Below are 57,671 nucleotides of genomic sequence, written 5' to 3'. Positions count from 1 at the left end.
GTAGTCGAGAGACGGGAAGCTGCAGAGGAGCCGATCCGGGCGAACTTGACGCTGGACTTCTCGGTACGCACCGGACTGTGGTCGCTACCGAAGCAGGTCTGCAGATTGAAGCTGTGTTCCAATCTGGGCGAGGAGCTTAACCTTGAAATTCCGTCTTCATCGGACGAACAGATAATGCAATTTGAAGCCCAACTGAGGGAGTCCGCTCTAGATACCCCCCGTAGGTGGATTCGCGCCGAGCTGTGGGGAACCGTACGAGGGGTCCATGTGCTGATCGCCTTTACCAACGCCATCTATTTCGAAGAAGGAGGATACTCGCAATGAACAAATTTCCGCTGATCACAGCCCATACTGGCTGCATGGGCCATCCCAATCATTCTTTCGAGTCACTTCAGGCGGCTTTAAAACTTGGCGTGGATATTTACGAAGACGATATTCGATCGACTCAGGACGGTGTGCCGGTGCTCGCCCACGATGACGATATCGTTTTGGCAGATGGAAGCCGAGGCAGTCTTGCAGAAATGACACTGAAGGAGTTGAACACCGCTAGATTAGCACCCATTCCGACGCTTCAGGATGTGCTTGAACAGATACGCCAAGCAGGTAAAATCATGAATCTTGATATCAAAACAGACAGCGCTCTGGGACCGGTCTCCGCCCTGGTTGATCGGATGGGCATGGAGGAGATGGTGTTTATCAGTGGCTGCGAATACGGGTCAGCGGTTAAAGCTAGCCGGAACGCTCCAAGCATCCGCAGGCTGCTTAATGTGAACATGCAAAGCTTCGGGAGTCTGAGCTACGAAGAGGCAATGTTCCAGGCGTGTACAAATGCTCGCGAAGCCGGCTGCTTTGGGATTAACGTGCCGTATCAGCTAGTTCAGCCAGAACTAATGGAAGCTGTGCAGCGGAGCGGTCTGGCTATCTACGTCTGGACGGTCATGGAGGCTGACGACATGCGGCGACTTGCACAGTTGGGCGTCGATTCGATAACAACCCGTGATCCGGCGAAGCTGATTGCTGTCCGGGAAGAAACGGATTTTGCAAAGGAGAATAGGGATTGGACAATAAGCTGAATCATAGTTTGCGGGAACTGGCCCAACTGGCCGGTGTATCGAAATCGACCGCTTCTCGGGTTATCTCCGGAAACGGATACGCGAGTCCCGAAGTCCGGGATCGCGTTCTCAAGGCGGTCAAGCAGCTTCGATACAAGCCGAGCGCCGTCGCCCGGGCGATGGTCGCCAAGCGCACGTACAACATCGGAGTCATCGTTTTCCGTGACAGGCTTCCGATCGTGTCCCACACGCTGTACGGCAGAATCATTGACGAGATACTGATGTCCGCTGAAGAGATGGGCTACTCAATTTTCCTGAAGACCGACAGGGAAATGTCGCTACGCTCCACCGATTATATGCTGGAACAGCGGGTGGATGGACTCATCCTCGTCAGCCGGCTACAGAAGAACGTCATCAATTACGTCAAAAACTTCAATATCCCTTATCTGATGGTGAACGGATCGACGGAAGATCCGGACGTTGTGCATCTCGTGAGCAACGATGAAGCCGGTGGAGAACGGGCGGCACAGCATTTATATGACTGCGGACACCGCAAATTCTTTATCATCGCCGGACCGGGCGAGCATCGGAGCCACTCACTGCGATTGGAGGGATTCCGAAAACGGCTGGAATCCCTCGGCGTTAGTTCTGAACAGGACGGGTTTACCGTCGTCGAGTCATCGGAATCGAGCTTCGATTCCGGTCGGAAGCTGATGGAGGAGCATTATGCGGCATTCCGGGAGGGACAATACAGCGCTCTGTTCAGTACAAATGACATGCTTGCACTGGGCGCGATGAAGGTGCTGCTGGAGCGCGGCGTCCGCGTTCCGGAGGAAGTATCCGTTATGGGTTACGACAATACTGAAGTGGCCGGCATGTACCACCCATCACTGACTACTGTCAGTGTGGATGCGTCTGGTATCGGCCGAGACGCGGTAACGGTTCTGGATCGCCTGATTAGCGGCGAGGGGAGCGTGCCGCGCCTGATTGAATACGAAAGCGAAGTGATTGTTCGTCAATCGACGAATGGAAGGGAGGACGGAACATGTCTTGGTACTGGAAACACGTAGGTCCGAGAAGAATAATCGAATTTGTGTTGCTGACCGTGTTCGCCGTTTTTTTCGCGGGTCCGCTGGTGAACCTGCTTGTGCTTGCCTTTAGTGAAAAGTGGAATTATCCGGACATTCTGCCCCAGGTATGGGGCTTCAAATGGTGGGAGTTTGTACTGGCGAAGGACGATATTGTCTCGTCGATCTCATTGTCCTTCCTCATTGCTACCCTGGTGACCCTGCTGTCCATCGTCGTCTGCATCCCAGCAGCGTACGCTTTCGCAAGACTCCAGTTTCCGCTGAAGCGGATGTTCCTGTTCTCGTTCCTGCTGACGCACGCCTTTCCGAAAATGGGGTTGTACGTCTCCATCGCGGTCCTTTTCTACCGGATTGGACTGATGAATACGCTGCTAGGCGTTGTGCTGATTCATATGATCAACGTGTTGATGTTCATGACCTGGATTCCGACCTCCGCCTTCCGCAACGTGCACCGGGCGCAGGAGGAATCGGCGCGGGACGTCGGGGCGAGCCCGTTCAAAGTGTTCCGTAGCATCACCCTGCCAATGGCGATGCCTGGCATCATGGTCGCTTCGATCTTCACGTTCCTCAATTCGCTCGACGAAGCGCAGGGGACGTTCCTGGTCGGCATCCCGGATTACAAAACGATGCCAATCGTCATGTACTCCATTATTTCCGACTTTCCGAGCAGCGCCGGAGCCGTATTCTCGATCATACTGACGCTGCCAACCATTATTCTGCTGGTGGCAGCCCAGCGGCTGGTGAGCGCGGACGTGCTGGCGAGCGGTTTTCAAATGAAATAAAAATGTGTTTCGTTCTATATTCCGAAGCAAAGGGAGGCAGAAGTATGCAGTTGTCTGTACGAGAGTTAGCCAAACGTTACAAAACCGGTGACGGTGTCAGCGGCATCAACATTGATATCGAAAAAGGCGAGCTGGTCACCCTTCTTGGTCCCTCCGGGTGCGGGAAAACTACCGTACTACGGAGCATCGGCGGGTTTCTCGAACCGGACTCCGGTGACATCTTGATCGAAGGCAAGAGTGTCATTCAACTGCCACCGGAGAAACGGCCGACCTCGATGGTGTTCCAGAGCTATAATTTGTGGTCACATATGTCGGTATACGACAATCTGGCGTTCGGCTTGAAGATCCGCAAAATGCCGAAGGCAGAGATCAGCACAGCGGTTGAAGATGCGCTCAAGTTGGTTCGACTGTCGGGTTTCGGGAAGAAGTATCCGGCCGAGCTTTCAGGCGGACAGCAGCAGCGAGTTGCACTGGCGCGGTCTCTGTTGCTGAATCCGGCGGTACTTCTGTTGGACGAGCCTTTCTCGGCGCTGGACGCCAAGCTGAGGCACGAAATGCGTGAGGAGCTGCGTGAGATCCAAATGAAGACCGGGCTGACAATGGTCTTTGTCACGCATGATCAGGAAGAAGCGCTGTCGTTATCTGACCGCATTATCGTCATGAATCACGGGCGCATCGAGCAGATTGCTCCTCCGCAGCAGATTTACGATGAGCCCGCTTCATTATATGTCGCCGGTTTTATCGGCAAAATGAATTTCCTGAAGGGGGTGGCGGAAGGGGGGAACATCCGGATAGGACATATTTGCCTGCCGAACGAGAAGGGGTTAAGCGGACAGGTGACGGCTGCGGTCCGACCAGAAGACGTACAGGTGAGCAGTACTGTGATGGGTGAAGGTACTTTGGTGGGCAAGGTCAAGCAGGTAATGATTCTTGGACATTACGCCGAAGTTACCGTGGAACTGGTGGAATTCGGCATTATACGTGCTTTTCTGAACAAGGAATTCGTTGAGCAACTGCAGGTAGGAAAAGACGTCGGCGTCTCGATCTCGAAAATGACCGGATTCCCGGTCGATGAATCGAACTGAGGAGGATGAATGATATGCGTATGAAAAAGCCATTTTTATCATTGTTGACTGTTGTGGGATTGTCAATGTCATTGCTGGCCGGGTGTGGAAACGGAAGCGAGATTAAAAGTACCTCAAACACCGAGGGGAACGCTGCTGCATCGAGCAATCCGGTATCTTTTAACTTCTATTTTACCGGCTCACAAAACGTCAAGGATCTGTGGGATTCGCTGGAGCCGATGTTCGAGAAACAGCATCCAGATATCGACGTGAACCTGGTCTATATCCCGTCCGGTACTGGCGCTGAGCCGACCTACGACCGGATCGTAGCCGCTAAGAAAGCGGGTAAGGGCTCAGGAGATATCGACCTGTACGAGGACGGCATCACCTCCGTCGCGCAGGGCACAAAGGATGGTATTTGGGAGCAACTGAACGAGAAAGACATTCCTAACCTAAGCAAAGTCAACACAGACACGATGAAGGATGTGGACAACTTCGCTGTTCCGTATCGTTCGTCCGCAGTGGTTCTGGCCTATGACAGCAGCAAAATCTCCAATCCGCCAACTACGCTGGACGAGCTGTTGCAGTGGATCAAAGCCAATCCCGAGCAGTTCGCTTACAATGACCCGTCAACGGGCGGTTCTGGCAGCTCGTTCGTCCAGACGATTGTCTACAAAGACCTGCCGGAAGAAGACATTCACAACTCCGATCCGGCGATCATGGAGAAGTGGGACGGCGGTTTCGACACGCTCAAAGAGATCGGACCATATGTCTACGGGCAGGGCATCTATCCGAAGAAAAACCAGGGTACGCTGGATCTGTTAATGAATGGCGAAGTTTCCTTAATTCCGGCCTGGTCGGACATGGTATTGCAGCAGCTGAACGAAGGTTTGTTGCCGGATACGATTAAGATGCAGCAGATCACGCCGGGCTTCAACGGCGGACCAACTTATCTGATGGTCAACCAGGAGTCGGACAAGAAGCAAGCGATCAATGAATTCCTGAATTTTGTCCTGTCCCCTGAAGCGCAGGAAGTGATCGTCGACAAAATGAATGGCTTCCCGGGCATTGAGCTTTCCAACATGTCGCAGGAAATGCAGGATAAGTTCGACGGTGTGGCCGAAGGCTTCCGCACGTTCAACATCGGGGATCTGGGCACGGAGATTAACAAACGCTGGCAGAGCGACGTTGCCGCGAAATGAGTAAGGAAGCCAGACAGTCGATCACAGGCTTGGCGATGGTGCTCCCCTCCTTCGCCATCCTGTTGATCGTCGTCATTATCCCCATTGTTCAATCCTTCATCATGAGCCTGAGCAATGGTTCGGGTGGATACGATCTGAGCCGCTATACGTATCTGTTCACTGATAAGGGGATGCGTAGCAATATCGTATTTACGCTTCGGGTGACTGCCATTACGTGCGTTGTCGTGATCTTGGTCAGCTACACGCTGGCGATCTACATGCGCTTCAACCAGGGGCCAATCGTCAATCTGATTCGTAAAACGTACATGATCCCGCTGTTCATCCCTGGTGTCATCGCAACTTACGGTCTAATCAACTTGCTTGGCAACCATGGCTGGCTCGCCCGCATGCTTGAGGTGGTCGGGATCACGCTGCCACGCATCATCTTTGACGAGAAAGGAATCATCATCGCCAACCTGTGGTTCAACATTCCATTTACGACGATGCTGCTCAGTTCCGCGCTGTCGGGCATTCCTTCATCGATCATTGAGAGTGCAAAGGACGTGGGTGTAGGCAGACTGACGCTGTTTACTCGGTTTATTTTCCCGCTGTCGTACAAGACATTTCTTGTTGCCCTGACCTTTGTCTTCATGGGGGTCATCGGCTCTTTCACTGCGCCCTATCTGATCGGAGCCAACTCTCCGCAGATGCTTGGTGTCTCCATGCAGCAGGTATTCAGCGTTTTCCAGGAGCGCGAACAAGCCGCAGCGATTGCTTTCTTCTCATTCCTGCTCTGCTCGGTGCTGGGTGCTTTCTACATCCGGTCGATGGCGGAGGAGGAGAAGGCGAAGATTTAGACGGGTTTCAAAAAGCTGAAGTGCTCCTTTATAGGGAGCGCTTTTTTTTGATGGAAAAACAGGATCAGTACTTTCTCTTTTTTTACAAAGGTGAAAATTAACAACCCGTTTACATCACAATGATACATAACGAATACTTTAGCTTTAACATTTAAGAAGACAAACGAGGGAACGAGGACTGACACATGAAGAATTATCCGATCATAGCCTCCATCACGACAGATGAACAAATTTCACAAGCTATAGCAAGCGATGTACAGCGAGTTATTCTGATGACAGGAAACATTACTAATCTGGGTTCGATCATAGACAGTCTGCATCGAAGTGGCAAACAAGTTTATGTGCATACGGAGATGGTATCCGGGATTGGGAGAGATGCCTCAGCAATTCAATATCTTGCAGATGTGTTCAAAATCGACGGGATCGTGACGACAAAGAGCAACGCAGTTTCTGCGGCCAAGCAAGCGGGCATATTAAGCATTCAGCGCATATTCGCCATTGATACGGCAGCAATAACGACTGCGGTTCGTATGATTATGAGCTATAAGCCTGATGAGGTTGAACTGATGCCGGGATTAATGCCTCGAGTCATCCAAGAACTGAAAGAACGCATCTCGCAGCCATTGATTGTGGGTGGCCTTATCCGGTATGAGGAAGAAATACAACAAGCATTAAAGAGCGGGGCAGATTTTGTTTCAGTAGGCCATGAGAAATTCTGGAATTAATTAATATCATACATCTATCCTTGGGTGGAGACGACGAGAAAACCCGGTGGTAAGTAAATCAATACAACCTTGATGTTGAAGGAGGGTGATTTGCTGCTGGGTTTTTTGTGTTGTCCAAAAATATATAACGGGAGGTAATAGAGCATGATCATTCAAGCAGTTGCTCATCGCGGCTATCCAAGCAAGTATCCTGAAAATACGATGTCTTCCTTTTTAAAAGCGGTAGAGCTTGGGTTCACACATCTCGAACTGGATGTTCATCTCAGCAAGGATGGAATTCCAGTGGTGATTCATGACCATACGCTTGACCGCATGACAAATGGAACAGGCAGGGTGGCTGATTATACTGCTTCGGAGCTGCAATCTTTAAAAATCAAGCAAGATGAACATATTCCAACCCTTGAAGAGGTGCTGCGTGCTTTAAAGGGTAAGATTCAACTTAACATTGAGCTCAAGCAGATGGGAAGCTATTACCCTCATCTGGAGGAAAGGGTACTTGAAGTTATCGGGGAATTCAACATGCTGGATCAGGTGGTAATTACGTCATTTGATTTCGATGCCCTGGAGAAGATCAGGGAACGATCTGGCGATGTACGTATTGGTCTCATTACCTTTGGCTGTTCGAAAGCTATTCTGGACTGGTCATTAGAGATGGGGGCGATGTTCTTGTCCATACACCATGCTTTTGTGACCGAGCATTACATTCATAAATGCCAAGAATTAGGAATCCAATTGATGGCGTGGACAATCAACGAGACTTCCGTCATGAAGAAATTTCAGGAGTATCCGTCCGTATGGGTCTGCACTGACGAACTGGAATGCTTCATAGATGTATTGGAGTTGTCCAGCTCATTGTGAGCGGGCAGGAGTAATGTGATGGAAGATGTATATGCTTACGATGCTTATTGCTTTGATTTGGACGGGACCATCTATATTGGCCAGATGAGGCTCCCTGGCGTGAATAGCTTTATAAACAGCTTGCGTACACGAGGCAAGCGCCTGCTGTTCCTTACAAATACTCCCGTTCATACCAAGGAAGATTGCTACAAACGGCTGCTGAGTTTGGGCATTTCGTGCCAGCCTGATGAAATTCTGACTGCAGGTTACCTTTCGGGAATGTATTTTGCAGAGCATGCGCCGGACGCCAAGGTGCTGGTTGTAGGTGAGGAAGCTTTGCGGAGGGAGCTTCGGGCACTCGGGGTAGCAATTACCGAGGATCCATATCGATCAACACATGTGTTAGTCGGAATGGATCGGAAATTTAACTACGATAAGCTCCATCTGGCGGCAAAAGCAGTGCGCCATGGAGCGGCTCTGCTCGCAACTAATCCGGACAACTGCTGTCCCGTTCAAGGGGATATCATTCCGGATACCGGAGCTGTTCTAAGCTCGATTGAGGCGGCCAGTCAGCAGAAAGCATCGGTCGTGATTGGCAAGCCTTCCCGCTATTATGCAGAGAAGGCGCTTCAGCTATTGGATGTGGATCGCAGCAGATGCCTCATGATAGGTGATCGGCTGGAAACAGATATTTTATTTGGACAGCAAAATGGAATGAAGACTGCGCTCGTGCTTACGGGGATCTCTTCAAGAGAGGATATCGGAAAGACAAAAATCGTTCCGGATTATATATGGCCTTCATTCAACGAATTCATTATGGAGCAGCAGGCCCATCCAAAGCCTTCAAATGTGTTGCAGGTGGAGAAGGCTTGAACCGGAAGGTATCCAAAATAAAGATGGAGGTGGCGTTTATGCGTCTGGCGTTACTTGGTGATCTTCACTATTCAAGCATGAGTCACGGGACGGAAGAAATGAGGGCTGCAAGAGTCCGGGCATACGAGCATATGCTCAAGGCTTTTCTGAAGGAGGATGCGGACTATCATATCTCAATTGGTGATTTAACGCATGAAGGAACGGCTCAGGAACTTCGATCCATTTTCTCCATTCTTGCAAAAAGTGAACGGAAATTCATTCATGTGCTGGGTAATCATGATACGTATTCGCTGCCAAAGCATGAAATTTCCACGCTAACAGGTCAGGCACGCTATCGGGCCATAGATACGTCTCACGCCAGACTAATTTTTCTGGATACTACCCAGGAAATGAACCGTGAGGATTGGGGAGGGGAGCTAGACGAAGAGCAGCTGACATGGATTAAAGGCCAAATTGCCGATTCACATGAAAAGCAAGTGCTCGTCTTCGGGCATCATCCGGTATTCGATACGACTGCGCGCTCGACACTAGATAAGCTTTACATCCGTCCGCAGGATGAACTGAGGGATGTATTCAATAGTCGGCCAGGTGGAGGCATCTATTTTTGCGGGCATAATCACATGAATTCCATCGTTAAGCAAGGAGAATGGCATTACGTACAGACCGCAGCTTGTCTCGATGTGCCGGCATACCGCGTTATTGAAGTTGATGAGGGCGAAGTAGTAATCACTCACCAACGAATGCTGGGTGCTGTTCTCATGAATGATATTCAGAGTTTTTGTCATGATACGCCGGGCTTTGGACCTGTCGCTAATGCAGTGGGTGAAGAAAGCGACCTTATCTTATCCGTTCGAATAGCATCGGCCGCACAATAATGTGAAGAAAAAGGAGGGAATGTCGTGGCTCAAATTGTATTAAAGCAGATCGAAAAAAGCTTCAAGCAGGATAAAGTCATCGAGGGTCTCGATCTGACCATTGAGGATGGTTCCTTTACGGTATTGGTCGGCCCGTCCGGCTGTGGAAAATCGACGACACTCCGCATGATCGCAGGACTTGAGAAAGAAACGGGAGGTGAAATTTGGATTGGGGACCATCGTGTCAATGGAGTAGAGCCAGGCAAGCGTAATGTGGCGATGGTATTTCAAAACTATGCATTATATCCAATGATGACAGTCAAGGAGAACATTGAATTCGGATTAGTAAATCGCAAGGTGCCTCGGCCCGAGCGTGAGCGTCTTGTAAAGGAGATCACCGAGGTCGTCGGTCTGGCAGAGTATTTGCATAAAAAACCGCAAGCTCTGTCCGGAGGTCAACGCCAGCGGGTTGCCTTGGCTCGGGCCATGGTTAAAAGTCCCGCAGTCTTCCTGATGGACGAGCCCTTGTCGAATCTGGATGCCAAACTACGCCATCAGATGCGCACGGAACTGATTCAGCTTCACAAACGGCTGGGCGCAACCTTTGTTTTTGTAACTCATGACCAGGTTGAGGCCATGTCGATGGGAGATCGTATCGTCATCATGGATAAAGGGCGTATTCAACAAGCAGACAGTCCAATGAAAATCTACGATGATCCGGATAATGTTTTCACAGCGCAGTTTATCGGTACACCGCCGATGAATGTGATTGATCGTGAACGTATCCTGCCTTTTTTGAATGGGCAGCTTCATGATGATATTGGTCATATTGGCTTTCGACCAGAGAAAGCAACGATGACGCTTGAGAACAGACCGCAGACCGGGCATATTCAGTTCTCGGCTCATATCATGACACGCGAGACACTGGGAGCAGAGATCATCTATCAACTGGATTCCGCGCTTGGACCTATCGCCGTAAAGAGCTTCTTGAAACCGTTGGAGTCAGCCTCCGAGGTAAACATCATCGTGTCTATGCAGGACCTGTACTATTTTGATCGGAACGGTGTGCGTGCTCGTCAGCATGAGCTGGCCGAAGCGGGAGAGCTGATTGTCCTGGGAGGAGGATATTCATGACCGTCTGGTCCAAGCTCCGTCCCTATGTATTGGTGGCTCCCTCCATCACAATATTCTCCATTTTTTTCCTTTATCCGATCTTCTATATGATCTTCTTAAGCTTTTACAACTGGGATTTTATTAATCCGGTCAAGGAGTTCGTGGGATTCAACAACTTTGTTGAACTATTTAAGGATAGTGCATTTCTTCAGGTGTTAAGCAATTCCTTGAACTATACGCTTCTTTCGGTATCCTTATCCATTGTGATCTCGCTTCTACTTGCGATTTGGCTGAATCGGGAAGGGGCATGGTACGGGTTTGTTCAGGGTGCGCTTTTCAGTCCGCATATTGTTTCACTTGTATCGGTATCCCTGGTGTGGATGTGGCTAATGGATCCCAAATTCGGTTTGCTTAACGGTTTGCTTGATATGGTTGGTTTGCCTAAGCTGGCATGGCTGAGTAGTCCAGACAGTTCATTACTGTCGCTTGTGCTTGTTTCGGTCTGGAAAGGCGTGGGTTACAACGCCCTCATCTTCATCGCGGGCCTCCAAAGCATTCCCAGGGATGTGTATGAAGCCTCAGCTCTGGACGAGGCCAATTGGTGGCGTAAATTCTACAAAATTACGCTTCCCATGCTTTCGCCGACACTATTTTTCTTAATAATCATCAATCTGATCAGTTCATTCCAGGTGTTTGAGACCATTGCCATTATGACCAACGGGGGTCCGATCAATTCAACCAACACGCTCGTCTTTTACATCTACGAGTATGGATTCCGCTACTTCAAGATCGGTTATGCATCGGCAGCGGGAGTTATACTGCTTGTTGTCGTTGGTCTGCTTACGCTAGTCTACTTTAAGTTGCTGAGCCGCAAGGTTCACTACCAATAGAGAGGAGAAGAGAAAATTTTATGGCAAGGAAGTCATTGCTGCGTATGCTCAATATTACTGCCACAATAGCATTGGTTGCGATTTTTGCTATCCCTTTTCTATGGATGATTTCAACATCTTTGAAGTCTTACCCGGAGACGGTGATTTTTCCACCCAAGTGGATTCCCTCCAAGGTGATGTGGAGCAATTTCCAAGCGGCGTGGGAATCGGGGCCTTTTTTGAAATATCTAATGAACAGCGTTGTTGTATCGGTCAGCATACTCGTTCTTCAATTCACGACCATAATATTGGCAGCCTATGCTTTTGCAAGATACTCCTTCAAAGGAGACAAGCTGTTATTCGGGATAACGATGGTGACCTTGATGATTCCTGGTCAGCTCATTTTCCTACCTGTGTATTTGTTGATGAGCAAGTGGGGACTCATTAACAATTTGCTGGCACTCATTTTGCCCTTCTCTTCCAGCGCCTTTGGCATATTCATGCTCAGGCAGTCATTCAAGCAAGTACAGGAAGAGCTTATTGAAGCGGCGCGACTCGACCAGGCACCTGAATGGAAGATCATTCTTAAGATTATGGTGCCAATGGCCCGTCCAACGTTAGTAACATTTGCATTGTTCAGCTTCATTGCACACTGGAATGATTATTTCTGGCCGCTTGTGATGACAACTTCTGATGCAGCAAGAACGCTTCCGATTGGGATCTCTAAGCTGCGCGAGGTTGACGGAGGAGCTGCCTGGCATATTTTAATGGCTGGAAACATGATTTTGGTCGTTCCGATTCTTATCGTTTTCTTATTTGGACAACGCCAAATTATTAAAGCATTTGTCTATTCGGGTGTTAAATAATCAGATTAACAGGAGGGTTTATTCATGAAAAAATTTGGATCTGTTTTGTTAGCGGCAACGCTTGCGCTTACTATGACGGCTTGTGGTGCTTCCAACTCCGATGGTTCGGCCGGCGCTGCTTCTGGTAGCAATTCCAATGATACGGCCAACAAACCAATAGAGATTACCTATTGGTACTCTTGGGGAGACAAGATCGCCGAGAACAATGAGAACTTGGTGAAAATGTTTAATGAATCCCAAGATGAAGTGATCGTGAAGGCGGAATATCAAGGGACGTATGCAGATCAGCATTCTAAGGCACAGGCTGCTTTCGCAGCGGGCAATGCCCCCGAAGTATGGCAAAATGAAATTGCTTCAGTGGGTGTGTTTGCCGAGTCAGGTATGACGCAGGAGTTGACTTCTTTTGTTGAGAAGGATCAGCTTGATATGGAAGATTTCATTCAAGGGCTAATGGGAAATTCCTATGTGAATGGAAAACTATATGCTCTCCCGTATTTACGCAGCACACCTATCCTTTATTTGAATCGTACAATGCTGAAGGAGGCCAGCCTTGATCCTGCTGGACCTAAGAATTGGGCGGAATTTGAAGATTATGCACGCAAGCTAACGATTAAGGATCAGCGTTACGGTATCTCGATGCCTGTCGATATTTGGCTTTATGAGGCTTTTGTGAGGCAGAGTGGAGGAACGATGATCAGCGAGGACGGAAAAAGTGCGGCATTCGATAATGAAACCGGCATTGAACCTGTGAAGTTATGGCTCAAGATGAAGGATGAAGGTATTATGAGCATCGGTACGACCGATGATGCGGGTACGCAAGCAAAAACGGATTTCCACAATCAGCGTTCAGCGATGCTGTTCTCCTCAACTGCGGATCTGACCAATAATATGAAGGTTGCAGAAGAGCAGGGCTTTGAACTCGGAACGACATTTATGCCTGCAAATGATACGTATGGAGTGCCGACAGGCGGTGCCAACCTGGTTATGACTTCTGGCCTGTCGCCAGAAAAGCAGGAAGCGGCGTGGAAGTTTATCAAGTGGATGACCTCCAAAGAGCAAACGATTTATGCAAGTTCCTTCACGGGCTATTTGCCTAGCCGAATCAGTGCAGTGGAGAGCGATGAAATGAAGAAGCTTTATGAAGAAAAGCCGCTGTTCAAGGTGGCTGTAGACCAACTGGAATATGCGGGTCCACGTCCAATGCAGAAGGTTTATCCAGAGATTGGTGAGATTATCAAGAATGAGATTCTTCGTGCAGTTGTTGATTCTTCCGTTTCGGCAGAGGTCGCTGTAGCTGAAGCGGCGAAGAAGGCCAATGTCTTGCTGAATAAGTAGAGTTATGATTTAAAGAGACCAAGGAGCTGGGCGGCATATGTCCCGCTTAGCTCTTTAGTTTGGATGACAGAAAAAGTAATCCAGGTCTGAGAAAGACTTCTGTCAAAAATACAATAAAAATCATGATCTTTATAGTTTTCCAGTGGTATCACTTATTTTGATGAATTGACCTATAGCGAATACCACACGTATGTCTCATTCGCACAGGCAAGTAGTCCACTTCTCGCGTAAACTGAAGTAGATTCAGTAGAGCGAGGTGAAATTCCATGGCTAAAACCAACGAAATACGCCTAAAGGCAAAGCGGTATAAGGCCCGGCCCGTCTGCGTGACTCTTCATAGTGGTGAAACCTACATCGGTTACATTTCTGACGTGAATAACGGAGGCGTGGTGCTTACCGGGGGAGGAAAGATATCCCCCAAGGCAACAACAGGGGACAGTTCCCAACGTTCCAACCGAAAGGTCGTTTCACGCAGCAAGAGCGGTCGTTCTCAGAACCAGAAACGGGCGAATGGTACGCGCAAGCCTTCTACCCGTTCGCGCACAGTGTCGCGCGCGCAGGTTTCGTCCTTTCTACCGATGATGGGTTCGCTGTTTGGCGGGCTTGGCGGTGCGGCTTCGGCTGGCGGTATGCTTGGAGGCGGAATGCGGATATTCGGCATGATCCAGCAATTCATGCCGGTCATGAAAATGGGCTACGGCATGATCAAATCCATCCATCCGTTTATGGGTGCCGTCAAAGGTCTGATGGCCCCACCTAGTCAGGCCGAAGAGGAAGAGGTATAATCTGATATTCAGCCCCTTAGACTTAAGGGGCTTTTCTTTTTTAGTGTCAAGGTGTTATTGATAAATCGAGTCTTTTAAAAAATTCGTAAAATTCACTGGAGATCTGCCAATCAGGTTTTCCAAAGCGGTATGGGTTTGCGAAAATATGCCCAGTCGACTTGCCTGAAACATACCTGTAAGCATGCTGATCATCGCTTCTGGTAGGCCACGGGACGTCAAGTGATTCTGATATTCATCATCCGACACGACAATTCGCCGAATCGGTCGATCCAAGACTTTGGAAGCAATCGATGCGATTTTATCCATGTCGATCGCTTCGGAAGCCGTAAGGTGAGGAGTTATACCGTCATATCTCTGTTCTGTCAAGATTACCGCTGTGGCTTCAGCCAAGTCGGAATGGGTGGTCCAGGCAACAGGACCGTCTTCCGGAGCAATCAATTCCCCTGTGTTCAAGGCATCACCCATCCACATCATCGCCGATGCAGCATAGAAACCATTTCGGAGCGAAGTGAAAGGTACTCCTGAAGCTTTTAGCATCTCTTCTGTAGCCGCATGAACGTCCATGGGAGGAAAGTGCGATGTTGAAGATGAAAACATTTGGCTCGTGTACAGAAGTCGACTAACACCGGCTTTCTTTGCCGAGTCAATTGCGGTTTGATGTTGACGAATAGCAACTTCACCCAAGGAATGGGACGAGATAATTAGAACTTGAGATGCTCCTTCAAAGGCATGAAGAAGACTCGCGGAATTATCGAAATGTCCTTGTCGAACACGAACCCCGCGTTCTTTTAGATCCTGTGCGGTGTTCACATCACGGACACTCACACCAACGTCCTCGGCAGGAACACGCTTGAGAAGTTCCTCTACGACCTTGCGACCTAATTTTCCATTCGCTCCTGTAACAACAATCATTTCTACACTCATCCTTTCGTTTGCAAATCCAATAAAGAGTTTCTTGTTATACAATTTTTTTTGTGCCATCATAATCGTATACATGCGTGTTGAAAAAGTCGCATAAGCAAAGGATATAAGGATTGAGTTGTGCGAACAACATGCAAAAGGCTGTTTTTGTTGTGTTCCCAACATTTTTGTCCTTTTGTCTGTTAGTGGATTACAAGAGAAAGAGGGAATGAAATGTCGGTTAATCCGCAGGATCCGCGTGTTAAAAGAACCCGTCAATTGTTCGTACAGGCTTTTAACGATTTGATTGGGAAAAAGAGAAACGTATATTCCATTTCTGTGCATGATATCACAAATCAAGCAACCGTAAATCGGACAACATTTTATGCGCACTTTCAGGATAAATATGACTTTCTAGAATATTGGATGACGGAAAAATTTCAAATGACGATAAGGGATAGACTCCCGGAAGAAGCAAGATGCAATGCGGAAAATCTGCGAATCCTTATGCAGAGCATATATGATTTTCTTTTGCAGTTTCAACAATGTAGTACACCAGGAGACAAGCAGTTTGAAGCCATGTTTGAAAATGCCATGCATCAGGATCTTCATCAACTCCTGCTTAAACGGATCAATGAAGTGCGCACACAGGGCTTTTCGCAAGAAAATTTAGAAGCCCTGGCACTCGTTGTCAGTTGGGGCATATTCGGATCGGCATTGCAGTGGAGCCGGAACCCCCAAGATCGCTCATTCGAAACGATGTTTGAACAAGTCATTGAGGTTTTATCCATCAATTTAGCCCCTCTTTGGGAGCAAACAACCCGCTAAAGAGAAGTTTTTTTCTCGACGCTTTACACCCGGCGATGTAGTCACCTCATGTTTCACAAAGCATACGTATAGGAACAACATGAGAAACGTCTTTCCTAACTAAAAAGTAGAGGGGGATACAGAGCATTTCATTAACCTGCCGACGTTTTAAAAAAAGTTGCGAAGTTTTGACCATTTGGATATGATTATTTAATTGGTTGTTTCAGCTTATACATTTAATTGATGATAAAAGATAGTGAGGTCAGAAAACAATGATTGCAAAAACAGAAGAAGACTTTAATGGTTTGAAGGAAATTGGCAGAATTGTTGCCTTTATTAGAGATGAATTGGTACAAAGAACAGTTCCTGGCATAACGACGAAGGAACTTGATGATATAGCTGGAGAGCTTTTTGAGAAAGAAGGGGCAGTTTCAGCTCCAAAAAGTGCATATAATTTTCCTGGCTATACTTGTATTAGTGTTAATGAAGAAGTGGCACATGGTATTCCGGGGCAACGGGTTATTCAAGAAGGGGATCTAGTCAATATAGATGTCTCTGGCTCAAAGAACAGCTATTTCGCTGATACAGGAATCTCGTTTGTAGTAGGCGAAGGAGAAGAAGTGTTAACGAAAATATGCGACGTTGCTAAACTAGCATTTGAAGCAGGTCTTAAGAAAGCAAAACCTGGTTCCAAAAAAAGCGGCATCGGAAAAGCGGTATTCCTAACAGCAAAACAGCATGGATTAACCGTTATAAAAAACCTTACAGGACATGGTGTTGGACGTAACATACACGAAGCACCTGACCATATTTATAATTATAACGATACATCGGATGATGAATTATTAAAAGAAGGCATGGTTATTGCATTCGAACCATTTATCTCAACTTTAGAAGAACAGGTGTATCAAAAAGAAGACGAATGGACCTTTGCTACAGAAAAAAGCTATGTAGCTCAAGTCGAACATACGATTATCCTTACTAAAAATGGTCCGATTATTGTCACACAATAATATCAAGAGCATTGTCTAAGGCCGATTTCCCAACTGGGAAATCGGCTTTTTTTGATGCCCCTTAACAAAACGGTTCGAGGAAGGAGGCAATGAGCTATATGGAATGATGTACAATAATAATATTGAGGAACAAAAACTAAAATTGTTAAATTGTGATGAGGAGCGGATGGAGCATGAACAGAGCAGTCATACTGGAGCGTCTTCAATCACAGCTGTGCGAGGGGAATCACATCATCGGTGTCTCGACAGGAACGGGAATCACAGCCAAGTATGCAGCTCAGAGTGGAGCGGACTTTATATTAATGCTGAACTCCGGCAAGTTTCGCCAGATGGGGAGAAGCTCTCTAGCGGGCTTTTTGCCGTTTTGCAACAGTAATGATATGGTAATGGATTTTGCGTCAAGAGAAATTGTGCCACTCGTGAGGCATTCTCCCGTACTCTTTGGACTGAATGCGAATGATCCAACCATAGAAATGGTTGATTATATAGAGGAAATCAAGAGGAGAGGGTTTTCGGGAGTCAACAACTATCCTACGGTCGGCTTAATAGACGGATTATTCAGAGAGGCTCTGGAGGACGACGGGATTAGTTATGACGTCGAGGTTGAGGCCATACGCCTGGCCCATCGACAGGATTTGTTTACGGTGGCGTTCGTATTTGATGAGCTTCAGGCGGCCCAGATGATTGAAGCGGGAGCAGATGTAATCTGTGCTCATCTCGGTCTGACCGAAGGCGGGTTATTGGGTGCACGGAAGGTTGTATCCTTGGAGGCCGCCAAATCAAAGGCACTGCGTATTTTTGATACCTGCAATCAGCTTAAGCCGGATTTGATCAAGATGATTTATGGCGGTCCGGTAAAGACGCCGGTCGATGTCCAGTACATGTATAGCGACAACACAGACATTATGGGCTATATTGGTGGGTCTGCTTTTGAACGAATTCCTTCCGAGAAGTCGATTACGACAATTACTCGCGATTTTAAACGCCTGGGTAAACTGGATGAGGACGATTTTATGGTCAAAATGCTGAAAGGTATCACCCAGCATTATGATTACGTTGAGTTTGTCAAAGAGTATGTGGCGCAAAACTATAGTAGTGAAATTGTTTTTTCGGATCTGGCCAAGGTTGCTCATGTTTCCCGCAGCTATTTGAGCAGTTTGTTTAAAAAGGAGGTTGGCTGCAGCTTTCAGACCTATCTGGTGAGCTTCCGTATAAATAAAGCCGTCACGCTTCTTCATGCGCCGCAGCTTCAATTATCCGAAGTGGCCGGGATGGTTGGGTATCCCAATTACGCACAATTCAGCAAAATGTTTAAAAAGCTTAAGGGCTGCTCTCCCAAAAAGTACAGATCTAACCTAAACACAAAAACATAGAACATAAAAGCGTTTTCATAAATAAACAGGACCAGTATGATGGAGTTATAGCGATCGTACTGGTTTTTCTATTAGCGAAAAAAAATCAGCATGCTACCTGCGATCGAGCTTGGTTTCTAAAGAGTTATACGAGGAGGCCGTGGAATGAAGACCGTCGCAATCATTGGAACGTTCGATACGAAGGGTGATGAATACCTTTACATCAAGAGCATTGCAGAGGAGCTTGGGTTGGGGACATTGATGATTCATACAGGTGTATTCGAACCGTCATTTGTTCCGGATGTGTCCAATCAGGAAGTCGCCCACGCCGCAGGCATGGTCATAGAAGAGCTTGCGGCAAAGAAGGATCGGGCTTTGGCTACAGAGGTTTTGTCCATAGGATTGAAGAAGCTGGTGCCACAGTTGTACAAACAAGGTAAATTTGACGGAATCATTTCCTTTGGTGGCACTGGTGGAACCTCACTGGTCACACCTGCCATGAGAGCTCTCCCGATTGGTGTCCCTAAGGTGATGGTATCAACCGTTGCTTCTGGAAACACAGCTCCATACGTAGGCACGAGTGATATTGTCATGATTCCGTCTGTGGTGGATGTAGCAGGGTTGAACTCAATTTCCACGAAAATATTTACTAATGCATTATTTGCGATGGCGGGTATGCTCAAGTTTGAGCATACGCACAAACCGGATAAGAAGCCGCTGGTTGCAGCTACGATGTTTGGAGTGACAACACCATGTGTGACAGCGGCAAGAAAATATTTGGAGGAGCGTGGCTACGAGGTGCTTGTGTTCCACGCCACGGGCATCGGAGGGCAGTCGATGGAGGCGTTGATTGAAGCAGGCTTCATTGAAGGGGTATTGGACTTGACCACGACGGAGTGGGCGGATGAAATCATCGGCGGTGTCTTAAATGCGGGGCCGAATCGTTTAGAGGCTGCAGGCCACAATCGCATTCCGCAGGTAGTCTCGGTGGGCGCCTTGGATATGTGCAATTTTGGGCCGAGCGATACTGTGCCGGAGAAATTCAAGGATCATACGTTTTATCAGCATAATCCGACGGTAACCCTGATGAGAACCACGGTGGAAGAGAATGAGCAGATCGGCAGGAAGCTTGCGGAGAAGCTGAACATGGCAAAGGAACGCACCGTGCTAATGCTACCGCTTAGAGGCGTATCCGCAATTGATGTGGAGGGGGAGCCTTTCTACGGACCGGAGGAGGACCGGATGTTGTTTGATACCCTGCGCCAGCATGTCGATCGCTCAATTGTTGAAGTGATTGAAATGGATTGCGCCATCAACGATCCAGCCTTTGCAGAAGCCGCAGCACAAAAGCTGATCGCTCTCATGACATCAAATTCCTAATGAATCCAATAAGGAGGATAACGAAATGAATAAGCTGAACAGATCAGAAATTATGGACAAATTTAGGGGAGAGGTAGAGCAGGGTAAAATCCTACTAGGTGTCGGGGCAGGTACAGGCATTACTGCCAAGAGCAGTGAAGCGGGCGGAGCAGATATGTTAATCGTATACAATTCCGGTCGGTACAGAATGGCGGGCCGCGGCTCGCTGGCGGGCTTGCTCTCCTATGGAGATGCCAATCAAATCGTCGTTGAGATGGGTGCCGAGGTGCTGCCCGTCGTCAAACATACGCCTGTTTTGGCAGGGGTGTGCGGCACCGACCCTTTCCGAATAATGGAGGTATACCTGAAGCAGTTGAAGGAGCAGGGCTTCAGCGGAGTTCAAAACTTCCCAACCGTTGGTTTGATTGATGGGGTGTTCAGACAAAACCTGGAGGAAACCGGTATGGGGTACGACCTGGAGGTTGAAATGATCCGTATCGCCCATGAATTGGATTTGCTGACTACGCCGTATGTTTTTGATCCTGCTCAGGCAAAAGCCATGGCGGAGGCGGGGGCTGACATTTTGGTTGCGCATATGGGTTTGACGACCAAGGGCTCCATTGGTGCAAAAACAGCACTGACCCTGGACGACTGTGTACAACGAATTGAGGCTATTATTGAAGCAGGGCGGACTGTGAACCCGGAGATCATGATTATTTGCCACGGTGGACCCATTGCAGAGCCGGAGGATGCGGCCTATGTCATTGAGAGAACGAAGGGCATCGATGGATTCTTCGGCGCATCCAGCATCGAGCGCTTTGCGGCAGAGAAAGGCATTACACAGCAGACGGAGTTCTTTAAGTCGATTCGGAAATAGCATCAACCTAACGACAGTCAATTATTTGGCTGTCGTTTTTTATCCAAAGGAAAGAGGAGACCAACTCCTCATATGAGGGCTTATAATTTACTGTTGCGATCAGCCATAATGTTCAGTAAATTGGGAGGTATACACCGATGGGAGGGTTGAGCAATAATCATGTTGACCAGATGGCTGCGAAGAATAACGCCGGGCACTTTTAAACACCGAATACTATTTTCATTTCTGTTATTCCTCCTGACGCCTATAGCCATATTATTCCTCTACAACTTCCGAGAAACGGAAGTTATGCTCCAGCGGGACGCTTCGGACATTAACGTCAAGCAACTCGAAGGCATCAAAGCCGATCTTATCGATTTGATGAGTCTTGTGATGAAGACTGGGATGCTGCTAGATCAGGATTCTGTCCTCCGCGAAGTGATGCAGAAGCCGGAATTATATGATGCCATCCATCGAAAGCGAATTGTGGAAAATAAATTCGCTAGTATTGAAAACAGCTTTTTCCTTACGGGAGCTACCGTATTCTACACATTGATCGATTTAAAAGGAAACGCTTACACCTCGTATACGCCGGAGAATTCTCTGAATTATGCCCACATCAGTTCCGAGCCCTGGGTACAGGAGCTGAAGAGAACTGAGGGACAGCGGTACGTATGGAAATCCAATGATTTGACGATCGGCGTTCGTGAGAGAAAAGGAAATCGGATGCTGAGCCTTTACGAAGTGCTGCGTGACGATGGACTAAAACCATTCGCTTATGGACGTTTTAGTATCGATTATGAAGCATGGTTTCAGGAAAAAACGGAGGAAAATACATTCGGTAGCGATAGGGAAGGAGCCTATTTTCTAATGGATGGATATGGGAATATTATGCTTCAATCCAAGTCGGGGGATAACGTACCCTCTACCGTGTCATCTGCCATTACAGCAGCAAGTCAGAGCCAGGGACAGGTTACCTCCTCCCAATCCATTGTGAACAACCATATGATGTATACCTATAGCAAGATTCAAGAGCTTGACGGTTATCTTGTGAAAAAGATACCCCTGTCCTTGCTATTTGAAGAAGTGAACAAACAGAAGCTGAGGTTCTATACCGTATATGGGGCCATCCTGCTACTGTTTGTGCTGTTGACTTACTTCATTTCTTCAACCGTTACCGGTCCTTTAAAGCACCTTCAACGAAAGATGGAGACAACAGTAAAATTGAATTTGAAGACAAAGCTGCCGGAACAAGGCAGAGGTGAATTGCTGGCGCTAACCCGAAGCTTCAATTTCATGATCGCAGACATCAATAATCTGTTGGAACAGTTAAAGCTTGAGGAGCGGCAAAAGCAGTTTGTCCGATTTCAGGTGTTGCTTGGTCAGATGAATCCTCATTTTTTGCTGAATACGCTGAATACAATCAAGAGCATTGCACTGGATAAGGATGAAGATGAGATTTACGAGATTTGTGTATCGCTAGGAAAAATATTAGAAACTACGCTGAATCTGGAGGTTGATCTTATTCTTCTGAAGGAGGAGATTGTGCTAATTGAATCCTACATGGATATCCAACGGAAACGGTTTGGACATGGCATCGAGATCCATTATGAAGTTTCCAGGGATCTGGAGTATGCACTGATTCCGAAATTTTGTCTGCAGCCGCTGGTAGAAAATTCGTTGATTCATGGGTTTGGACAAACACAGCTTGAGGGGCGGATCGACATTCGTGCATCAATCCACCATTCGCTGCTTATTTTGGAGGTTGCGGATAATGGCATAGGAATTAAAAAATCCCAGGCGAATCAGTCCTATCGGAAACGAAAAAGCATTGCCGTACAGAACCTTCGCGAGAGCTTGGAGCTTATGTTTAAGAACCAGCCAACAGGACTTCGGATAGAGTCGACGGACGAAGGAACGCGGGTCATAATACATTTCCCATTATTGTTATCCAAACCATATTTGAAGGAGGGGAGCACCATTGTGGCGCACATTGATCGTTGAAGATGAACAGTACGCGAGAGCAAGCTTGCGTAAATTGTTTGCGAAGGCGAATATCCCGTTTGAAATAATAGGCGAGGCGGTAAATGGCGAGGAGGGTTTGCAGTTGATCCGGGAACTGCAGCCGGATGTTGTCATTTCCGACATTTTCATGCCGCTAATGGATGGCATCCGTTTACTCCAGCTCACGAGAAAGGAAGGACATGAATGCCGATTCGTTATGTTGACGGCAGTAAGTGAATTCGAGTATGCCAGACAAGCTGTGGAATACGGAGCTTCAGGTTATTTGATGAAACTTTCTCTGGATTTGAAGGAACTGAAGCAAACTATGGACAAAGTAGCCGGAGAGCTGACGAGAATGGATAAGCTTCGCCTGGCAGATAAATGGTTCCCAGATAAGACCGCCCAAGAACCAACGGATCATCCGGAACTTAACCGAATGATTACCTACATTGAGGAGCATTTCGCTGAGGATGTGACATTAAAGAGATTGGCTGAATATGTTCGCATGGATGCCAGTTATGTTAGTGACTTATTTAAGAAAAAGATGGGGATCACGATGACGCATTTTATTCAGAACCGCCGCGTTCAAGCAGCGAAAATGCTGCTGACAGAGACGGAGAAAACGGTGAGTGAAATTGGCAGGTTGGTAGGCTTTGAGAACGACAATTATTTCATTAAAATATTCAAGCGGTGGTGCGGGTTAACCCCGAACGAATACCGGAAAGAACAAAAAATCGTTCTATGAATATCCAAACACCGTTCATACCCCCAATGTCAGGCTGGTGATAAAGTTAAAGACGTAGCAAGCAGCTTATCAACTCGATAAGGGGGACTGTAAATGAAATATAGAAACTGGTTAAAGGTAGCTTTGATTACGACTTTGACAGCTTCGATGCTCAGCGCGTGCGGAGGGGCTAACAACGAGGGAGCGAGTGCAGGATCAGCAAATGAAAATGCCGGTGAGACCATCAACCTCACGCTTTGGGGAGCTGTTCCTGCCGAGGCTGGACCTCAAGAAGTGATTGACAGCTGGAACAAAGAAAATCCTGACATTCAGGTCGAGTACTTCCGTTATGTAAATGATGACCCCGGCAACCTGAAGCTGGATACGGCGCTCATGACGGGGCAGGACGCGGACTTGTTCGTCAACTACACGATTAACCGTTTACAGAAACGTGTTGATGCAGGAGTCGCTTTGGATCTGAGCAGCAGAACAGATTACAACATCGACGAGCAAATGGGGGTAGACGCCGCTCAATGGAAAATTGGGGATAAGTATTATGGCATTCCGACAAAGAAAAACATGTTATTCATCTGGCTTAACAAAAGCATGCTGGATGAAGCCGGTCTTCCGATTCCTCCCGTCGATTGGACATGGGACGACTTGAGAGAATATGCGAAAGCGCTAACAAAATCGAATGTGTACGGTCTTATGCAGCATGATTCCGCCATTACCGCTGCAATTGACGGTACCATAGCAGGTCTTGGCGTAACCACGCCGGAAGGAACATCTAACTTCAATAATGATCTTTGGAAAAAGCAGCTTCAAATCGTGCATGACATGATGTTTGTGGACAAATCGACACCCGAATATGGAGAACAAGTAACAAGCAAGATGCCGGTAGATACAATGTTCCTCAAAGGGGAGGCAGCTATGTTAGCTGCAGGAGAATTTATTTTCCGCAACGCCAATAACCTGAAGGAATTTCCGCACGACTTCAAAATCGCATTCGCAACGATTCCGAAAGTATCTGCCGATCAGAAGGATTATAAATATGCTGGCGGTTTAGGTGATATGCTCTCCGTTAATGCAAAATCCAAGCATCAGGATGCGGCATGGAAATTCGCAAAGTGGTATGCGGACGGCGGAATGTTGCCGATGGCAAGCGGAGGACGCCTTCCATCCTCGAAGAGCGTTGATAACAAGCAGGCGATGGACCTGCTGCTCAAGGGTGTTGAAGACAAATACGATACAGAGTCGATGAATAGCGTTGTGTTCGGTGAGTTCCCATCATTCCAACTGAATGTACCGCAGCAAGCGCTGGATGCCCGCAAGGAAGAATACGAGAAATACTTCCTGAATGAGCAGGATATTGATACAACGCTTAAGAATATGGCCAAACGCCATCAGGAATATATCAAATAATCGAATATTGACAATATCCTTAAGAGAGAAGAAGGATTCTTCGCTTCCGTCTTCTCTCTTTGCTGTATTTAAAAAGTTCCATACGAGAAGAAAGGCGGCGTTTTCTGTGAAAAGGAACAGCTGGATTCGGAAACAAGGCTGGGTAGGCTACGTATTTATTTTGCCTAATATGCTCGGTATCCTCGCATTTTTTATTCTGCCTGCCTTGTACTCCTTCTTTATGATGTTCACGGACTATCAATTCGCCAATCCGAATTGGACGTTCACCGGATTAGATAATATCAAACGTCTTTTTGGTGATGATCAGTTCTATGCTTCAATCAAATATACGATCATATTCCTGATGTCCGTTCCGGTCTCATTAGCAATTGCGTTTCTCGTTGCCCTTGTGCTTAACCGGAGCGTGTATTTGAAAGGATTGCTTAGGGGAATGTTCTTCCTGCCATATATCTCAAGCGGTGTTGCCGTTGCTTTTGTATGGATGCTGCTGTTCCAGCCGTCCCAGGGGCCGATTAATGAAGTACTTCGCTTTATCGGCATTGTATCGCCTCCGGGCTGGTTCGCCGATTCGAGTTCGGCGATGTATGCAATTGACGTCGTGCAAATATGGTTTATGTTAGGCTACAACATGATTATCTATTTGGCAGCCCTGCAAGAGATTTCGACGGAGCAACTTGAAGCAGCACGTATCGACGGTGCAGGGAAAGCGACTATTACATGGAGAATTGTATGGCCGCTTGTTAGTCCAACGACATTTATGCTATTGATTACGGGGTTGATTATGACGGTCAAATCCTTTTCTCTCATCCAAGCGATTACGGGCGGCGGCCCAAGCGGAAGCACCATGATTCTGTCTCTGTTCGTCTACAAAACAGCATTTAGCTATTATGAGATGGGCTATGCGTCAACCATTTCCTGGTTCCTGTTTGCGGTTATTCTTGTCATTACCATCATCCAATGGGTCGGCCAAAAACGCTGGGTCCATTACTGAGAGGAGCTGGCTCTATGTTTAGAACAACGAAGACACGCTCGGTTAAGCTTTCTGTCACGATCCTTATGCTGATTGCAGGGTTGTTTATGATTGTCCCTTTTTTATGGATGCTCAGTACTTCCTTCCAGACCCCGAGTGAAGTATTCCGCCAATGGCTTCCTTCGAAGCTGGACTGGACCAGCCATAAGCGAATCTGGACGGGAAACTATAATTTTCTCCCTTATTATTTTAACTCAATTAAGATTGCCGTGATTGGTACAGCTGGTGCCGTTTTTTTGTCGGCCTTTGCTGCTTATGGCTTCGCCCGTACGGAATTTAAAGGACGTAATACCCTCTTCATCGTGTATCTATCCATGATGATGATTCCTCCTCAAGTCGTTTTTGTTCCGAAGTTTATCCTGTTTAACTGGCTTCATATTTATAACACGCATTGGGCATTAATTCTGCCAGCCATGTTCTCGATATTTGGCGTATTTATGCTCCGTCAATTCTTTCTCAGTATTCCGAACGAGATTACAGAATCTGCATTACTCGATGGTGCGGGTCATTTTCGAATTTTCTTCAAGCTGGTGTTACCGTTAGCCAAACCAGCGCTTGCAACGTTTGCGATTATCGATTTTTCCTGGCAGTGGAATGATTATGAGAATGCTCTGGTTTTCCTGCAGAGTCCAAAGCTTTATACGATTCCGCTTGGTCTACAAAATTTCGTTTTGGAAAACAACGTTGATTATAACGGAATGATGGCAGCTTCTTCCGCAGCGATTATCCCTATGATTTTAATCTTTCTGCTTGGTCAGAAATATATTATTCAAGGTGTATCCAGTTCAGCTGTAAAAGGCTAATTCAAAGGAGGCTTATATAATGAGACGCGAGAAACTATTATTCGATGTTACGGTCATTGGCGGAGGACTTTCCGGGATTTGTGCGGCTATTGCAGCGGCAAGATTAGGTCAAAAGGTTGCCCTCGTGCATAATCGTCCTGTACTTGGCGGCAATTCCAGCTCCGAGGTACGTGTATGGGTATGCGGTGCAACGGGGCATGGCGTGAACCGTTACGCCCGGGAGACCGGCATTATGGGTGAATTATTCATTCAAAATCAACAACGGAATCCGGAAGGCAACCCCTATTTGTGGGACGTTACTTTGCTGGAGGCGGTAAGAGCCGAACCTAATCTGACTCTATTTATGAATACGGATGTTAGAGAAGTAGAAGCAGACGGTGAGAAGGATGCAAGGATAATTCGTAGCGTGAAAGGCTGGATGATGGGCTCCGAGCGTGAGATTACGTTTGAAAGTAAGATCTTTCTTGACTGTACAGGTGACGGACTCGTCGGATTTCTCGCTGGAGCAGCATACCGGATTGGCCGTGAAGCCCGTCATGAGTTCGGGGAAGAATGGGCACCGGAAGTTGCTGATGATATTACGCTTGGCAGCACACTGTTGTTCTATACGAAAGATACCGGAAAACCGGTACGGTTTGTAGCTCCATCGTTTGCTCAAGACATTACTACAACCCCAATTCCGCTAAAGCGTGTGATCCGCAGTGGAGATTCTGGCTGTCATTACTGGTGGATTGAATGGGGCGGCGAGCTGGATACGGTACATGAGAATGAGCAGATTCGGGATGAGTTATGGTCTGTTATTTATGGAGTTTGGGACTATATTAAGAACTCCGGCAAGTTTCAAGCCGAGGAGATGACGCTCGAATGGGTAGGCTCGATTCCAGGCAAACGGGAATACCGTCGCTTCCTTGGTGATACGATTCTGACGCAAAATGATGTTATCTCTCAGCGTCCATTCGAAGACCGGGTCGCCTTTGGTGGTTGGTCCATCGACCTGCACCCCCCACAAGGGATGTATGCAAGTGAGAGCGGCTCCAAACATCTGCATGCGGATGGCATATATCATATTCCGTTTGGGTGCCTGTACTCCCGCAATGTCAGCAATCTGCTGTTTGCGGGACGTAATATCAGTGCATCGCATGTTGCATTTGGAACAACCCGCGTTATGGCAACTTGTGCAGTAATGGGAGAAGCGGCAGGTGTAGGCGCTGCCTTGTCGGTAATCAAAGGCATCACGCCTCGTGAGCTACGTGAGCAGCATTTAACCGAATTGCAACAAACGATGTTACGGACCGATGCCTCAATTATAGGACTGAGAAATATGGATTCTGCTGACCTTGCGAGAAAGGGGACCATCACGGCTTCAAGCACGATGACCCGAATTTTGATCAACGAACCTTCCGAGGAATACCGGCTGGTCACTGACGTTGGATGGCTGTTCCCGACCGAGGGTGGATTTGAAGGATTTACGCTGTTGGTCTCTGCCCGTGAAGCGACAAGTCTGACTATAGAACTATGGGATACAGGTCGCCCTGAGAATTATGTACCGGCAAACTTCAAGCAAGCTTTGCATATCCAGGTCGATGCAGGTGAAAATCAATGGTTGGATGTGCCTGCAGACAGTGCAATGTTTGGAGGCGATCCTTGTAATGTATTTATCATTGTTCGTGCGAATGAATCGGCCAGTCTCTATACATCAGCTGTTCCGATCAGCGGTGTCCTCGCGTTTGAGCGGGGAGTTAAGCCAATAGTCAGCTCTGATCTGGAGGATCATCAGCCGAATCAGCCCATTATCGAATGGTCGATGAAGCGCCTTGTTCGAAAGCCATTCTGTTTTGCAGTTGAGACTGGCGCTTATTCACCTGATAAAGTAATCAACGGCTATGTCCGCCCGTTTGGCGGTCCACAGCTGTGGGTATCGGAACCCATCACTAATGGCCGTGAAGAATGGATTGAAGTCAAACTTCCAGAACCAGTGGATATTCGGGAAATTCACCTTACCTTTAATGACGATGTTAATGAGGATTTGATCAATTTGCATCATCATGAAACACCGTTTCTGATCATTCCGGAGTTGGTTAAAAGCTATGAGGTGCATGCATACATTAATGGGAAGTGGGTAAGTTTTGCTGGTGATAGCCATAACCTTACTCGCAAAAAGATTCATCGTCTTGAGAATCCGATACAATCAAAACGGATTAGGGTCATCATCAAGGAAACGCACGGTGGCGATCGGGCAGAAGTGTTTGAAATTCGACTATATGATTCTCATAGATGACGGTTCCCGTTTGAACGAAATGAAGAAAATCTAACCCCCCTACTAGAGCAAAACTATAATTTGCTCTAGTAGGGGGTTATTGTTTTTAAGCGAACTTTGGTTTCCAATATGAAGCGGATAAGCGAATCCAGTAGTTAAGCCCAAACCCGTTTTTAAATATATGATTTGACTTACAGTTAACTCTATGTCTTATACTCCGAATAGGAAAGAAAAATAAGTGGCTTTTCTGGAGCAGGGCAGTTACAATTTGTTAGGATCAATAAGACGTGGGGTGTGAACGGGGGATAGGTAATGCATAATGGATTGTAATGACGATTCAAATAAACTAAATTACGTAATGAATTGGAGATTTAATCAACAATGATAAAGAGTAAAAATTGGAATGTATTTGGCCTAGCATTGTTGCTGGGTTTATTTTCAACATTAGGTCCATTTACTATTGATATGTATTTACCGGCTTTTCCTGAGATTGCAAAGAATTTCAATACAAGCGCATCACTTGTTCAGTTTAGTCTTACTGCTTGTTTATTAGGTCTAGGTGTGGGGCAACTCGTTATGGGTCCTTTGAGTGATGCTCACGGTAGACGTAAACCGTTGTTAATCTCCATGGCAGCCTATATTATTTGCTCCTTGGCGTGCGCTTTTGCTCCTAATATAGGACTATTGATTTTGTTTCGCTTCACTCAAGGATTTGCGGCTTCAGCAGGAATTGTCATTTCTCGTGCGATAGCTAGGGACCTTTATAGTGGACATGAACTCACTAAATTTTTCTCTTTGCTGTTGCTTGTAGGGAATTTGGGGCCTTTGGCAGCACCGATCGCTGGAAGTGGCATTCTTTCATTTACGACATGGATTGGTGTGTTTATCTCACTCTCATTTTTGGGCATTTTCTTATTAATAATGACCAAATGGGGGTTGAAGGAGTCCAACCCGCCTGAACGACGTATGGCTCCCAACTTCAAACAACAGTTGGGCAATTACAGAACGCTTCTACGTGACCGCAAGTTTGTTGGCTATATGCTTGCACAGGGAATCATGACGGCTGGGGTCTTTGCATATGTAGCAGGAACACCATTTATTTACCAAAATATTTATGGAGTCACACCGACTGTATTTGCTATTTTATTTGCTTCGAACGGGATCAGCTTGATCATCGGTTCCCAAATTGTGGGTCGATTAGCACAACGTATACCTGAGCAGACTCTTCTATTATCTGGACTGTGGCTTGCTTTAGCGGCAAGTGTTGCAGCTTTGGTGGTGACCTTAGTTCATGGCCCGCTGTTCGCTTTGGTCATTCCATTGTTCTTCTTTGTTTGCTCCATAGGTATTACGTCTACTGCAGCATTCCCACTTGCGATGGAGAGCCAAGCCAAGATGGCTGGAAGTGCAGCAGCGCTACTCGGAGTTGTTCCTTTTCTTTTAGGCGCCCTGGTTGCTCCTCTGGTTGGTATCGCAGGTGAAGACACTGCCGTCCCGCTTGGACTCACTTTATTAATGACCAGTCTCGTTGCGATTCTTACGTACTTCCTACTCGTTAAAAACATCTCGCATCACACACCTCAACATGCTCAGTCTGATTCTAACTTTTAATTGAGAATATGAGGGATTGATTCTATTAGATAAAAAAACCGTTGAACTTTAATTTAAAGACTCAACGGTTTTTTTTATTGTGGTAATGAAGGAAAGACGGCAAAGAACTTTCGAAAGTCTAGCCTTTCGGGATCTTCCGGTAGCTGGAAGGGGAGAATCCCGAAATCTTCTTGAAGAGTCGGGAGAAATAATAGGGATCACTGATGCCCACTGTAGAGCTGACTTCCTTGATGCTCATTTCGGTAAGATCCAGAAGATGACCTGCCCGCTGAATTTTGAGCCGTAGGAAATATTCGATCGGAGCGACGCCCGTTTCAGAATTAAACAGAAAGATCAGATGCTGTTTCGACACCCCGACATGATTAGCCAACTCCGTAAGAGAAATAGAGCCACTCATATGTGCATTCATGTATTGAATCGCTTGTTCCAGATAAGTTTCACGTTTCTTCTCTTGTGCCGATTTGACGGCATTTAAGCCAATCCCGGAGAGCAACTGTCTTGTAGTTTGGGCCACATGTACATGGGTAGTCAGGGCATATGTCCGCTCGGCCAGCATTTCATAGGTAGGTACGAACCATTCCATTAAACGGGCCTTGCCGCTTGGGGATAAAGCGAGTGATGCGTTAGATAAACCAAACATCTTCACCAATCTATCCGCATGGCTACCTTTGAAATGAAACCAGTAGATACTCCATGGATTCTCCTGCATTGCCCCGTAACGGTGTGCAGTTTCGGGCGGGATTATCATCATATTTCCTTGCTGCATGATTATTCGTTCTCCATGATTCAGCTCAACCCATCCTTCTCCCGCTTCGCAAAAGATGAAAATATGCGAGGGGCTGCCTTCCAGGCGCTCCCTGAAATGATACTGAGCGTTAGAGAAATAGCCGATGTCCGTAATAAATAAGGTAGAGGTTAGTTCTTCTTGTTCCAGTTCTTTCATCCAGTATTCTGGAAGTACATATAGCTTCTCCTCTACAAATCCTTCACGCTTGCGTATATGGTCAGGACCCATTCCAGTTACCCCCGTAATTAATAATCAGAATAAGAATATAATCCATCACTTCCCGCATTTCGTCAATTGGAACCTTCCTTGCCTGAATATACAGTATAACTATCAAGACAAAGGAGGCAGTTGTAACATGAAGCATGAAGCTGTGGATCATAAACTGGAGGCGGATCCAACCGGTTCCAGCCAGGTACAAGTGTGGGAGACAAGCGTGTTGATACCTACATATGAGGCGGGTGAAGCTGACCCGAATCCTATGTTTCTGGAGAAAAGAGTCTATCAGGGAAGCTCCGGCCGTGTGTATCCGCATCCGGTGATCGAGAGTATCTCGGATGTGAAGCATGATAAAAATTACAAATTGGTTATTCTGGAGAATCAATATATCCGTATTGAGATCATGCCGGAAATCGGCGGTAGAATCTATCGTGCGCTTGATAAAACGAACAATTATGATTTTGTCTATTATAACCGCGTCATTAAGCCTGCGCTGGTGGGCCTTGCTGGTCCTTGGATCTCCGGAGGAATTGAATTTAACTGGCCCCAGCATCACCGTCCTAATACATTTGGTCCAGTTGAATACAAATACGAAGCAACTAACGATGGCAGTGCTACAGTATGGGTAAGTGAGATTGACCGGATGTACGGCACAAAAGTCACTGTAGCCTTCAAGCTCTATCCGGACAAGGCCTATTTGGAAATCCATGCTCAATTATACAACCGGACACCTGAGCCGCAGACCTTCCTGTGGTGGGCAAATCCGGCCGTAGCAGTTAATGAATATACGCAATCCGTGTTTCCACCAGACGTAACGGCTGTATTTGATCATGGCAAAAGGGATGTCTCGCGTTTCCCTATCGCTACTGGAACCTATTACAAACAGGATTACTCGGAAGGCGTAGATATTTCCCGGTATAAGAACATCCCGGTTCCGACTTCGTACATGGCTTATAAATCCGATTATAATTTCGTCGGCGCATATGATCACGGCGTAGAGGCCGGATTGCTGCATGTGGCGAATCATCATATTTCTCCCGGCAAGAAACAATGGACCTGGGGGAATGGGGAGTTCGGTCAGGCGTGGGACCGTCAATTGACGGATGAAGATGGCCCATATATTGAACTTATGACTGGAGTGTACACAGACAATCAGCCTGACTTCACTTGGCTACAACCCTACGAGGAGAAGACCTTCACCCAGTATTTCATGCCTTACAAAAACATCGGTGTCGTAAAAAATGCCTCCATCGAAGCAGCCATCAATCTGGAAGTTGATGCTGAAGCCGGAGAGGCAGTGATCAAGGTATATGCAACATCTAAACTCGAACATGCCGTTGTGGAGTTGAGTGGGGCAGCAACCCGGTATTTGCAGGAAACGGTTGAATTGTCCCCGGTAGATGTATATCAGAAGGCTATACCGCTGGAGAGCGGGGAGCAGGAGCATGATCTGAAGCTTTTGGTCCGAAATAGGGAAGGCAGGCTGCTAATTTCCTATTCACCGAAACGTCCGGCTATTGAACAGATCCCTGAAGCTGCTAAACCACTGGTAGCACCAGAAGAACTGCGTTCGACCGAAGAACTGTATCTGGCAGGCCAGCATCTGGAGCAATATCGGCATGCTACGTTTGAGCCTGAAGCGTACTATCTGGAAGGATTGAAGCGGGATAACGGTGATATCCGGTTGAATGTAGCTTATGGAACTTTACTGCTTCGTCGTGGATTATATATAGACAGCGAACAGTATTTCCGCAAAGCGATTGAGCGGTTGACCTGGCGCAATCCGAACCCATATGACAGCGAGGCCTACTATCAGCTGGGAGTAGCACTTCGTGGTCAAGGCCGTTTGGATGAAGCTTTTACTGCTTATCATAAATCGGTATGGTCGGCGGCGTGGCAGGATGCAGGGTACCTCTCACTTGCTCAGATCTCCAGCTTGAAAGGCCAGTACACCGAGGCTCTGGAGCAAGTTGATCGTTCACTCATCCGCAATTCACGAAACTACAAAGCACGTAATCTGAAAGCCGCATTGCTGCGCAAGCTTGGTCTGATTGATAATGCAAAGGCCTGTGCGCTTGAAACCCTTGAATTGGATGTTGCGGATTTTGGAGCTTATAATGAGTGGGCTTTGGCTCATACAGCTATGGGAGACAAGGATGCTGCACAAGGTATTCTGACTGAATTGCAGCAATTGATGAGAAATGACGCTCACAACTATCTGAATGTCATCGCAGACTATATGGACAGCGGTTTCTATGTAGAAGCCATTGCAGTTGGGGAAAGGATGATGAATTCGGAGAATTCCGTCTATCCAATGCTGCATTATGCACTCGCTAAATTATATGAACGTACCGGACAACATGAACATGCTCAAGAAGCTCGTCGTAATGGACAAATGGCCAACCCCACCTATTGTTTCCCAAACACCTTGTTTGAACTTGAGCTGCTGGTAAGTGCAGTTCATGCTAATCCGAAGGACGACAAGGCTCATTACTATCTCGGAAACTTCTATTATGACAAGAAACGACCTATTGAGGCGATTGCGAGCTGGGAGAAATCCCGCGAACTGCGGGATGATTTTCCGACGGTACACCGAAACTTGGGGTTGGCCTACTATAACAAGCAGAACAATCCGCAAGCGGCCCTAGCTTCGCTTGAACAGGCATTTGCTTGTGCACCGGATGATGGTCGTATTTTCTTTGAACTGGATCAGCTGCGTAAGAAGCTTGCGTGGTCAACAGACGAACGCCTCCATTTCCTTGAAGAGCGGCGAGATCTGGTTGAGAAGAGAGATGATCTGTATGTGGAATACGTATCCCTGCTAAACAATCTTGAACATTATCAAGAGGCAATCGCTGCCTTGTCTCTGCGCAATTTCCATCCGTGGGAAGGTGGAGAGGGGAAAGTGACGGGGCAATATAAGTTGGCTCATACCGAGCTTGGTAAACAAGCGCTGCAGAACGGTCATTATGAAGCAGCAGCTCAGTATTTACAACAAGCACTAGTGTATCCGCTGAATTTGGGTGAAGGTAAGTTGGAAGGAACTCAGGAGAATAATATTTATTATTATCTCGGCATGGCCTACGAAGGTCTGCAGCGGGAAACAGAAGCCATCTCCAGTTACACCATAGCTTCACAGGGTCTGGATGAGCCGACAAGTGCGTTGTTCTACAACGATCAGCCGCCAGAAATGATCTTCTACCAAGGGTTGGCTTGGTTGAAGCTCCGTAACGGGAAGGAAGCTAAGCGCAGTTTTAATAAACTGATTGATTATGCTGAAAAGCATATTTTTGACGACATCAAAATGGATTACTTTGCTGTATCCTTGCCGGACTTCCTAGTATTTGAGGATGACCTGAACCGGCGCAATGTAATCCATTGCCGGTACATGAGGGGCTTGGGACTTCTGGGGCTTGGCCGTGACGAAGAAGCTGGAACCGAACTTGAGTTGGCCCTGGAAATGGAGCCTAATCATCAAGGGGCGATGGTTCATAGACGGTATCCCCGGCAACTGCACGAAGGATTTCAACCTTGATACTCCATCATCAAAGAGATGTAGAGATATTGTCCATTGGCCGCTTTACAGAGAAGAAATCTGTATTGCTAAAAACAAAAAAAGAGGGTGTAATAATAATGGATGTAGGGCTTAGGGAGTTGCCGCGCAAACTGACGATCACGATGTGGGATTTTTCCTGGTACACCATGACCTTACCGGGAGAACCCTATAGCGACCTTGAGGCGAGATTTAAGGAAGCGGTGGAGAGAGGCTACAATACGATCCGAATCTGTGCGATGCCCTTTTTATTGTTCACCTCGGAAGGAAAGCGGCCGGGCCCGTTACACTTCGGCAGCCTTGGAGAGATCGGGCAGCGGACACGTTGGTACAACTGCCGGGGCGGCGCCCAGCTGGATGGGCACGCGCATTTGCTGGAGTTATTCAGACAGGCCAAGGCCCATGGCTGTTATATCATCCTGTCTTCGTGGGAATATCAGCAGAGCCCCAGCTTCCTGGCCTTTCCCGGGTTGCGTGACGAGCTGGCTGCCATCGCTCCGGAGAAGCGGTTTATGGCTATTGCGAGATCCATGGATCAGCTTATCCGGTATATAAAATCGGAAGGGTACGACAAGCAGATCGTCTACGCGGAGCTGCATAATGAGGTGGAGTTCGGGCAACTGACCGACATTGGAACCGCTCAAGGCATTGCCCTGTCCAATGTGCCGGCTCTGGTGGAAACCATGCAGCCATATATTGAAGAAGCTGTCGGATATCTTAGAAGTGTCCACCCGGATATCCTGATGACAGCAAGCTATACATTAAATGAGGCTTACCCCAAATCATATGTAGCGGGGAATTTACAGGTTGCACATTTCCATCTGTATATCAAAGGGGTACTGAATGAACTAACCAAAGCGGCCGGACTTGATGATGAGCAGGCACCTTTTCCCGGCGCATTCGTCCAATCACTCCTGCGGGAGGATGCGCCTCCATTTGAAGAGTATACGCTACCGCGCGGCCAAGAATGGAGGATGGAAGGAAATCCAGTAGGGCTAAGATTGCTCTATCTGCATGACTGGGTGGAGCCAGATCAATGGGATCTTTTTTTATACGACAATTATAGTAAACATAAGCTGGCTATGCTGCAAAAGGCAGATATGCGTTTCGAGGAAGCTAACGAATGGGCCGCTCATTCCGGGTTACCGGTTGTTATAGGGGAAGGATATGTGGGCTATACGCCGCTGTTAGCCGGATTCGAGGAAGGGCCTGTCGGGAAATTTATTGCAGAGTACGCGCTGCGTAAAGGAATAGCACTTGGCTTCTGGGGAATGACTCTATGCTCTAACTGTGCACCGCATCATCCCTTCTGGGACGATGTCGCCTGGCAGCAGAAATGGAATCGATATATTCTTGAATCGCAATAACTGTAGCTTTTTTAACGAAATGCCTAAGGAATAACAAAATATAAAAGACCTTGGTGCCCGCATAAACTACGGCGTCTAAGGTCTTTTACCGTTTCTAAGCATCAGGTTCTAGCAAGCGTCATGCAGTGATATTAGCTGGAAGGTTTTAGAATTTGATTTGGCGTGCCGATTGAATAACGTGGTACTAGATGATAATGTGAAATAAGGGCGAGGCTTCCTCTTTGTGGGAATATACTATTTGAATCGAGGTTCTGAAAATGAGGGTAAAACGAATTGTCACCAATATTAATACACAAAACGTTCCAGCAGCAAAAAGCTTTTACCAGGACGTGCTTGAACTTGATTTATTGATGAATCATGGTTGGATTGAAACATACGGATTACTTGGGGAGGAGAACGTTCAAATCAGTATCGCCACACAAGGTGGCTCCAATACACCTACACCTGATCTTTCGATTGAAGTCGATGATGTCGATGTAGTGTACGAACGCATGAAAAGCGCGGGTTATACAATAGAATATGAACTTACGGATGAACCTTGGGGAGTTCGTCGATTCTATGTACGTGATCCATTTGGTAAGCTAATCAATATTCTTGCTCATGATCATTAGATCAGGTCAGGGCGTGTATACAAGCAGTAAGGTTGTCAACATACTCGGAAGTTTTGTGAGCGCCTTCTAATATTCTTGTGAAGTTCTTTTCCCCCATTGTTTTTGTATTTCTTATAGAATAGCATACAAGTTACTGGTCAAATTAAAGCATTTTCTTTAAAAATCATTGTATATTGGCTTGAAGTATTGGCATTCTTTTCTCGGATGTTATGATTAAATAAAAGTCGTAAATTCGAGCAGTACAATGACAGATTGAATCAGAATGAATCATGTTTGTGTCCGAGGTAAAGACGCTTACTCATCACTATGGGGGGAAACAAGAATGATGAATGTTTTGTTAGTGGATGATGAGCCATGGGTACTGGAAGGTCTGCGAACAATGGTGAATTGGAACAAATACGGTTTTCAAATTTGTGGAGAAGCCGAGAACGGAAACGCCGCTTGGTCCATTATTGAGGACCTTCAGCCAGACCTGGTGTTTACAGATATTCATATGCCTTCTGTGAGCGGACTTGAACTGATTGACCGTTCAATACAAAAACTTGCCAAACCGCCGCGATTTGTCATATTAAGCGGATATGATAGCTTCGATTATGCGAAAACAGCGCTGGAACAGCGTGTGGAGGATTATTTACTCAAACCCATTGATGAGGTTGAGATTGAAAAGGTATTAGAACAGATGAGTCGTAAAATTCAGAACGAGCTTGTCGCTGAGAAATTGCATCAACACGAGCGTACTTTATATGTAAATTGTTTGTTCAACCGCCTGTTTCAGGGTGAGGACAGCAGCGAACTGCAAGCCGAAGTGGAAAGTATTCTGCAAATGGAGGGTCATGAGAACATGGCCTGTCTTTTAATTGAAACGGATACTTGCAATGAGGAGATAAAGTTACAGGTACAGCGTTTTGCTAGCGCTCATCACTACGAATTTTTTATGGATGCTGAAGGAAGAATTGGTGTGTTTGCTGCTGAAATTGAGGATTCTCTGAGTTGGCTTGAGAGGCTAGGGAGAACCTTGTTTGAGATGTACTCCGGTCATGGATCGATTATTGTGGCATTTGGATATCATTCAGGTGGAGTAGTCGCTATGCGGCCGGCATATGAAAAAGCATTTTCTGCTTTGAAATGGAAGCGTTATCAAAAAGGGAGCGGCATTATTCGCGATCAAGATTTGCCAAGGGATGGTAGTTTGGCGATTGTGAACCAAAAAGCTTTGACTAACCTGTTTAAAACCATTTTAAAGGGTGAGGAGAATGGGCTGGAGAGAGAGATACATGAGCTGCTTGCGAATCCAGGTTCAGGGCTGCCTGTGTCGGATATAGAATATGTTCGGGTGCAATTGCTTGCCCTTGAAATGGGAGTTCTCAAGCAACTGAAGGAGCTGGATGGGGATGTAGACAGGTTTGTGTTGCAGTTACAACATATGTTGGGTGGCTTAACCGACATTGACTCCTATCCTGCATTTCGGGAATATGCGCTTATATTAAGTCTCAACGCTTTGAGAGCTTTGCAGGAGCAGCGGAAAGAAAAGGAATGCAGCACGATTTTTCGTGTAGTGCAGTATGTTAATCATGAGTTTCGGGAGAAGCTGCAGCTCCAGGATCTTGCACAGAAATTTCATATGAATGCCAACTATTTGGGGCAAGCCTTCAAACAGCAGACTGGCAAGTCTTTTCGGGAATATCTGAATGATAAACGGATCGAGGAAGCCAAGAGGCTGTTACGTCAGAGCTGTTCCAGCGTAGCCGAAGTTGCGGTCCATTCAGGGTACCCTAATGCCGACTATTTTGTAAGTCAGTTCAAGCGAATGACGGGGATGGCTCCTTCAGCATACCGTAAACAACCATAGATCCAACTCGACAAGTAACAAATGAAGGATGGCGATGGAAGACATGTTTAAGAAATTCCGATTTCGCGGCATCGTGAACGATATTCCTTTGAACTACAAGTTTATGCTGATCTATGTCATCGGTATTTTGCTTCCGATCATAGCAAGCAATTATTTGTTCATGGATCGTATGTCGGGGCTAATCAAGGAGCGGGAAGAGCAGAATTTGCAAATCTCGCTGGAGCGGGCCAGAAAGGATATTCATACCATGATTGACGGGGGGATCGCTGTCAGTCACGCTTTAATCACGGACAAGCTGTTGTCCGAATCCATGGATCGTGTATACAATAGCCAACTGGATTTCTACAATACGTTCGATGAACAGCTTCGCCATCGGGTGACTTCTTATATTCCCGTGAACAATCAGATCCAGCGAATCGGCATCTACACAGATAACCCAACCATCGTATCTGGAGGGGACTATTATTACCTGGACAGCTCAAAGAATGCCAGTGCTTGGTTCAGACAATGGGAAACGGCAGGGGAATCACTGAGTGTGCTCGCTTATCGCGATCAGGCAGCGAATGATCGCGCGGCGACCTCATCGTATTTTAGCGTGATTGAAAAAATGGACTATTACAACTCAGACAACTCTTACAAGAAGCTGGTGCGTATTGATTTTTACCTCAATCGATTCTATGACGTTATTGCGAGAGAGAAAAGTTCGCTGGATCTGTATTTGGTCAACGCCAAAAATCAGATTATCGTGTCCACAGATGACAAATATCAGGGCGAGGTAGATAGTGATTATGCGTTGTTTGATACGAGCAAGGCTGCGGACAAGGACCTACATATCGTTCCGATTGGCAAGGCCAGCTATGTGAAAGGTTGGAAGCTCATTGGCGTGCCTCAGGAAACACGTGTCAAACAAGCGATGCTCTCCATGAAGCTTTATTTCGGCATGCTCGCTGGTATCATTACTTTGGTTACCTCCATCTTCATCTATGTCATGCTGCGTTCATACAATTATCGAGTGAAACGTCTGTCCAGACATATGCAAAAAGTGGGGAACGAGAAATTTGATCTGATCAACATTGATGGTGGACAGGATGAGATAGGTCATCTGATTCGTAATTTCAATATGATGACGGCTCAGATCCATTCCTTGATCAATAATGTGTACAAGCTTGAAATTCAGCAACGGAGCCAGGAGGCTGAGCGCATTCGCGCTGAGCTGAATTTGCTGCAAAGCCAGATGAATCCTCATTTTTTATTTAATACGCTCAATGCGTTGCTGGTGGTCAGCACCAAAAACAATTATGCGGATGTCAAAGATATTATCAAGGACCTATCCAAGTTGCTTCGCCGTTTGTTGAATTGGAAGGACGATGTGGTCACGCTGGAAGAGGAAATGAGTTTTACGGTCATGTATCTGGGGATTGAGAAATTCCGTTTTCGAGACAAGTTTGAATATTACATTGATATTAGCGATGAGGCGAGTCAGTATAGAATTCCAAAAATGAGTATCCAGCAATTGGCCGAGAATGCTTGTAAACATGGGATTCAGGCTATTGAGGGGCTCGGCTATGTGAAGATTAAAGCGGAAGTTGTGAGCGAGCGCCTGCGCGTCGTTGTATCCGATAATGGTAAGGGCATGGATAAGGAACGGCTGCAAGAGGTTCTGTATCATATGCGGAGCAAGGAGGAGAGCGGGGGGAGTAATATTGGCATACGTAACGTATATCGCCGTCTTGAATTGTATTATGACGATAAAGTGAATTTTAACCTGGTGAGCAGAATAGGTGAGGGGACAGAGGTCTCCTTCGAAATTCCATTGCAACTGCTAAAGCATCAGGGTGAAGAAGGAGGCAGGGACAATGGCGTTCAAAGTGCTCCTGATTGATGACGAGCCATGGGCGATAGAGGGTTTGCAGCTGTGGATTCCATGGGAAAGACTTGGCTTTGAGGTATGCGCTATGTGTGGCAACGGTTCAGAAGGGTTGAAACGAATGGAAGAGCTAAAGCCGGATCTTGTCATGGTTGATATTCAAATGCCAATGATGAATGGACTAGAAATGATTGAAGAATGGCGACGTAGAGGAAACTGGTCGACCAAGTTCATTATTCTTACGGGGTACAGCGATTTCGAGTTTGCACGAAAAGCGCTTAAATTCAAAGTTTCCGGTTATCTGTTAAAACCACTGGATGAGGAACAGGCGGAGTCCGAGATTCGCACGATGGGCATGGAACTGCTAAAGGAGCAAGAGCAGCTTTATATTGGACAGATTGCATTGAGAGAGCAGGAAATTTTGACGATGAAGCAGGCTTTATTAGGCAAAGTGCTGTCTACAGAAGGGAATCAACTAATGCAGTCCCTGTCCCGGTCAGCTCAATCCTGGATTGTATGCCTGGTTCAGGTATCCGAGAAAGAGTTTGGTCGGTGGAGCAGTCTTGCTTCAGAAGTTCTGAACGGAAGGCATGTCATTTATTTCATTCGTATGCGAAATGATCTTGTATCCATTGTGTTTGGCGATGTTTCCCCCGGACCTCAGATAACGAGCAGGAATTTAAGAAAACAATTAGAAATACTGGCTCGCCGTCTGGCGGGCTTTCGTACATATATGGCGATTGGCTCAACCGAATCCTCTCTTCATCACATCAGCAACTCCCGAATAACAGCGGAGAAGGCGTTGCTCCACGCTTTTTATGAAGCGGAAGTGAACAGCATATTGGATTATGTTGATATCCAGAACCATGATTTTCAAAGGCATAACAAACAGGTTGAACTGATCGAGCGAGTACTGGGAGCACTTCAGCTCATTGATTACGCCAACTACCAATCCGCTGTGGAGTTTATGGAGCAATCCTTTCGACAGATGCGGGTCCATCCGGATGAAGCTCGAAAATTTGTGATTTACCTTCTTCATGAAATTCGGGCTTACATGAGGGCGCAAATGGCTGAAGATTCAGCGAATTACCGTATGTTCGAAATTCCGGATCTGGATGAAGCACTGTTAACCTTTGATGATTTGATCGGCATGCTGCATTCGTGCGGAAGAGTCTGTTTTGAGTTTTTGCTCAAAGAGAGCGTCTTCGAAGCGCAGGGTATTGTACAGGATATCAACGATTATATTCATACGCATTTCCGGGAGGGATTGACCATTAAGTTGCTGTCGGAACGTTTCTTCCTGCATCCGGCCTACTTGGGACAACTGTTGATACGCAAAAATGGGATCGGCTTCAATGAACTGCTTCATAACCTGCGGGTTGAGGAGGCATGTCGGTTGCTACAGATGAATCAGCACAAAAATAGCGAGGTCTCGGAAAAGGTTGGATACGCCAATTACCATCATTTTTTAAAGCAATTTGAGAAACGCATGGGCATGTCTCCTAACGAATATAAGAAAAACGTCTAGCGATCTACCTTCAAAGAAGCCAGACCGCGTTTAGTAGAAGTTTTTCTTGAAATATCAGGAAGCATTGCTCTGAAGTTTAACCATTTCGATATTATAAGAAAACCTGAGCTTTTCTCGGAAAGAGCTATAATTCGAATATAGTTTCCATAGTGATGTAAATTTATAATTAAATTATTCAAATGAAAGGGCTTTCATATAGTGAGATCAAACTTTGGAGGTGCTTTATGGGGGACAGTAAAAAATCATTCTTCCGTATGGGGGCAACACTGTTATTGTCGTTGAGCGTTGTGCTAGCAGGATGCTCAGGTGGCAATTCAGGTAGCGGAGAAGAGAGCAGTAAAGGTAGTGAGGTGGGGGCTGACAATCCGTTAGAAATCTCGGTATTTCTGAACGAGGCCGGACAACAGCCAACCGCTGACAACAAAATCTACAAAAAAATCAAGGATGAGCTTGGCGTTACATTCAAATTTGAATTTTTGGCTGGCGACAAGAACCAAAAGCTTGGCGTCATGATTGCCGGAGGAGATTATCCGGATCTGATCTCTGCGGATACCAAGCTGACAGCAGCTGGTTCGGTCATTCCGTTGGAAGACCTGATCGAGGAGCATGCGCCTAATCTGAAGAAGCACTATGAGAAGTACTGGAACCAGATGAAGGACCCTAACGATGGACATATCTATTACTTGCCCAACTATGGTGCATACAACGGTGAGGTATCGGATACCTACTACAGCGGACCGGCCTTCTGGATTCAGAAAGCCGTGTTGAAAGAGTTTGGTTATCCGACGCCAAAAACACTGGACGAATACTTCGACTTGATCGCGAAATACAAGGAGAAGTATCCCACGATCGACGGCAAGCCGACCATTGGCTTTGAAGTATTGAACTATGACTGGAAAAACTGGGGATTGCTGAACCCACCACAGCATTTGATCGGCCATCCGAATGATGGCGGTGTCGTTGTAAACGACGGCAAGGCAGAGATCTTTGCAGACAAGGATTATGCCAAAACGTACTATGAGAAACTTAATGAAATTAACGGCCAAGGCTTGCTCGACAAGGAGGCTTTTGCCCAAAACTATGATCAGTACATGGCCAAATTGTCTAGCGGCGCAGTGCTCGGTATGTTCGACCAACACTGGAACTTCGGCAGCGCGGAAGATTCCTTGAGAACGCAGGACAAAATCGAACGCACGTATGTCGGCTTCCCGCTGGTATACGACAGCAGCACGAAGGACTACTATCGCGACCGCGCAGCGCTTAACCTCAACAATGGTTACGGCATCACTGTAAGTGCTAAGGACCCTGTGAAAATCATTAAAGCGCTCGACAAGCTTATGGAAGAAGATTGGCAAAAGACACTCACTTGGGGCATTCAAGATGAAGACTATTATGTCAACGACGAAGGCCGTTTCATGAAAACCCAAGAGCAGCGCGACAATTCTGCGGATGCCGCCTGGAAGCTGGCCAACAAAGCAGATGCCTTCTACGGCACTGGGCCGAAGATGGAAGGTTACTTCAGCGATGGCAACGCCACTTCGGCAAGCAATCAGCCAGAGGAATATCAGGCTAGCTTGAAACCGTTTGATAAAGAAGTTTTGGATTCATATGGATTCAACAGCTTTGTAGACTTCTTCAGTGATCCGCCGGAAAACCCGATCTATTACCCGGCTTGGTCCGTCGATCTGGTTGAGGGCTCTTCAGCCAAAATTGCCAATACGAAGCTGAACGAATTATCAACCAAATATTTGCCGAAAGCGATTTTGGCTAACACATCGGAATTCAGCAGTGTATGGAGCGAATACGTTTCCGAAATTCAAAAGCTGGATATCAAGGCTTTCGAAGGCCGCATCAATGAAGTATTGCAGTGGAGAATCGATAACTGGTCTGTGAAATAAGAAATTGCTGTCAGGAAGGAAGGCTACCCTCCTTCCTGATTTTTCAAAGAAACATGTCGCTCGACGCGGTCTGTCATTGTGGGAAATGTGTCGCTCGACGTTTTTCCTTTCATTATAAAGATGGATAGGGAGCTTGATATTATGGAGGAAATTGTAGTGGGTAACAAGCCGCTCAGCCCAAAGAAAAAACCGAAAATCCGACGGCTGACCTGGCAGAACATCAAAGCGCAGAGACAGCTGATTTGGATGTCTGTTCCTCTGCTCGCGTATATTGTCACTTTTGCTTATGTGCCTGTCTGGGGCTGGACGATGGCTTTTCAGGATTATAAGCCTGCGAGAAACTTCTCCCAGCAAACCTGGGTAGGATTCAAGCATTTTCAATTTTTGTTCACGGATGACAACTTCCTGCGAGTGCTGCGAAATACGCTGGCCATGAGCGTCATTAATCTGATATTGGGATTTGTAACCGCTATTATTCTGGCCCTTTTGCTTAATGAGATCAAAAAGGTCATGTGGAAGCGGACGGTGCAAACCATCTCTTATCTGCCCCATTTTTTATCATGGATTATCGTTACTGGCATCGTGGCGACCTCGCTCGCTTCAGATGGTATTGTCAATGATATTTTAATGAAGTTACATCTCATCAATGAGCCTATTCTTTGGCTGACGGAAGGGAAATATTTCTGGGGTGTTGTTGCGGGTTCCCATGTCTGGAAGGAAGTCGGCTGGAACACGATTATTTATTTGGCAGCCATAGCCTCTATTGATCCGGCGTTGTACGAAGCTTCTGACATTGATGGAGCCAATCGCTATCAAAAAATGTGGAACATCACCTTGCCGGGAATCAAGCCTACCATTGTCATCCTGCTGATTATGTCGATAGGACATATTCTGGAAGCAGGTTTTGAGGTTCAATATTTGCTGGGCAACGGACTCGTTGTTGACTGGTCGGAAACGATTGATATCTTTGTACTCAAATACGGGATCGCCCAGGGCAACTATTCACTCGCTACTGCCGGTGGCATATTCAAAACGGTAGTCAGCATTACCATGTTGCTCATCGCGAATTGGACCGCCAAGCGGCTTGGGGAAGAGAGGCTGTTATAATGACGAAAAAAACACCACTGTCTGGTTCAGGAAATACAGCGGCACTTTCCGTTCGCCGCCCGGGTGGTAGGGGCATGGAACCGCTCCTGTTCAACACCTTCAATACGATTTTCATGATTTTGCTGGTCATTGTAACGTTGTACCCGTTTCTGAACACGATTGTCGTTTCGTTCAATGCAGGGAACGACACCATTCGGGGGGGACTATATTTATGGCCCCGCGATTTCACGATGCAGAATTACAAAGCCGTATTTGCGTCTGGCACGATCTATAACGCGTTTTTGGTTTCCGTGGCGCGGACGGTTCTGTCCACTGTATTGAATATATTCCTGACAACGATGCTTGCCTACACGCTGAGCCGCAGGGAATATATTTTCCGCAAGCTGATTACGACCATTTTTGTACTCACCATGTATTTCAACGCAGGGCTTATTCCGGGGTACTTCCTGATGAAGGACCTGCACTTAATCAATTCATTTTGGGTGTATGTTTTACCATCGCTAATCAGTGCGTTCAACCTTATTGTTATTCGTACCTATATTTACACGATTCCCGAGAGCCTGATCGAATCAGCGAAAATCGACGGTGCCGGAGATTTCAGAATTTTCTGGAAAATCATTTTCCCACTTTGCAAGCCTGTGCTGGCAACCATCGCGCTTTTCGTTGCAGTAGGTGCGTGGAACTCCTGGTTCGATGCTTTCCTGTACACATCCTCCCGTCAAGAGCTAAGCACACTGCAATATGAATTGATGAAGTTATTGTCTTCCAGCATGAATGCGAATAGCAATCCTTCGGTAGCTAATGGCGTGGGCATGGAGCATTCAACCCAGGTTACACCGATTTCGATCCGAGCGGCGATTACAATTGTTGCTTCGGTACCGATTCTGCTGGTGTATCCGTTTATGCAAAAGTACTTTGTTGTTGGACTTAATGTAGGGAGTGTGAAGGAATAGATGAAGCAGCTCCAAGCTAATACCATCTGTTATGCCAACCCGATCCTTCCTGGATTCTATCCAGATCCCAGCATCGTGAAGTCGGAAGAATATGTTCCCGGAGTGCCGATCTTTCGGAGCCGGGGTCTCATTCATTGGGAGCAGATTGGCAATGTATTGGATCGAGTTTAGAGGAGGGAAATCATGGGTTCGTTTCGAGAAGAGGCTCCACTGAAGGAATTGTACAAGGATGCGTTCCACATTGGAGCAGCAGTGAGTCCGAAGACGATTGAAAGTCAGCGTTCATTGCTTGCATATCACTTCAACAGCCTGACAGCAGAAAATGAAATGAAATTCTCCAGTGTGCATCCACAGCAGGAGCTGTATACGTTTGAGGATGCAGATGCCATCGCTTCCTTTGCCAGAGAGCAAGGTATGGCGCTGCGCGGGCATACGCTGGTCTGGCACAACCAGACTCCGGATTGGCTGTTCGAGAATGAAACTGGTGGACTGGTGGAGCGCGGGGTATTGCTGGAGAGAATGAAGGCGCACATTCAGACCGTCGTTGGCAGATATAAGGACGTTATCTATGCATGGGATGTCGTGAACGAGGTTATTTCCGATGATGCAGATGACGAAAATGCATTACTGCGGCCATCCAAATGGTTGGATATCGCCGGAGAGGATTTTATTGCCAAAGCGTTCGAATTCGCCCATGAAGCAGATCCGCAGGCGTTGTTGTTCTATAACGATTATAACGAATCCAATCCGCATAAGCGGGAACGCATCTTTCGGCTCGTTCGTTCGTTACTGGATCAAGGTGTGCCGATTCATGGTGTCGGTCTGCAGGCACACTGGAATCTGTATGATCCGTCCCTGGATGATATGCGCGCCGCGATTGAGCGGTATGCGCAGCTTGGCCTGCAGCTCCAGCTCACTGAACTGGATGTATCGGTATTTCGCTTTGAAGACAAGCGTACGGATCTTGTTCGGCCTTCGCAAGAGATGCTGGAATTGCAAGCCGAGCGATACGAATCTATCTTCCGCCTGCTTCACGAATATAAGGAACATATTAGCGCCGTGACATTCTGGGGGGCTGCCGATGATTACACCTGGCTTGACAATTTCCCTGTCCGAGGGCGGAAAAACTGGCCATTCTTGTTCGATGAGTCGCATCGTCCGAAGGAAGCCTATCAGCGTGTTGCGCGAATCGCTGTACCCAAGTGACGTGAACGGATCAATATCGTTTAACCCCTAGCAGTCTCGAAGAGATGTTCGAGGTTGCATATCTTTTGGAAGGAGCCATTTGTATGTCCGAATTTCCTAAACCGCATCAACCTATAGTTACGCATATATTCACTGCTGATCCCTCAGCTCATGTGTTCGAGGATCGCATTTATATTTATCCCTCCCATGATCTGGATCACGACGGTCCGGTGAATGACAACGGGGATCAGTACAAGATGGAGGATTATCATGTGCTGTCTATGGCGGACACAGATTCACCCGTGACGGATCATGGCGAGGTGCTGCACGTAAAGGATGTACCTTGGGCGTCCAGTCAGATGTGGGCCCCGGATGCTGCGTACAGAAACGGCAACTATTATTTGTTTTTCCCGGCTCGGGACAATGATGGCATTTTCCGCATCGGCGTGGCTACGTCGTCGTCTCCGGCAGGACCATTCAAGCCGGAAGAGCAATATATTCAGGGCAGCTTCAGCATTGATCCCGCTGTGTACGTGGACGAGGATCAGCAGGTCTATATGCTCTTTGGCGGGCTGTGGGGGGGACAGTTGGAAAAATGGCAGACAGGAAGCTATGTGGAACATACGGAGGGCCCTGCTCAGGATGCTCCGGCGATCGGACCAAGAGTTGCAAAGCTGAGTGAAGATATGCTATCGATGGTGTCGGAGCCGCTGGAGATATCCATTGTGGATCAGGAAGGAAAGCCGCTAACCGCTGGGGACGAGGATCGCAGATATTTTGAAGGACCATGGATGCACAAATATAATGAAAAATACTATTTATCCTATTCCACAGGAACGACGCACAAGCTGGTGTACGCCATTGGCGACAATCCAATGGGACCGTTTACGTTCCAAGGGACCATCTTGCCGCCGGTCATGGGCTGGACAACGCATCATTCGATTGTACAATTCCGGGAGAAGTGGTATCTGTTTTATCATGATTGTTCCCTTTCCGGCGGCGTCGATTACAAGCGCTGCGTCAAGTTTGCTGAGTTAACATACAATCCGAATGGCACGATTCGCATGATTGATCCGTATCCAGAGAAGTGAAATGGATGTGAATGGGAACCGATGTCCTTTTCTCTGTAACCGTAGATCCTGAAAAGGAACGAATTCCAATATAACCTCTGGTATTATCCCCTCATGGTAGACAGTGAAAAAAGAGGACATGTTACAATGAACTCAAACACTGGATACCGAAGGGGATTTTTGTTATGTCAGCGGAGAAAGGCCACAAGCCAGAATCCAAAATGGGGAGAGTTTTGAGGATTACCGGGGACGTTGGACGAAGAAACATTGTAGTAGTGCAGAAGAAGAAAATGCTTAAAACTCCGTGCCAAAGCACGGAGTTTTCCAATATACGGGCAGATCGAATGGGATTAACCTAGTTGCTGAGAACCATTAAACCACACGGATTTGATCGACAAGGTATCCGAAATATTAGTTGTTGGATCACCGTCTACGAGAACGAGGTCAGCACGCGCACCTTCGGTAATACGACCGCGATCGTGAAGACCAAAGCAACGGGCCGGTTTCGAAGTAGCCGACTGCAGAGCTTCGATCGGAGTGAATCCGGCTTTCACTAGCAACTGCATCTCGTGGTGGACACTTGCCCCATGAGCAAGGCCGCCGAGGTTTGGAACGGGAACCGGTGCGACATCTGTCCCTACCAGAATATCAACTCCAGCACGGTGAAGGTCCATCACATTCTTAAAGCTATTCTCCATATTGCCTTGAGGGAACGTATTGAAGCTTGAGTTCAAAATATCAATCCAATCAGGACTTAATTTGGAATGCACACGCGGATCATTCGCTAATTCGGATGCCGTATTTCCAATAATCGATGAATTCAACACCAAGCACGGAGTAACAAATGCGCCTGAACCTGCTATAGATTTCACTAACTCGGAGGTGTACTCGGGTCTGTCGATGAACAAGTGGCCCAAACCGTCGACTCCAAAATCGATGGCTTGTTGCGATGAAAGAGCCGTCAAGACGTGGGCGATGACCAGCTTACCGGACTTGTGGGCTTCTGTCACGGCTGTTTTTAGAATCTCGTCACTCAATACAGGCAGGCCAGGTGCACCCATGACCGTACCTTCTTCAATCATGATCTTAATATAGTCGGCCCCATTCTCGACTTGGGTATGCACATGTTTAATCGCTTCTTCGACCGTTGTCACTTGCGGTATTTCATCGTGATCGTGAGCGTATGCGGCTAACATTGCTTCCCGGTCTTCCTCCGATAATTTCTCTAGTTCCTTTAATACGAATTCAGGTATTTCATCTCCATCTGGCAATAGTTCATCCGGATGTCCGCCCGGAGCGGTGATTGCTGTGCCAGCAGAACGTACATCTGCGATGTCATTCACATTTTTCAACTGAATTTCGCGCCCTCGTTTAGTAAAATCACCGTTCATTTCGAGTTCAGTGGTAACGCCGAATTTTAGAGCATCTCGTAATCCGCCGATGGAAGTGTGGACATGTGCATCAATCAGACCAGGCATTAGAGTCGCATTTTCTCCATTGATAATCGTTGCATCGGCCGGAAGGTCTCCACCGACTGAAACAATAGACTCCCCTTTAATGACAACATGTCTAGGCGCAATGATTTGCTCCCCATCAAAGATACGTACATTTGTAATCGCTGTAATTTGTTCTATCGCAGCATTTTGAGTTACCTTCTCCATTTGACTTCCTCCCAAGTGTTTTTGTCTCGAACAATTCGAATCATAACTGTTAGTTATCTAACTGTCAACAAACTAATATTTTTTTGACAAGCCAATAGGATCGCTGTATAGTTTATTTACTTACAATTAGATTCCTAACAATCACAGGGGGGACGATTATGAAATCCCGAAAGGAAACACCTTATCTGGATTTATTTCAGATTATCGGTCTAAAGTTAAAGAAAAGAGCGGACGAGAGTATAAAGGAGCTGGGCTTAAACGCTCAACAAGGAAAAGTAATCGATTATATTTACGAAAACCAAAATAGTCATATTATTCAAATGGATCTTGCAGATCGGTTTCATCTAAGTCGGGCCAGCATTACAAGTATGCTTCAAGCTCTAGAGCAAAAAGGGTTAATCGAGCGTAAAATCCCGGCCAATAATGAACGGCAAAAAAATATATACGTACTGCCAAAAGCAGTTGAACTGATTGAAGACTTCCAAGACTCTTTCCAAAAGGTGGAGGAAGAAATCGTCCAAGTCCTTACTGACGAAGAGAAGCAAGTATTAAAGAAATTGTTGATCAAAATCAATGAGACGATATAAAGAAGAAAATTTCCTGTGAAATGATGGGGACAATTTTATTCCTTTGATAATAGGTTGTCCCGGATTTGCATGTGATTACGATTTAGAGAACCTGGGGGAATTCTTAAAAATGATTAAAGGTTTTAGTCCCATTGAAAGCCTAACTTCAAAAATCGCTTTAGATGACTATCTATAACAAGTGAATCCGCTTCGTTTGCACCGATTCCAAAGCAGTGTCCCCACTTGGATTCTATGGGTTGAAAAACAGTATTCGGTATATATTGAACGTCATACGCACTGTCCTCTGGAGTGAAAAATAAATCACTTGTCCCGGGCATAACGAGTGCAGGAGAGGAGATTTTACGTAATGCCTGTTCGAAGTTGTAGCGGTCAACGGGATTATCGCTGATGTCTCCACTTATTCCTGTACGTAACATGGCAATCAAATCATTAGCATCAAAGGATAAAAACACTTGATCCCAGTATTCTTCTACATAATGTTTCAATGAGCTGTATCCCTCGGATTGATACAATCTCTCCAAATAGTATGAATTTGAAAATCCCCAAGGGGCATAAACTCTCCCCATTGCTGCGAGACCGTCAACAGGTGGGTGCTTGTAAAGTCCTTTTTCCCATTTTGAATCCGCTTGTAATGCGGCGATCATACTCTGGAATACCATTTGTGCAAGAGGCCTTGTTTTCGCCGTTCCGCCAAATGGTGCAATACGTTCGACCATTTCAGGATAACTCGTTCCCCATTGAAAAACTTGCATTGCTCCCAGAGACCAGCCCACAACCAGCTTAATTTTGCTGATACCAAATTTTTCAGTAATGAGTTGATGTTGAACACGTACATTGTCATACATAGAGATGAGTGGGAAATTGGACTTACCAAAAGGAGCGGGAGTATTACTGGGAGAGGACGATAATCCATTACCTAACATATTGGGCACAATGATAAAATATCGATTAGGATCTAGTGCCTTGTTCTCTCCAATTAACCATTCATTATCTGTGTGAAGACCAGCAAACCAAGTCGGATACACAATAACATTGTCCTTTGCGGCATTTAAAGTTCCGTAGGTCTTATAAGCAATAAATGCTTGAGGGAGTTGCTGACCGGATTGAAGCAATATATCTCCAAGGGGATACGTTTCATAATCATTCATTGATGGATGCTCCTTCATAACCAAATTAGTTATAACTTGATTTTCACTCTACAATACGCTTATCATCAAATCAACGAAACGTTTTTGAATATAACATTCAATTTTTTTGAACAAAGAAGGTGTTCGATTAATGGAAATACGTCAACTAAAAACCTTTTGGACTCTTGCTTCTACGCGCAGCTTTAGTCGGACTGCTGAACTATTGAGCTATGTACCATCCACCATAACCATGCAAATCAAATCCTTGGAGGAAGAATTGGGCGTGAAATTGCTGGATCGATTAGGCAAGAATGTCATGTTAACGGATGCAGGCCAACAATTCTTGCCTTATGCTACTAAAATCTTGAACGATGTAGAAGAGGCCAAGTCTGTATCAAGTCAGCACGGGGAAACGACAGGAACCGTTACTATCGGAGCGGACGAAGTTCTTTGTGCATACTTTCTTCCTGCTTTGTTTAAATGTTTCCGTGAAGACTTCCAAGACGTTCGACTTTTGTTTCGTCCCTTGTCCGGACAAGAGCTTAGAAATAGCCTAAGAGAAGGGCTTGCAGATGTGATATTTGTATTGGATGAATTCGTTGGAGCCAAAGACCTTCATTCAGAATTTTTGAAAGATGAGTATTTTAAAATGGTGGTTTCTCCAGATCATATGTTAGCAACTCGCTCTTCATTGATCATTGATGACTTTCACAAACAGCACTTTTTGTTGACTGAAAAAAACTGTTCTTATCGCACTCATTTTAACCAGTCCTTATTGAAAAAAGGCGCCGATGCTTTGACAGAACTGGAGTTTCATAGTGTAGAAGCAATTAAACAATGCGCTGTGGCTGGTCTTGGGATTGCTCTGTTGCCTGAGATGGCTTTGAAGGAAGAATTAAGAGAGGGTAGGCTAGTTGCTTTACCATGGGATTTATCGGATGTATCCTTTTCCGCACAGATGCTCTGGCATCGTGAGAAATGGATTTCTCCATCAATGGCTGCCTTCATCCATACAGCAAAGAGTGAGTTAAAAACGGAAGAAGTATCTGGCTCATAAGAGGGTGAACTCCAAAGACAAACCCATGAAAGGAATCTAAGGAGAGGGTCATATCAGAACTACCAGATGAATTCGCCTATGCTAGACATCTGGGTGAACTTAAATGGTTATCTGATTTTGAAGTTGCTTTGATTAATAAAAAAGGTGATGAGAAGGTTTCGGTAACCCTAGAACAGATACGATCATAATGGAAAAAAAGATAAAAGATGAGTGGAATAATGAAACTAAAAGAATTTTTATACTGTTAATATCCGTTATGTCGTGAGGCAAAAATAGGGTTCTCTTGAAAGTCGCTAAATTAGCGATTTTAGTTCCTTGGCTCCGTTCATTATTAAGGGCATAGTCTGTTTAACGAATGATTCCGCACTTATTGGACACCCCTCATTGTTCCAAACGTAAGCCGCCCCATACATCGCCCAACTTAACACGATAGAAGCTGTATTTACGAGTAAGTGAGCGTTTGGATTCGATGGCATCTTGTCTTTGTGTATAAAGGAAAGAAGTATCGATTGGATTTTTTCCTTTATTTGAATTTCGAATACAGATCCAAGCGATGTATACCTTCTTTTACACATCGTACTTAGACCCTCATGAAAATCGCACACACCTAGAAAAATACTCTGAATAGTTTCTTCATTTAACACTTCGTGACCGTCTATTCTACGATCTATGATTGTCATAAATGATTCCATTAGTTTGGTCTCAAGAATTTCAAACTTATCAACAAAGTGCGCATAAAAAGTCGCTCTGTTAACAGTTGCCCGCTCTGCTATATCCCTGACGGTGATCGATTCAAAATCTTTTTCTTGAATTAATGAAGCAAAAGCGTCTTGAAGGAGTCGCCGTGTACGTATCACACGAGGATCAGCATCATTCTTTTTATTTGTCATCGTTAAAATCTCCCCTCATAAAACGACATTATAGAAGTGATGTTGTCTATCCAACGGTTTACGGTTATTGATGATTGCGTACCATTCGGTTGGTATTATAACATACAAATACAACAAGTGTTGTTCAAACTACTCATGTTGTATTGAAACCAAAGCAGAACGCTGCTTTTCCAAAAGGAGGAGAGAACCATGTCAGCTTCACAACCGTCACTAACGATGGAGCAACAACTTTTTTTTGATGTTATTGGAGAACGCCGGTCGGTTCGTAGTTATGATCCCGAGATCAAGATTTCGAGGGAGGAATTGACCGGAATATTGCGGCAAGCCACGTTGGCTCCTTCAGCCGCTAACCTGCAGCCGTCGCGTTTTCTCGTAATCGACTCGCCGGAGCTGAAGCAGAAGCTGCTTCCGATTGCATTCAATCAACAGCAAGTGGTCGAGGCTTCGGCTGTCATTGCGGTACTTGGAGATTTAGAATGTTATAAATTGGCCGAAAAAATATACGGAATGACGGTCGATGCGGGTTACATGCCTGCAGAGACGGCTAAATCGTTCGTGGAACGTTATACCGGGATGTATTCGAGCATGCCGCCCGAGGCTATCCGCGAAAAAGTGTATACTGACGGCGGGCTAGTATCGATGCAACTCATGCTTGTCGCCCGGGCTAAAGGCTACGACACGGTATCGATGGGCGGCTACGATAAACAAAAGTTCATGGAAGCTTTCCGCATATCCGAACGCTACGTTCCGATTATGCTGATCGCCATCGGCAAGGCGGCGAAGCCTGGTCATCCGACGGTAAGGCTGGTAGTCGATGATGTAGCTTTCTTTAACGAAATGCCTAAGGAAGATCTCGATGAAATAACGTGTGAGCGTTGAAGTTCTAAATATTCTCATCATGCAGACCGTGGCGTTGTTGCCAAAATAGCTAAATATTTTAAAGACTAATCTCAATCTTTTAACTAAGCCCGTGTATGGAGCCACTGATCAGTGGCTCCATACACGGGCTTTTGTTATCTTTAGTTGCTGTTTTGAAATACAGATTAAGAATGAACTACAAAGATTAATTTTATCTCATTTTTTACTGGAAATGTTTGCGCTACCATTGAGAATACAAACGGAAGTTGAGTAAGGGAGAGGTGAGAATAGGTGGGAGGCATTACTTTTGATCATGTATTTAAACGGTATAAAGGCGAATCCCGCCCAGCCGTCAACGACTTTCATTTAACGATTGATGAAGGGGAATTCCTCGTCCTGGTAGGACCATCTGGATGCGGAAAGTCAACAACGCTGCGTATGCTGGCCGGGTTAGAGGAAATCAGCAGCGGAGAGTTATACCTGGATGGGAAATTCATTAATTATGTCTCGCCAAAAGACCGGGACATAGCCATGGTCTTTCAGAATTATGCACTCTATCCCAATCTGTCTGTACTGGAGAACATTGCACTTGGTCTGAAATTGCGCAAGACCGCGAAACATGAGATTGATACCCGTGTTAAACGGGTAGCCTCGATACTGGAAATCTCGCATCTATTGGACCGCAAACCAAGTCAGTTATCTGGAGGCCAAAAGCAGCGGGTGGCCCTTGGTAGAGCCATTGCAAGAGAACCACAAGTATTCTTGATGGATGAACCTCTTTCCAATCTGGACGCCAAGCTTAGAGCACAGACACGTGCAGAGCTGATCAAGCTTCAGCAGGAACTAAGACGGACAACCGTTTATGTCACGCATGATCAGGTGGAAGCAATGACGATGGGATCACGTATTGTTGTGATGAAAGATGGGGTTATTCAACAAGTCGCCCCCCCAAGAAAGCTCTATGATGAACCTGCGAATGTTTTCGTAGCAGGCTTCATTGGTTCTCCCCAAATGAATTTCATTAAGGGCACGATCGAAGTGAGTGATGGGTTCTATTACTTCTCCAACAAACGGATGAGACTGCTTCTTCCAGAAAACTGTGTCTCTCGATTAGAACGGAAATCTGGAGCGGTTAGAAACGTCATTCTGGGCGTGAGGCCAGAACACATCTCACTTCGCCGTGGACGTATTGATGATCCTTCATTCCTACCAGGCATTGTACAGATGACTGAGGAGACTGGTGCCGATTCTTATGTCTACATCCAGCTTGGGCATATCAGGCTAATTGTTAGAACAGAACCAGTCTCGCGATATGAAACGGATGAGATCGTATCGGTTGGACTTCAAATGAACAAGATACATTTTTTTGATGAGACTACGGAACTTGTATTTGGGAGAGATGAAACATGAAGAAGCGTCCATTTCCCCGCTATCTTCGCATTCCGATACAAATACTGATCGTTGCTGCCTTGGTTGTTGGAGTTATCCGGTGGATGACATCCGAGGAACAGGTTGTTTACTCTGGTAGTGTCACAGCTGATCAGCTGCTTCAATTCCAGCCAGCAGGCGATAAAAACCCTTATGCCATCCTGATGCAGGGAGTAAGCGAACAAGAACGTTCTGGAGAAAAAGGGAATGAAATACGGATCAATCCTAGTCAATATGACATAGCAGCACCGATAACCAAACTCAGTCAATCGAAGGAAGACGGAAAAACGGTGCTCAACTGGCATAACGAAGCAGGGTCAGTAGATTGGACGTTTCATGTAGCGAAAGCCGGCTGGTATGAACTTCATTTGGATTATAAGCCCTTGGCGGGCAGTAACAGTTCCGTGATCCGGGGAGTAATGATTGATGGCAGTTACCCCTTCGAGGAGTCGGAACGTGTTGAGTTGGAACGGATGTGGAAGGATGCTAAGTATCCGTATGACCGCAACGAACTAGGCATGCAGGTAAGACCACAACAGACGGAACTGAACGAATGGACAAGTAAAGCGCTATCAGATTATTCGGTTTCCTCCCGTCCGTTGTTGTTTCGGCTGGAGCGAGGGGAACACACGCTAAGACTAGTGGGCGAACGGGGTGGAGTTGCTTTGCAACAACTGTCATTCCAAAGTCAGGAGCATGTCAAACCGTATGAGGAATATAAGGGGGCATATCCTTCAGCATCGGATGCTTCCGACTGGTACATGGTGAGGGAAGCAGAGCAATTTGAACGCAAATCACATCTATCGATTCAGACTGATCATTGGGCAGAGCCCTACATATCACCGGATCCCAAGGGACGGATCACCTATAATGTGCTTGGTGGAAACCACTGGAACTTACCAGGTGAATGGGTGGAATGGGATATTGAAGTGCCAACAAACGGCTGGTACGAGATTGATCTCAAGAACTTCCAGAACTATCGTTCAGGATTTAAAGCTTATCGTACCATCTCCATTGACGGTAAAGTTCCTTTCAAGGAGATGCTGAACTACGCAATTGATTATCATAAGGAATTTGAAATTACGACCCTATCTAATATTTCCGGGGAACCCTTCAAATTCTATCTTGAACAAGGAAAGCACTCTATACGCATGACCGCGGATTCATCAAGTATACAGCCAATATTGATTGCCCTTAAAGATACTTTGTTACAGATCGCCTCTTTTGACCGTGAGATGAGGTTGATTACCGGAAACTACAGCAAGAGCGCGTCCGATTCCAATATTGACTCAACCCGGACATGGGAGATGAAAAAGTACGATCCGGAAGTTGAGAACAAGCTTCAAGCCATTACAGACCGGTTGAATATGATTCGCCTCTATACGAATTCGGTCAATGAGAGGGATTCAGATCTATCACAGGCCATTAAAGCTTCGGTCACCATTCTGGAGGATATGCTGGGCGATGTGAACGAAATTCCTAGCAAAATCAAAGAATTCTCCACGATACAAGCCAATATTGGGACATGGATGTCGACTCTGACCAAGCAACCGTTGCTTCTCGATTATCTAGTTGTGCGGAAACCGGATGCTAAGACAGGCCTCAAAGAGCCTACTGCACTCTCGCGGATACCTTATTCCTTAGCGGACTTCT

Annotated in this window: 49 protein-coding genes and 1 pseudogene (2 of these 50 only partly in view); 45 read left to right on the top strand and 5 right to left on the bottom strand. The window is 46.4% G+C overall.

Annotated features, from left to right (window positions below; all coding sequences use genetic code 11):
• The 16 genes from AC3ITG_RS17960 to AC3ITG_RS17885 all read left to right on the top strand — a co-directional run.
• On the top strand, window positions 1-324 hold the 3' portion of the coding sequence (locus AC3ITG_RS17960; RefSeq protein WP_413371858.1) for a CehA/McbA family metallohydrolase. It extends 753 nt beyond the left edge of the window; the window shows 324 of its 1,077 coding nt (coding positions 754-1,077); its start codon lies beyond the left edge, outside the window; its stop codon occupies window positions 322-324.
• Complete coding sequence (locus AC3ITG_RS17955; protein ID WP_489250883.1) at window positions 321-1,073, top strand: glycerophosphodiester phosphodiesterase; 753 nt, start codon at window positions 321-323, stop codon at window positions 1,071-1,073. The genes AC3ITG_RS17960 and AC3ITG_RS17955 overlap by 4 nt, the downstream gene beginning before the upstream one ends.
• Window positions 1,058-2,122, top strand: a complete 1,065-nt coding sequence (locus AC3ITG_RS17950; RefSeq protein ID WP_489250882.1) for a LacI family DNA-binding transcriptional regulator — start codon at window positions 1,058-1,060, stop codon at window positions 2,120-2,122. Before AC3ITG_RS17955 ends, AC3ITG_RS17950 begins: the two co-directional genes overlap by 16 nt.
• Window positions 2,098-2,922 (top strand): ABC transporter permease, encoded by an 825-nt coding sequence (locus AC3ITG_RS17945; protein WP_113054293.1) that lies wholly within the window; start codon window positions 2,098-2,100, stop codon window positions 2,920-2,922. The genes AC3ITG_RS17950 and AC3ITG_RS17945 overlap by 25 nt, the downstream gene beginning before the upstream one ends.
• Window positions 2,923-2,966: 44 nt before the next feature.
• The gene (locus AC3ITG_RS17940) at window positions 2,967-4,007 is read left to right on the top strand and encodes an ABC transporter ATP-binding protein (protein WP_489254486.1); all 1,041 of its coding nucleotides are present in this window, start codon (window positions 2,967-2,969) and stop codon (window positions 4,005-4,007) included.
• Between the two features lie 14 nt (window positions 4,008-4,021).
• Window positions 4,022-5,188, top strand: a complete 1,167-nt coding sequence (locus tag AC3ITG_RS17935) for an extracellular solute-binding protein (RefSeq protein ID WP_489250881.1) — start codon at window positions 4,022-4,024, stop codon at window positions 5,186-5,188.
• Window positions 5,185-6,024 (top strand): ABC transporter permease, encoded by an 840-nt coding sequence (locus AC3ITG_RS17930; RefSeq protein ID WP_489250880.1) that lies wholly within the window; start codon window positions 5,185-5,187, stop codon window positions 6,022-6,024. The genes AC3ITG_RS17935 and AC3ITG_RS17930 overlap by 4 nt, the downstream gene beginning before the upstream one ends.
• A gap of 185 nt (window positions 6,025-6,209) precedes the next feature.
• A complete protein-coding gene (locus AC3ITG_RS17925; protein ID WP_489250879.1) occupies window positions 6,210-6,749 on the top strand; it encodes a glycerol-3-phosphate responsive antiterminator in 540 nt (179 codons plus the stop codon).
• Window positions 6,750-6,893: 144 nt separating this feature from the next.
• Complete coding sequence (locus tag AC3ITG_RS17920) at window positions 6,894-7,607, top strand: glycerophosphodiester phosphodiesterase (RefSeq protein WP_489250878.1); 714 nt, start codon at window positions 6,894-6,896, stop codon at window positions 7,605-7,607.
• An 18-nt stretch (window positions 7,608-7,625) separates the two neighbouring features.
• Window positions 7,626-8,459 (top strand): HAD-IIA family hydrolase, encoded by an 834-nt coding sequence (locus AC3ITG_RS17915; protein ID WP_413371851.1) that lies wholly within the window; start codon window positions 7,626-7,628, stop codon window positions 8,457-8,459.
• Window positions 8,456-9,334 (top strand): metallophosphoesterase family protein, encoded by an 879-nt coding sequence (locus AC3ITG_RS17910; protein ID WP_413371850.1) that lies wholly within the window; start codon window positions 8,456-8,458, stop codon window positions 9,332-9,334. The genes AC3ITG_RS17915 and AC3ITG_RS17910 overlap by 4 nt, the downstream gene beginning before the upstream one ends.
• A 24-nt stretch (window positions 9,335-9,358) precedes the next feature.
• Entirely contained in the window at window positions 9,359-10,447 is a 1,089-nt protein-coding gene (locus AC3ITG_RS17905) for an ABC transporter ATP-binding protein (protein WP_413371849.1), read from the top strand.
• On the top strand, window positions 10,444-11,316 hold the full coding sequence (locus AC3ITG_RS17900) for a carbohydrate ABC transporter permease (RefSeq protein WP_076289313.1): 873 nt from the start codon (window positions 10,444-10,446) through the stop codon (window positions 11,314-11,316). Before AC3ITG_RS17905 ends, AC3ITG_RS17900 begins: the two co-directional genes overlap by 4 nt.
• A 20-nt stretch (window positions 11,317-11,336) precedes the next feature.
• Window positions 11,337-12,161, top strand: coding sequence for a carbohydrate ABC transporter permease (locus tag AC3ITG_RS17895; protein WP_413371848.1), 825 nt, complete (start codon window positions 11,337-11,339; stop codon window positions 12,159-12,161).
• Between the two features lie 24 nt (window positions 12,162-12,185).
• Window positions 12,186-13,496 (top strand): ABC transporter substrate-binding protein, encoded by a 1,311-nt coding sequence (locus AC3ITG_RS17890; RefSeq protein WP_489250877.1) that lies wholly within the window; start codon window positions 12,186-12,188, stop codon window positions 13,494-13,496.
• 266 nt (window positions 13,497-13,762) lie between these two features.
• A complete protein-coding gene (locus AC3ITG_RS17885; RefSeq protein WP_413371846.1) occupies window positions 13,763-14,281 on the top strand; it encodes a hypothetical protein in 519 nt (172 codons plus the stop codon).
• 54 nt (window positions 14,282-14,335) lie between these two features.
• On the opposite strand, the gene AC3ITG_RS17880 is transcribed toward AC3ITG_RS17885, so the two are convergent.
• Window positions 14,336-15,193, bottom strand: coding sequence for an SDR family oxidoreductase (locus tag AC3ITG_RS17880; protein WP_489250876.1), 858 nt, complete (start codon window positions 15,191-15,193; stop codon window positions 14,336-14,338).
• 222 nt (window positions 15,194-15,415) lie between these two features.
• Here AC3ITG_RS17880 and AC3ITG_RS17875 point away from each other — a divergent pair, with 222 nt between their 5' ends.
• The 12 genes from AC3ITG_RS17875 to AC3ITG_RS17820 all read left to right on the top strand — a co-directional run bounded on the left by AC3ITG_RS17875 (window position 15,416) and on the right by AC3ITG_RS17820 (window position 30,419).
• Window positions 15,416-16,009, top strand: a complete 594-nt coding sequence (locus AC3ITG_RS17875) for a TetR/AcrR family transcriptional regulator (protein WP_413371844.1) — start codon at window positions 15,416-15,418, stop codon at window positions 16,007-16,009.
• A 251-nt stretch (window positions 16,010-16,260) separates the two neighbouring features.
• Window positions 16,261-17,001 (top strand): type I methionyl aminopeptidase, encoded by a 741-nt coding sequence (map, locus tag AC3ITG_RS17870; protein WP_063568306.1) that lies wholly within the window; start codon window positions 16,261-16,263, stop codon window positions 16,999-17,001.
• A gap of 173 nt (window positions 17,002-17,174) precedes the next feature.
• The gene (locus AC3ITG_RS17865) at window positions 17,175-18,374 is read left to right on the top strand and encodes a phosphoenolpyruvate hydrolase family protein (RefSeq protein ID WP_489250875.1); all 1,200 of its coding nucleotides are present in this window, start codon (window positions 17,175-17,177) and stop codon (window positions 18,372-18,374) included.
• A 144-nt stretch (window positions 18,375-18,518) separates the two neighbouring features.
• Complete coding sequence (locus AC3ITG_RS17860) at window positions 18,519-19,733, top strand: Tm-1-like ATP-binding domain-containing protein (RefSeq protein WP_489250874.1); 1,215 nt, start codon at window positions 18,519-18,521, stop codon at window positions 19,731-19,733.
• 52 nt (window positions 19,734-19,785) lie between these two features.
• Window positions 19,786-20,589: a phosphoenolpyruvate hydrolase family protein gene (locus AC3ITG_RS17855; protein WP_489254485.1), complete on the top strand. Its 804-nt coding sequence runs from the start codon at window positions 19,786-19,788 to the stop codon at window positions 20,587-20,589.
• A 159-nt stretch (window positions 20,590-20,748) separates the two neighbouring features.
• On the top strand, window positions 20,749-22,572 hold the full coding sequence (locus AC3ITG_RS17850; protein WP_489250873.1) for a cache domain-containing sensor histidine kinase: 1,824 nt from the start codon (window positions 20,749-20,751) through the stop codon (window positions 22,570-22,572).
• Complete coding sequence (locus AC3ITG_RS17845; RefSeq protein WP_489250872.1) at window positions 22,550-23,317, top strand: response regulator transcription factor; 768 nt, start codon at window positions 22,550-22,552, stop codon at window positions 23,315-23,317. Before AC3ITG_RS17850 ends, AC3ITG_RS17845 begins: the two co-directional genes overlap by 23 nt.
• Window positions 23,318-23,410: 93 nt before the next feature.
• Entirely contained in the window at window positions 23,411-24,718 is a 1,308-nt protein-coding gene (locus AC3ITG_RS17840) for an ABC transporter substrate-binding protein (RefSeq protein WP_489250871.1), read from the top strand.
• Window positions 24,719-24,824: 106 nt separating this feature from the next.
• The gene (locus tag AC3ITG_RS17835; protein WP_489250870.1) at window positions 24,825-25,709 is read left to right on the top strand and encodes a carbohydrate ABC transporter permease; all 885 of its coding nucleotides are present in this window, start codon (window positions 24,825-24,827) and stop codon (window positions 25,707-25,709) included.
• Between the two features lie 14 nt (window positions 25,710-25,723).
• Window positions 25,724-26,551, top strand: coding sequence for a carbohydrate ABC transporter permease (locus tag AC3ITG_RS17830; RefSeq protein ID WP_489250869.1), 828 nt, complete (start codon window positions 25,724-25,726; stop codon window positions 26,549-26,551).
• A gap of 19 nt (window positions 26,552-26,570) precedes the next feature.
• The gene (locus tag AC3ITG_RS17825; RefSeq protein WP_489250868.1) at window positions 26,571-28,829 is read left to right on the top strand and encodes an FAD-dependent oxidoreductase; all 2,259 of its coding nucleotides are present in this window, start codon (window positions 26,571-26,573) and stop codon (window positions 28,827-28,829) included.
• Between the two features lie 360 nt (window positions 28,830-29,189).
• Window positions 29,190-30,419 carry a multidrug effflux MFS transporter gene (locus tag AC3ITG_RS17820; RefSeq protein WP_489250867.1) on the top strand — a complete coding sequence of 410 codons (1,230 nt, stop codon included), beginning with the start codon at window positions 29,190-29,192 and terminating at the stop codon, window positions 30,417-30,419.
• Between the two features lie 118 nt (window positions 30,420-30,537).
• On the opposite strand, the gene AC3ITG_RS17815 is transcribed toward AC3ITG_RS17820, so the two are convergent.
• Window positions 30,538-31,434, bottom strand: a complete 897-nt coding sequence (locus AC3ITG_RS17815; RefSeq protein ID WP_489250866.1) for an AraC family transcriptional regulator — start codon at window positions 31,432-31,434, stop codon at window positions 30,538-30,540.
• A 127-nt stretch (window positions 31,435-31,561) separates the two neighbouring features.
• On the opposite strand from AC3ITG_RS17815, the gene AC3ITG_RS17810 reads away from it, so the two are divergent.
• The 12 genes and pseudogenes from AC3ITG_RS17810 to AC3ITG_RS17755 all read left to right on the top strand — a co-directional run bounded on the left by AC3ITG_RS17810 (window position 31,562) and on the right by AC3ITG_RS17755 (window position 48,431).
• On the top strand, window positions 31,562-34,957 hold the full coding sequence (locus tag AC3ITG_RS17810) for a tetratricopeptide repeat protein (protein ID WP_489250865.1): 3,396 nt from the start codon (window positions 31,562-31,564) through the stop codon (window positions 34,955-34,957).
• Between the two features lie 98 nt (window positions 34,958-35,055).
• Window positions 35,056-36,342, top strand: a complete 1,287-nt coding sequence (locus tag AC3ITG_RS17805) for a cellulase-like family protein (protein WP_489250864.1) — start codon at window positions 35,056-35,058, stop codon at window positions 36,340-36,342.
• Window positions 36,343-36,599: 257 nt separating this feature from the next.
• Entirely contained in the window at window positions 36,600-36,953 is a 354-nt protein-coding gene (locus AC3ITG_RS17800) for a VOC family protein (RefSeq protein WP_489250863.1), read from the top strand.
• Window positions 36,954-37,275: 322 nt separating this feature from the next.
• Window positions 37,276-38,802 (top strand): response regulator transcription factor, encoded by a 1,527-nt coding sequence (locus AC3ITG_RS17795; RefSeq protein WP_489250862.1) that lies wholly within the window; start codon window positions 37,276-37,278, stop codon window positions 38,800-38,802.
• Window positions 38,803-38,845: 43 nt separating this feature from the next.
• Window positions 38,846-40,684 carry a sensor histidine kinase gene (locus AC3ITG_RS17790; protein ID WP_489250861.1) on the top strand — a complete coding sequence of 613 codons (1,839 nt, stop codon included), beginning with the start codon at window positions 38,846-38,848 and terminating at the stop codon, window positions 40,682-40,684.
• A complete protein-coding gene (locus tag AC3ITG_RS17785; RefSeq protein ID WP_489250860.1) occupies window positions 40,659-42,197 on the top strand; it encodes a response regulator transcription factor in 1,539 nt (512 codons plus the stop codon). Before AC3ITG_RS17790 ends, AC3ITG_RS17785 begins: the two co-directional genes overlap by 26 nt.
• Window positions 42,198-42,421: 224 nt before the next feature.
• Window positions 42,422-44,095: a type 2 periplasmic-binding domain-containing protein gene (locus tag AC3ITG_RS17780; protein WP_489250859.1), complete on the top strand. Its 1,674-nt coding sequence runs from the start codon at window positions 42,422-42,424 to the stop codon at window positions 44,093-44,095.
• Between the two features lie 141 nt (window positions 44,096-44,236).
• Window positions 44,237-45,202 carry an ABC transporter permease gene (locus AC3ITG_RS17775; RefSeq protein ID WP_489250858.1) on the top strand — a complete coding sequence of 322 codons (966 nt, stop codon included), beginning with the start codon at window positions 44,237-44,239 and terminating at the stop codon, window positions 45,200-45,202.
• Window positions 45,203-45,276: 74 nt separating this feature from the next.
• Window positions 45,277-46,155 carry a carbohydrate ABC transporter permease gene (locus tag AC3ITG_RS17770; RefSeq protein ID WP_413379684.1) on the top strand — a complete coding sequence of 293 codons (879 nt, stop codon included), beginning with the start codon at window positions 45,277-45,279 and terminating at the stop codon, window positions 46,153-46,155.
• Window positions 46,156-46,320, top strand: a pseudogene (locus AC3ITG_RS17765) (family 43 glycosylhydrolase); the annotation flags it as partial.
• Window positions 46,321-46,338: 18 nt separating this feature from the next.
• Entirely contained in the window at window positions 46,339-47,361 is a 1,023-nt protein-coding gene (locus tag AC3ITG_RS17760) for an endo-1,4-beta-xylanase (RefSeq protein WP_489250857.1), read from the top strand.
• 83 nt (window positions 47,362-47,444) lie between these two features.
• Entirely contained in the window at window positions 47,445-48,431 is a 987-nt protein-coding gene (locus tag AC3ITG_RS17755; protein ID WP_489250856.1) for a glycoside hydrolase family 43 protein, read from the top strand.
• Window positions 48,432-48,760: 329 nt separating this feature from the next.
• Here the strand turns inward: AC3ITG_RS17755 and AC3ITG_RS17750 are convergent, their stop codons facing one another.
• The gene (locus AC3ITG_RS17750; RefSeq protein WP_489250855.1) at window positions 48,761-50,071 is read right to left on the bottom strand and encodes an amidohydrolase family protein; all 1,311 of its coding nucleotides are present in this window, start codon (window positions 50,069-50,071) and stop codon (window positions 48,761-48,763) included.
• A gap of 158 nt (window positions 50,072-50,229) precedes the next feature.
• On the opposite strand from AC3ITG_RS17750, the gene AC3ITG_RS17745 reads away from it, so the two are divergent.
• Complete coding sequence (locus AC3ITG_RS17745; protein WP_413371820.1) at window positions 50,230-50,658, top strand: MarR family winged helix-turn-helix transcriptional regulator; 429 nt, start codon at window positions 50,230-50,232, stop codon at window positions 50,656-50,658.
• Window positions 50,659-50,780: 122 nt separating this feature from the next.
• On the opposite strand, the gene AC3ITG_RS17740 is transcribed toward AC3ITG_RS17745, so the two are convergent.
• Window positions 50,781-51,806, bottom strand: coding sequence for an alpha/beta fold hydrolase (locus AC3ITG_RS17740; protein ID WP_489250854.1), 1,026 nt, complete (start codon window positions 51,804-51,806; stop codon window positions 50,781-50,783).
• A gap of 130 nt (window positions 51,807-51,936) precedes the next feature.
• Between AC3ITG_RS17740 and AC3ITG_RS17735 the strand changes: the two genes are divergently transcribed.
• Entirely contained in the window at window positions 51,937-52,842 is a 906-nt protein-coding gene (locus AC3ITG_RS17735; RefSeq protein ID WP_489250853.1) for a LysR family transcriptional regulator, read from the top strand.
• A 293-nt stretch (window positions 52,843-53,135) separates the two neighbouring features.
• Here the strand turns inward: AC3ITG_RS17735 and AC3ITG_RS17730 are convergent, their stop codons facing one another.
• On the bottom strand, window positions 53,136-53,732 hold the full coding sequence (locus tag AC3ITG_RS17730; protein ID WP_489250852.1) for a TetR/AcrR family transcriptional regulator: 597 nt from the start codon (window positions 53,730-53,732) through the stop codon (window positions 53,136-53,138).
• 189 nt (window positions 53,733-53,921) lie between these two features.
• Between AC3ITG_RS17730 and AC3ITG_RS17725 the strand changes: the two genes are divergently transcribed.
• The 3 genes from AC3ITG_RS17725 to AC3ITG_RS17715 all read left to right on the top strand — a co-directional run.
• A complete protein-coding gene (locus tag AC3ITG_RS17725) occupies window positions 53,922-54,611 on the top strand; it encodes a nitroreductase family protein (protein ID WP_489250851.1) in 690 nt (229 codons plus the stop codon).
• A 270-nt stretch (window positions 54,612-54,881) separates the two neighbouring features.
• The gene (locus tag AC3ITG_RS17720; RefSeq protein ID WP_489250850.1) at window positions 54,882-56,000 is read left to right on the top strand and encodes an ABC transporter ATP-binding protein; all 1,119 of its coding nucleotides are present in this window, start codon (window positions 54,882-54,884) and stop codon (window positions 55,998-56,000) included.
• On the top strand, window positions 55,997-57,671 hold the 5' portion of the coding sequence (locus AC3ITG_RS17715) for an extracellular solute-binding protein (protein ID WP_489250849.1). 1,283 nt of this gene lie beyond the right edge of the window; 1,675 of the gene's 2,958 nt are visible here — the first part of the coding sequence; its start codon is at window positions 55,997-55,999; the stop codon falls past the right edge of the window. The genes AC3ITG_RS17720 and AC3ITG_RS17715 overlap by 4 nt, the downstream gene beginning before the upstream one ends.

It is taken from the genome of Paenibacillus sp. GL_099_B, assembly GCF_057835695.1.
This window is presented reverse-complemented; position numbering and strand designations above follow the sequence as displayed.

Bases quoted from the DNA above. Each gene is read 5' to 3' on its own strand.
- AC3ITG_RS17805 (WP_489250864.1), top strand. From the start codon at position 35,056: ATGGATGTAGGGCTTAGGGAGTTGCCGCGCAAACTGACGATCACGATG.
- AC3ITG_RS17735 (WP_489250853.1), top strand. From the start codon at position 51,937: ATGGAAATACGTCAACTAAAAACCTTTTGGACTCTTGCTTCTACGCGC.
- AC3ITG_RS17955 (WP_489250883.1), top strand. From the start codon at position 321: ATGAACAAATTTCCGCTGATCACAGCCCATACTGGCTGCATGGGCCAT.
- AC3ITG_RS17920 (WP_489250878.1), top strand. From the start codon at position 6,894: ATGATCATTCAAGCAGTTGCTCATCGCGGCTATCCAAGCAAGTATCCT.
- AC3ITG_RS17725 (WP_489250851.1), top strand. From the start codon at position 53,922: ATGTCAGCTTCACAACCGTCACTAACGATGGAGCAACAACTTTTTTTT.
- AC3ITG_RS17740 (WP_489250854.1), bottom strand. From the start codon at position 51,806: ATGAATGATTATGAAACGTATCCCCTTGGAGATATATTGCTTCAATCC.
- AC3ITG_RS17800 (WP_489250863.1), top strand. From the start codon at position 36,600: ATGAGGGTAAAACGAATTGTCACCAATATTAATACACAAAACGTTCCA.
- AC3ITG_RS17860 (WP_489250874.1), top strand. From the start codon at position 18,519: ATGAAGACCGTCGCAATCATTGGAACGTTCGATACGAAGGGTGATGAA.
- AC3ITG_RS17890 (WP_489250877.1), top strand. From the start codon at position 12,186: ATGAAAAAATTTGGATCTGTTTTGTTAGCGGCAACGCTTGCGCTTACT.
- AC3ITG_RS17745 (WP_413371820.1), top strand. From the start codon at position 50,230: ATGAAATCCCGAAAGGAAACACCTTATCTGGATTTATTTCAGATTATC.
- AC3ITG_RS17875 (WP_413371844.1), top strand. From the start codon at position 15,416: ATGTCGGTTAATCCGCAGGATCCGCGTGTTAAAAGAACCCGTCAATTG.
- AC3ITG_RS17880 (WP_489250876.1), bottom strand. From the start codon at position 15,193: ATGATTGTTGTTACAGGAGCGAATGGAAAATTAGGTCGCAAGGTCGTA.
- AC3ITG_RS17785 (WP_489250860.1), top strand. From the start codon at position 40,659: ATGGCGTTCAAAGTGCTCCTGATTGATGACGAGCCATGGGCGATAGAG.
- AC3ITG_RS17840 (WP_489250871.1), top strand. From the start codon at position 23,411: ATGAAATATAGAAACTGGTTAAAGGTAGCTTTGATTACGACTTTGACA.
- AC3ITG_RS17790 (WP_489250861.1), top strand. From the start codon at position 38,846: ATGTTTAAGAAATTCCGATTTCGCGGCATCGTGAACGATATTCCTTTG.
- map (WP_063568306.1), top strand. From the start codon at position 16,261: ATGATTGCAAAAACAGAAGAAGACTTTAATGGTTTGAAGGAAATTGGC.
- AC3ITG_RS17925 (WP_489250879.1), top strand. From the start codon at position 6,210: ATGAAGAATTATCCGATCATAGCCTCCATCACGACAGATGAACAAATT.
- AC3ITG_RS17850 (WP_489250873.1), top strand. From the start codon at position 20,749: ATGTTGACCAGATGGCTGCGAAGAATAACGCCGGGCACTTTTAAACAC.
- AC3ITG_RS17855 (WP_489254485.1), top strand. From the start codon at position 19,786: ATGGACAAATTTAGGGGAGAGGTAGAGCAGGGTAAAATCCTACTAGGT.
- AC3ITG_RS17795 (WP_489250862.1), top strand. From the start codon at position 37,276: ATGATGAATGTTTTGTTAGTGGATGATGAGCCATGGGTACTGGAAGGT.
- AC3ITG_RS17940 (WP_489254486.1), top strand. From the start codon at position 2,967: ATGCAGTTGTCTGTACGAGAGTTAGCCAAACGTTACAAAACCGGTGAC.
- AC3ITG_RS17865 (WP_489250875.1), top strand. From the start codon at position 17,175: ATGAACAGAGCAGTCATACTGGAGCGTCTTCAATCACAGCTGTGCGAG.
- AC3ITG_RS17750 (WP_489250855.1), bottom strand. From the start codon at position 50,071: ATGGAGAAGGTAACTCAAAATGCTGCGATAGAACAAATTACAGCGATT.
- AC3ITG_RS17885 (WP_413371846.1), top strand. From the start codon at position 13,763: ATGGCTAAAACCAACGAAATACGCCTAAAGGCAAAGCGGTATAAGGCC.
- AC3ITG_RS17935 (WP_489250881.1), top strand. From the start codon at position 4,022: ATGCGTATGAAAAAGCCATTTTTATCATTGTTGACTGTTGTGGGATTG.
- AC3ITG_RS17730 (WP_489250852.1), bottom strand. From the start codon at position 53,732: ATGACAAATAAAAAGAATGATGCTGATCCTCGTGTGATACGTACACGG.
- AC3ITG_RS17945 (WP_113054293.1), top strand. From the start codon at position 2,098: ATGTCTTGGTACTGGAAACACGTAGGTCCGAGAAGAATAATCGAATTT.
- AC3ITG_RS17830 (WP_489250869.1), top strand. From the start codon at position 25,724: ATGTTTAGAACAACGAAGACACGCTCGGTTAAGCTTTCTGTCACGATC.
- AC3ITG_RS17780 (WP_489250859.1), top strand. From the start codon at position 42,422: ATGGGGGACAGTAAAAAATCATTCTTCCGTATGGGGGCAACACTGTTA.
- AC3ITG_RS17760 (WP_489250857.1), top strand. From the start codon at position 46,339: ATGGGTTCGTTTCGAGAAGAGGCTCCACTGAAGGAATTGTACAAGGAT.
- AC3ITG_RS17770 (WP_413379684.1), top strand. From the start codon at position 45,277: ATGGAACCGCTCCTGTTCAACACCTTCAATACGATTTTCATGATTTTG.
- AC3ITG_RS17815 (WP_489250866.1), bottom strand. From the start codon at position 31,434: ATGGGTCCTGACCATATACGCAAGCGTGAAGGATTTGTAGAGGAGAAG.
- AC3ITG_RS17825 (WP_489250868.1), top strand. From the start codon at position 26,571: ATGAGACGCGAGAAACTATTATTCGATGTTACGGTCATTGGCGGAGGA.
- AC3ITG_RS17810 (WP_489250865.1), top strand. From the start codon at position 31,562: ATGAAGCATGAAGCTGTGGATCATAAACTGGAGGCGGATCCAACCGGT.
- AC3ITG_RS17900 (WP_076289313.1), top strand. From the start codon at position 10,444: ATGACCGTCTGGTCCAAGCTCCGTCCCTATGTATTGGTGGCTCCCTCC.
- AC3ITG_RS17775 (WP_489250858.1), top strand. From the start codon at position 44,237: ATGGAGGAAATTGTAGTGGGTAACAAGCCGCTCAGCCCAAAGAAAAAA.
- AC3ITG_RS17915 (WP_413371851.1), top strand. From the start codon at position 7,626: ATGGAAGATGTATATGCTTACGATGCTTATTGCTTTGATTTGGACGGG.
- AC3ITG_RS17930 (WP_489250880.1), top strand. From the start codon at position 5,185: ATGAGTAAGGAAGCCAGACAGTCGATCACAGGCTTGGCGATGGTGCTC.
- AC3ITG_RS17895 (WP_413371848.1), top strand. From the start codon at position 11,337: ATGGCAAGGAAGTCATTGCTGCGTATGCTCAATATTACTGCCACAATA.
- AC3ITG_RS17755 (WP_489250856.1), top strand. From the start codon at position 47,445: ATGTCCGAATTTCCTAAACCGCATCAACCTATAGTTACGCATATATTC.
- AC3ITG_RS17820 (WP_489250867.1), top strand. From the start codon at position 29,190: ATGATAAAGAGTAAAAATTGGAATGTATTTGGCCTAGCATTGTTGCTG.